Source organism: Pseudomonas arvensis (assembly GCF_056688935.1).
On record NZ_CP162038.1, the window covers coordinates 4,579,822 to 4,635,624 of the forward strand.

A 55,803-nucleotide genomic window follows, 5' to 3' on the forward strand; every position below is an offset into this window, starting at 1 on the left:
TCGGCTGAGTCATCTCCGGGATGGGGCAGGTAAAAGGTGTGGTTGTCCTGAAACACCGCCGGCACGTTCTCCTGGGTGAGGATCACCGGTAACGCCGTCACCCTCGCTCGCCGCCGGCGTTCCAGAGCGGCGATTTGCGCCATCAGACGCTTATCGTCCAGCGGCGCCAGAATTCGCGTGGCCTGAGTCTTGGCGTCCTTATCCCAGGCAGGGTGGAGCTTTTTCAGTTCGTCACGATCGACATCCACCATCCATAACGAAACCTCGACAGACCGCTTGGGTGTATCCAGTTCTGCCACCAGTCGCTCGATAACACTCAGCTGCGCAGGTTTGCCCTTGATCAGCAGGCTGTTGGTATCCGGGTAGGCGATTACGGCCAGACTCTTGTCTGCCAGCGGCCCCTTCTGTTCGGCAGCCAGCACGGTTTTGATCGTCGACGCGATTCCCGGCACGGTGACCGTTTCGTTGCCCATGCCGTACTCGCGGTCTGCCACATGCGTATTGAGCACCTGCACCACTGCGAACGCCTGGGTACCTGCGCGTAAATCGGCACGCTCGCGGTCCATCAATTGGGCCAGGTGCAATACGTGGTCGACATAATTGGGCGGGCCTGACACGTAAAACGTCCGCGCTCCACTCACCCGTAACGGATAGCGTGTTTCATCAATCCCCGCGCGACGCATGAGGCTGCGAAACCTGTCAACGGAGAGATGCCGCAACGCCACTGCCGAGCTTTTTTCCTCACTTGAGTCATAGAGATAAAGCACCTGGCCATCGCTGTACCAGATCAAGCTGTATTGCAATGCAAGCGTCTCCAGCGCGTGTTGAGGCGTATCGAGATCAATGAGTTCACTGATGCGTGTCCGCGCTACGTCACGGCTCACAACGATGGGCAGGCCTAAAGGCACGGACAAGACGGTAAAGACGGTATGCAGGCTTTCGTCCTGTGCCTGATAGGTATCCCCCCAGGCGCCGTTGCCGCCCAGCATCAATGCGGCAAGCAGGAGCCAGAAGCGGGGCATCATTACGGTGAAGTCAGCGTACACCTTGGGTTTCCTGGCCGGTCCGGCAGTGAGAAGCGGCCATACTGAGAGGGCGCCCACTTTCAATCTTGATGGAAAGTTGACGGCCGACCGTCCTTGTCGGCCCGTGGCATGTGCCTTGCTTTGCACTCTGTATCAGAGCCCACTCCACCGGCGGAACGGGCTTACGGACAAAGGCGTCGTTACCCGCAATGGCCTCGCATCGCCATCTGAGGGAACGACGCTTTTTTTTGAAAGAAAAGGTAGGTGTTGATGAACGATTCGGTAGGCAGCAGCCCGACGAACGACCCGCGGGCCTGGGTCAACGGCAGTGATGCTCCGGAAAAGAGCAGCCTCGACCTGGGCTTCATGGCTTTGAGCGATTGCGCCTCACTGGTGGTGGCCGCCACCCAGGGCTTCGCACAACCCTACGGCCTGACACTCAACCTCAAGCGCCAAACTTCGTGGGCCAACCTGCGGGACAAACTGGTCAGTGGTGAATTGGACGCCGCCCACAGTCTGTACGGGCTGATCTATGCCGTTCACCTGGGCATTGGCGGCGTTGCGCCCACCGACATGGCCGTGTTGATGGGATTGAACCAGAACGGTCAAAGCATCAACCTGTCCCACGGCCTGCAACAGCAAGGAGTGGTCACTCCTGAGGCGCTGGACCGTCACGTGCACCAAAGCCGAACAAAACTGACCTTCGCCCAGACCTTTCCCACAGGTACCCACGCCATGTGGCTGTACTACTGGCTGGCGAGTCAGGGCATTCATCCGTTACAGGATGTGGACAGCGTGGTGGTACCGCCCCCGCAAATGGTCGCGCACCTGCAAGCCGGGCGGATTGATGGCTTTTGCGTCGGAGAGCCGTGGAGTGCCAGCGCAGTCGCGCAAAATCAGGGGTTTACCCTGGCAACCACCCAAACGATCTGGCCGAACCATCCGGAAAAAGTGCTCGGCTGTACCCAGGCCTTCGTCGACCAATACCCCAACACTGCCCGTGTGTTGGTCATGGCCATTCTCGAAGCCAGCCGTTTTATTGAAGAAAGTACCGAGAACCGGCGTTCCACCGCGCAATTGCTCAGCGGCCGCGAGTACCTTGACGCACCTCTCGACTGCATCGAACCCCGTCTGCTGGGTACTTACGATGACGGCCTGGGCAACCACTGGCAGGACCCCCATGCCCTGCGTTTTTTTGCCGGGGGCGAAGTGAACCTGCCGTACCTCTGCGATGGCATGTGGTTCATGACCCAGTTTCGACGCTGGGGCCTGCTGCGCGATGACCCTGACTATCTAGGCGTCGCCCGCCAGGTCCAGCAATTGGCGCTCTATCGCCAGGCGGCCGACGCCTTGGGCATCACCCCGCAAAGCCAGGACATGCGCAGCAGCCAGTTGATCGACGGCAAGGTCTGGGACGGCTCGGATCCCGTCGGCTACGCCCACAGCTTCCGGCTGCATGCCCTCGCCGACCACGCCAACCGCCAAGCCTTGCGCTGACAGGAGCACATCTATGCTGCGAATCCTGTTGATCAATGACACCCCGCGCAAGGTCGGGCGCCTGCGTACAGCACTGATCGAAGCCGGCTTCGAGGTGATCGATGAGTCCGGACTGACCATCGACCTGCCAGCACGCGTCGAAACAGTGCGCCCAGATGTGATTCTGATCGATACCGAGTCACCGGGCCGCGATGTGATGGAGCAAGTGGTGCTGGTCAGCCGCGACCAGCCCCGGCCGATCGTGATGTTTACCGATGAGCACGACCCGAATGTGATGCGCCAGGCCATCAAGTCCGGGGTCAGTGCCTACATCGTCGAGGGCATACAGGCCCAGCGCCTGCAACCGATCCTCGACGTGGCCATGGCCCGCTTTGAAAGCGACCAGGCCTTGCGCGCCCAGCTTCACGAGCGTGATCAGCAACTGGCCGAGCGCAAGCGTATCGAGTTGGCCAAAGGTCTGTTGATGAAAATGAAAGCCTGCAATGAGGAAGAGGCCTACACCCTGATGCGCCGCCAAGCCATGAGCCGCCAGCAGAAACTGATCCAGGTGGCCGAGCAGATTATCGCCATGAGTGAGTTGCTCGGCTGAACACACATAAAAGGTTGGCGCAGGACTTGCTAAGTAATCATCACAGGTAACCAACGGCGGTTGCCCCTCCACGACAAAGACGTCGCACATCCGGTTTGCCCTCGCGAACCCGGTGGCGGCGTTTTTTCGTTTTGGCCCCCGCAGCACGGGGCCGGTGGGGCGGCCTTAGCTGGCTGTTCCATCACCAGGCCTTCTTACAAGACTCCCAACCGTTGAGGTGCGTGATGAAATCAAGCTTCTGGAAATCCGGGCACACCCCGACCCTGTTTGCCGCGTTCCTGTATTTCAACCTGAGCTTCATGGTCTGGTATTTGTTGGGCCCGCTGGCAGTGCAGATTGCCGCCGACCTGCACCTGACCACGCAACAACGCGGCCTGATGGTAGCGACGCCGATCCTGGCGGGCGCTGTGTTGCGCTTCTTGATGGGCATGCTGGCCGACAAACTGTCGCCCAAGACAGCCGGGCTGATTGGCCAGGTGATCGTGATCGTGGCGTTGTTCGGCGCTTGGAAACTAGGCGTTCACAGCTACGAACAAGCCTTGTTGCTGGGACTGTTCCTCGGCATGGCCGGCGCATCCTTTGCCGTGGCATTGCCGCTGGCGTCCCAGTGGTACCCGGCCGAGCACCAGGGCAAGGCCATGGGCATTGCCGGTGCCGGTAATTCGGGCACGGTGTTCGCGGCGTTGCTGGCCCCGGTACTGGCGGCGGCATTCGGCTGGAGCAACGTGTTCGGCTTTGCTCTGATCCCGCTGATCCTGACCCTGATCGTCTTCGCCTGGCTCGCAAAAAATGCCCCTGAGCGGCCAAAAGCCAAGTCCATGGCTGATTACTTCAAGGCCCTGGGCGACCGCGACAGCTGGTGGTTCATGTTTTTCTACAGCGTGACTTTCGGCGGCTTTATCGGCCTGGCCAGCGCCCTGCCCGGCTATTTCAACGACCAATACGGCCTGAGCCCCATGACCGCCGGCTACTACACCGCCGCCTGCGTGTTCGGTGGCAGCCTGATGCGCCCTCTGGGCGGCGCACTGGCCGACCGTTTCGGCGGGATTCGCACGCTGCTCGGCATGTACAGCGTCGCTGCCATCTGCATTGCGGCAGTCGGCTTCAACCTGCCCAGCTCCTACGCGGCACTGGCTCTTTTCGTCTGCACCATGCTCGGTCTGGGCGCGGGAAATGGCGCCGTGTTCCAGTTGGTGCCACAGCGTTTTCGTCGTGAGATCGGCGTGATGACCGGCCTGATCGGCATGGCCGGCGGCATCGGCGGTTTCGCCCTGGCGGCGGGCATGGGTGCTATCAAGCAGAGCACCGGAAGCTATCAATTGGCCCTGTGGTTGTTCGCGAGCCTGGGCGTGCTGGCCTGGTTCGGCCTGCATGGCGTCAAGCGCCGCTGGAGGACCACCTGGGGTTCGGCGGCCGTGACCGCCGCGCGCGTCTGATGAGCCTGCAACTGAGCGTCGCCCACGCCAGCGCCATCGGCCCACGGGCGGAAAACCAGGACGCGCTGCGGGTGGTGACCCCCGCCGCGGAACTGGCGGCGAGCAAAGGCTACCTGTGCGCCATGGCCGACGGCGTGAGCCAGTGTGCTGACGGTGGCCTGGCCGCCCGCTCGACCCTGCAGGCCCTGGCCCTGGATTACTACGCCACGCCGCAAACCTGGGGCGTGGCCCAGGCACTGGAGCGCTTGCTGCTCGCACAGAACCGCTGGCTGCAGGCCAATGGCGGTGGTCAGCCGTTGCTGACCACCCTCAGTGCCCTGGTCTTTCGCGGGCAGCGCTTCACCTTGGCCCATGTCGGCGATTGCCGGGTGTATCGCTGGCTGGACGGCGAGTTGCAGCGCATCAGCGAAGACCATGTGTGGGAGCAGCCGGGCATGCAGCATGTGCTCAAGCGCGCGCTCGGCCTGGATCAGCACTTGGTGCTGGATTTTCTCGATGGTCAATTGCGCGAGGGTGAGTGTTTCCTGCTGCTCAGCGATGGCGTGTGGGCAACCCTGGGCGATCACAGCATCAGCGCAATCCTGCGTGAACAAAGTGACCTGGATCTGGCGGTAAACACTCTAGTCAACGCCGCGCATCTGGCAGGTAGCCAGGACAATGCCAGCGCGCTGTTGGTGCGTGTCGACACCCTCGGCGAAGCCACCCTCGGCGATGCTTTGGTGCAGTTGCAGCAATGGCCCTTGCCACCGCCGCTGAAAGCCGGGCAACACTTTGAAGGCTGGCAAGTGGACGCCGTGCTGGCGCAAAGCAGGCAGTCGTTGCTGTACCGGGTACGCGACGCCCAGCAGCAACCCTGGCTGCTGAAAACCCTGCCCTTGAGCCGCGACGATGACAGCGACGCCGGCCAGGCATTGCTGTCGGAAGAGTGGTTTTTGCGGCGGGTCGCCGGTCGGGCGTTTCCTGAAGTCCATGCGGCCAGCGGGCGTCAGCATTTGTACTACGTGATGCGTGAATATCCAGGGCAGACCCTCGCCGAGCTGTTTGAGCGGCAAGGCCCGCTGCCTCTGGCGCAATGGCAGGCGGTGGCCGAGCGCTTGCTGCGCGCAGTGGGCATGCTGCATCGACGGCAGATTCTGCACCGCGATATCAAACCGGAAAACCTGCTGCTGGGGGATGACGGTGAATTGCGCGTGCTGGATTTCGGTCTGGCCTACTGCCCCGGCCTTTCAGAGGACCGCGCCCATGTGCTGCCTGGCACCCCTAGTTTTATCGCGCCCGAAGCGTTTAATGGCGACAGTCCTACGCCCCAGCAGGATTTATACAGCGTAGGCGTCACCTTGTATTACCTGCTGACCGGGCATTACCCCTACGGTGAAATCGAAGCCTTCCAACGGCCCCGGTTTACCCAGGCGGTCAGCGCCAGCCGTTATCGCCCCGACCTGCCGGACTGGCTACCGCTGAGCCTGGAACGGGCCGTGGCCGCTCAACCCGCGCAACGCTACGAAACCGCCGAAGAGTGGTTGCGGGTATTGGAGGAGGCGGATCGCCAGGAATTGAACATTCGCCCCCGGCCGTTGCTGGAGCGAGAGCCGTTGAAGGTCTGGCGAACCCTGGCGCTGCTGTCGATGTTGCTCAATCTGGTGCTCCTCTACTCACTCTTTCACAGCTGACGCAGTCTCAACGCGAGGGAAAACACATGAACGCAAAAGTCTGGCTGGTGGGCGCAGGCCCCGGCGACCCGGAGTTGCTGACCCTCAAGGCCGTACGAGCCATGAACGAAGCCGATGTGGTGTTGATCGATGATCTGGTCAACCCGGCCGTGCTGGAGCACTGTGCCGGGGCTCGCATGATTACCGTGGGCAAACGCGGCGGCTGCCGTTCTACACCACAGGACTTTATCCACCGCCTGATGCTGCGTTATGCCCGCCAAGGAAAATGCGTAGTTCGGCTCAAAGGCGGCGACCCGTGCATTTTCGGACGGGGTGGCGAAGAGGCCATATGGTTGCGCGAGCGCGGCGTCGAGGTGGAATTGGTCAATGGGATCACCGCAGGGTTGGCGGGAGCGACGAACTGCGCGATTCCTCTGACGTTACGCGGTGTCAGCCGAGGTGTGACCCTGGTCACGGCGCACACTCAGGACGACAGCCGGCTCAATTGGCGCGCGCTGGCTGAAGGTGGCACGACATTGGTGGTGTATATGGGGGTGGCCAAGCTGGAGGAGATTCGCCAGCAATTGCTCGAAGGTGGGATGGCAGCGGATATGCCGGTGGCGATGATCGAAAATGCATCACTGCCCCAGCAGCGCGAATGCCGTAGCGAGCTGTCGCGGATGCACGAGGATGCCCACGCCTTCGCGTTGAAGAGCCCGGCAATCCTGGTGATCGGCAGCGTTGCCGCCACGGAGCAGGCTGCTCACTTTGCAGCACAGGCCAGTGCCTGAGGCAAATTCCAGGCGAAAAAAAGCCCGGCCTGAGCCGGGCTTTTTTCTACTCAGTAATTACTGAGCTTGAGCTTCAACCGACGCTTCTACGCGACGGTTAACAGCACGACCTGCTTCAGTTGCGTTGTCAGCAACTGGGCGGGATTCGCCGTAACCAACAGCAGTTACACGGCTAGGAGCAACGCCGTCTTTAACCAGGACTTGCTTAACAGCGTCAGCACGACGCTGGGACAGCTTCTGGTTGTAAGCGTCTGGACCTACGGAGTCAGTGTGACCAGCAACTTCTACGTTGGTAGCTGGGTACTGAGCCATGAAGTCGGCCAGGTTTTTCACGTCGCCGTAGCTGTTAGGCTTAACAACGGCCTTGTCGAAGTCGAACTTAACGTCCAGCTCAACACGAACAACCTGAGCAACTGGAGCTTCTGGCTCTGGAGTTGGCTCTGGAGCTGGTGCTGGGGTAGGAGCTGGAGCAGCTGCGCCAGCGTTACCGCCGAAGTTTACGCCCAGGCCGACCAGTGCGGAGTAGTCCCACTTGCCGTTGTCCAGACCGTAGTCAGCTTCAACACCGGCACGAGCGTACAGGTTGTTGGTGAAGTAGTACTTCACGCCAGTACCAACGGTAGCGAAGGTAGTCTGGTCGCGACCGCTGTGGCCGTCAGCTTGAACGTTGGTACGGCTCTGGTGGCCGAAACCGCCTTCTACGTATGGACGCAGGCTGTCAACGCCAGCTTGACCGAAGTGATACTGGGCAACCAGGCTGCCGGTATCGCCTTTGATCTTCTGGTTACCAGTACCGTCGTTCGAACGGGTGTGGTTGGTTTTGTCGTAGGACAGGTTCAAGGACAGGTCGTCGGTCAGGAAGTAACCGATGCGAGCGCCAGGATTGAAGCCGTCTTCGATGTGCTTGACGCTATCGTTGTACTGCTTCTTGTAGAACAGCTCGCCTTCAACTGCGCCTTGGCCTTGTGCCAGAACGCCGAAAGAAGTTGCGGCAATAAGAGAACCAATGGCCAAGCCCAAGGTGTTTTTCAGTTTCATCCGTTAAATCCCCATCTGGTGATTGTAAAGCAGTCCCACAAACCGGGGGACAACTCGGCGACAAGTCTAACAGAACTTGCCTACACGTAAGAGATATTTGCCACGCACTAAGTTTCAGTCTCGCCCGCAAATTTCTCACGTAATTTATCTAGAGCACGTTTGTAACGCATTTTTGTAGCACTCAAACCCATGTGCATGATGTCAGCGATTTCCTGAAATTCGAGCTCTGCGACGAAACGTAGCACCAGAATTTCCCGGTCAATCGGGTTCACATACACCAGCCAGCGATCGAGTCCGCCCTTCTCCTCGGGTGCCGGCGCCTTCTCTTCGGTCGCCTCCTCAAGGGGGTCCAGACTCAAAGCGTCCATCAAGCGACGCTTTCGCCGTTCCTTCCGATACTGCGTGATGCACTCGTTGTAGGTGATGCTGTACAGCCATGTCTTGAACTTCGATTTGCCCTCGAAGTTCTTCAGGCCGTACAGCACCTTCAGCATCACTTCCTGACAGACATCGTCCGCATCTCTATCGTTCCCTAAATACCTTGAACAAACGTTGAACAGAGTGCGTTGATACCTGCGCATCAATTCTTCGTACGCGCGAGTTACGTGAAACAGCTCCGTGTGCGAGCGCGCGACCAACTCCTCATCAGAGAGCTCACGGGGGTCGTAGCGCGTGGACAGCGTTTGGGCTTTATTCAAAACAAGTCGTGCCGACAGTCAGGTCAATGTCCGCTACAGCCCGGTCAGCCGGGTTTGCGGCGGCGTACATTAGCAGGGTTTACCGGGTTAGCGGCTACTGACCTGCTGCTCAAGGAGAATCCGATTGGACAACGACACCAGGTCACCGTCATCGGTCAGCACTGTCGTCTTGACTGTGCCGATCTCTTCGATTTGCCCTTCGACCTCGCCTACACGCACCTGTTGCCCTACCTGATACAGCTCACGCACATAGATTCCCGCAAGAATCTGGCCGGCAATTTCCCGGCTTCCCAAGCCCATGGCCAGCGCAACGGCCAGACCAACGGTAATCAAAACGATCACGATCACATGGTTGAGCAGGTCAGTCTTGACCTCCAACTGGCTGATCGCGACCGAAATACTGATGATGATCACCAGCCCCTGAGCGATCCGCCCCAGGCCAGCAGCATAGTCCAGCCCCACGCCTTCGGCAGCGCCGCGCACCAGCCCATTGGCCAGTTGCGCCAGCAGAACACCTACCAGCAGCACCAGCGCACCGCCGAAAACCTTCGGCAAATACAGCGCCAGCATGTCGAGCGTAGCTGAAACTCGCTCAAGTCCAAGGGATTGAGCCGCAGAAACCAGAAAAATCAGCAAAACGAACCAATAAACGATCTTGCCGATCAACGTGGAAATCGGCACCTGCAGCCCGGCGCGTCCCAGCAGCTTGGTCAGGCCTGTACCTGCCATCAGGCGGTCGAGGCCGAGTTTTGCAAGCAATTTGGACAACAGGGTGTCGAGCAATTTGGCGACGACAAAACCCAGCAATACCAGGACCAGCGCACCAAACAGGTTGGGAATGAAATTCGCCACCTTGGTCCACAATGCGGTCATCGCGGTGACCAGGCTCTGGGTCCAGAGATCAAGTTCCATATTCAATCAGCCTTATCAGCAGTGCGAGCAAGAGGTTTACGACGAGAAACCGGCGATACGTGGGCCGAACCGTTGTTCAGGGCCATCATCAAGGCCGGCACCCAGCGGCCGAGCAGACCGAACAGGTCACCCGCGCCCACCTGGCGGTTAGCGGTTTTCAACACGCGGCCCAGGCAGGCATCGTCGTCACGGTTGGACGGCGAGGCATTGAGCATGTCACGTAAAGACTGTTCGAACGGATCGTGCATAGAGACCTCTCGCAAGTGATTTAAAAGACGAGGGTAAAATTCCTGGGGTCACATAGGACCCTTCCTACGTTCAGCTGATATTCAGCTCAAACCCAGCGTAATCGTCGAAATAGCCACCATTGTCCGAGCGCTACAGACACCATTAACAGGCACGCCACCATGAATCCGTAAGGGCTCTCAGAGAACGGTATACCGCCCACATTTATACCCAGCAACCCGGTCAAAAAGCTCATCGGCAGGAAGATCCCGGTGATGATCCCGAAGCGGTACATGGTGCGGTTCATGCGCACGCTCAAGCGCCTGTCTTCGGCCTCCAGCACCAGCCCCACGCGCTCGCGGGTCAATTCGAGCTCTTCCAGATAGCGGGTCAGGCTGTTATTCAATTCGTTCCAGTAGTCGGCATCGTCGTCGCAGAACCACGGCAATTTGATCCGCGTCAGTTGGGCAAAGATGTCCCGCTGCGGTGCCAGGAATCGCTTGAGCCCGGCCGCTCGCCGGCGGATCTGCAACACGCTGCCGTGCTCCGGAGTGTACCGTTCGTCGGTATCGAGTTTTTCTTCCTCGGTATCCACGATTTCAGACAGGTCCGTGACCAGATCCTGCACCTTATTGGTCAGGTACTGCGCCATATAAAGGATGAGTTCGGACGCGGTTTTCGGCCCTTTGCCCTCTGCCAGTTGCACCAGCAGTTCATCGGTCGCCCGCAACGGGCGAAGACGCAGTGAAATCACACGGCTGGCGGCGGCGAAGATACGCACCGAAACCATGTCTTCCGGCTCCGCACCGGGGTTGAGGTTAATCCCACGCAGGAACAGCAGCAGCTCGGCTTCCGGCAACGGCAACAGGCGCGGGCGGGTGTTCTCCTCCAGCAGCAGGTCACAGGCGAACTCGCTCAGGCCACTGGATTTACGCAGCCAGGTCTGCGTTTGCGGGTGGCTGCGATCCCAATGCAGCCACAGGCTTTCCTGGGGCTGCAGTTGCAAGTCATCGAGCTCAGTCCGGGCAATCGAACGCGCACCGCCTTTACCGTCCAGCACCAGAGCATGCACCAGGCCCCACTGCGCGTTTTCTTCCTCGAACATCCTCACCCCGTCGTTTATTGCGGTTTATTCAGGCATTTTCAACGGACTTGGCGACACGATCACGCCATTATTGTCCGCATAGATGTACTCACCCGGACGGAAGGTCACGCCGGCAAACGTGACCACCACGTTCAGGTCACCGATACCGCGCTTGTCGGTCTTCATTGGATGGCTGGCCAGGGCCTGCACGCCAAGATCGGTCTGCGCTATGACATCGACATCACGGATGCAACCGTAGATCACCAGCCCTTCCCAGCCGTTTTTCGCGGCTTTTTCGGCAATCATGTCGCCCAACAACGCACGCCGCAGGGAACCGCCCCCGTCGACCACCAGCACCTTGCCGGCGCCCGGCTGGTCGGCTTGCTCCTTGACCAACGAGTTGTCTTCGAAGCACTTGATGGTGACGATCTCGCCACCGAAGGAATCTCTGCCGCCGAAATTACTGAACATCGGCTCGACCACCTGCACCAGTTCCGGGTAGGCGTCGCACAGGTCGGGGGTCACGTAATGGTTCATCGAAAAATTCCTTTCTGCCAAAGAAGTGTCTTTCAAAGAAGTATCGGTCGGAGCGGACGGGGAACATCCCATTCGCTTCGCCGCAACGCAAGAGCCACTGCGCGACTGAATATGACCAGAAGCGTTCAGCGCGTCATATCTTAGCCGCAACCTAGCACGAGCGAAACGCCCTTGGCAGAGCGCTGCGTCAAACCGTCGCCAGCACCTCGGCCGGGGCGCCAAACAACGGTGTGAGCGGGTCTTTCAACCATTGCGCCACCAGTGGCCATACTTCGGTTTGGGCGGCCTTGCTCACAAGCATTTCCACATGCCCGAAATCACCGGTAAACCCTTGCTGGCGACCCAGGCAAAGGTATTGGCGATGCTCAGAACCGATTTGCTCGAACAGCTTGCGACAGGCCCAGTCAGGGTCCTGATGATCACCGGCCGCACTGACGGCCAACACTGGGACATCGACGTCTGCCAGGCCTTTCCACCAATCCTGCTTACCCTCGCCAAAGCGTCCAAACAGGCCATTCCAACGCATGGCTTCGATCAGCACGCCCGCCGGTTCGTCCTCCGGGCCGCGCTTGAGGCGTGAGCCGGACAGCTCTCCAAAGCGCTTCAGAAGCAATCGACCGGTCCATTCCACCGGCGGCAGTTTCAGGGGCCAGTGGGTGCGACTGACCTGGCAACCAAACAAGGCCACCGACGCGACTGCCGGCGCGCCCAGGTGCTGACCACCCAGCGCCGCCGCCAAGGCTGTACCGCCCAGGGAGTGGCCGATCCAATGGGGGATCTGGGCACTTTGCTCGCGCACAAACGCGCCGATGGCCGGCAAATCATAGCGCGCGTAGTCGGCAACCCGATTTTTCGCATAGTCATGGTTGCGCTTGGACAGGCCATGGCCGCGCATTTCCGGGATCCACACATCAAACCCCTGGCGCGCCAGATAAGCGCCCAGGCCGATGCCTTTGGGCGAATACCAGAAGCGCCGGTTGGAAAAACTGCCGTGCAACAAAATAACCGAAATGCCCCGGTTTTCCGGGACATCGGCCAAGCCTAAACGGGTAACCGCCAGCTCGACAGTGCCGTCGGGGCTGTTACCGGGTTTGAGGCGGTACACGTCTTCACTCAGGTCGCCACGACGTTCAGCGCTGATCAGGGCGACGGGAAACAGGTTGCTGCTGCTTTGCATAATGCTCTTGCACAAAAAAGGGCGACGTCCGCAAGGATTCCGCCCTGTACAGATAAGAATGCCGGTCACCCACAACGAGTGACCGGCACTTTTGACGTAACGACCTTAAGCGGGCGCTTGGCCTTCCGCCAGGAAGAACCAGGTTTCCAGCACTGAGTCGGGGTTCAGCGAGACGCTTTCGATACCCTGTTCCATCAGCCATTTGGCCAGGTCCGGATGGTCGGAAGGGCCTTGGCCGCAGATGCCGATGTACTTGCCGGCCTTGTTACAGGCCTGGATAGCGTTGGCCAGCAGCTTTTTGACGGCCGGGTTACGCTCGTCGAACAAGTGGGCGATGATCCCCGAATCGCGGTCCAGACCCAGGGTCAACTGGGTCAGGTCGTTGGAGCCAATGGAGAAGCCGTCGAAGAACTCCAGGAACTCTTCGGCCAGGATGGCGTTGGACGGCAGTTCGCACATCATGATCACGCGCAGGCCGTTTTCGCCACGGGACAGGCCGTTTTCAGCCAGCAGGTCGACCACCTGGCTCGCTTCGCCCAGGGTGCGGACGAACGGCACCATGATCTCGACGTTGGTCAGGCCCATCTCGTTGCGTACACGTTTGAGCGCGCGGCATTCCAGCTCGAAGCAATCACGGAACGCTTCGCTGATGTAACGCGAGGCGCCGCGGAAACCGAGCATCGGGTTTTCTTCTTCCGGCTCGTAGAGCTTGCCGCCGATCAGGTTGGCGTATTCATTGGACTTGAAGTCCGACAGGCGCACGATGACCTTTTTCGGGTAGAACGCCGCCGCCAGGGTGCTGATGCCTTCAACCAGCTTCTCGACGTAGAAGCCCACCGGGTCGTTGTAACCGGCGATGCGCTTGTCGACGCTTTCCTTGATGTCCAGCGGCAGGCCGTCGTAGTTCAGCAGGGCCTTGGGGTGCACGCCGATCATGCGGTTGATGATGAATTCCAGGCGGGCCAGGCCCACACCGGCGTTCGGCAACTGCGCGAAGTCGAAGGCGCGGTCCGGGTTGCCGACGTTCATCATGATCTTGAACGGCAGGTCGGGCATGGCGTCGATGGAGTTTTGCTTGATATCGAAGCCCAACTCACCTTCAAAGATGAAACCGGTGTCGCCTTCGGCGCAGGACACGGTCACGCCTTGGCCATCTTTCAGCAGCTGGGTGGCGTTGCCGCAACCCACGACGGCCGGAATCCCCAGCTCACGGGCGATGATCGCCGCGTGGCAGGTACGCCCGCCGCGGTTGGTGACAATGGCGCTCGCACGCTTCATCACCGGTTCCCAGTCCGGGTCGGTCATGTCGGAGACCAGTACGTCACCTGGCTGGACCTTGTCCATCTCGGACACGTCCTTGATGATCCGCACCTTGCCGGCGCCGATGCGCTGGCCGATGGCACGGCCTTCCACCAGTACGGTGCCGGTTTCTTTCAGCAGGTAGCGTTCCATGACATTGGCCGAAGTGCGGCTCTTCACGGTTTCCGGGCGGGCCTGCACGATGTACAGCTTGCCGTCGTCACCGTCTTTGGCCCATTCGATGTCCATCGGGCACTTGTAGTGCTTTTCGATGATCATCGCTTGCTTGGCCAATTCGCTGACCTCAGCGTCGGACAGACAGAAACGTGCGCGCTCGGCCTTGTCCACATCAACGGTCTTGACCGAACGACCGGCCTTGGCCTCGTCGCCGTAGATCATCTTGATTGCCTTGCTGCCCAGGTTGCGGCGCAGGATGGCCGGGCGGCCGGCTTCAAGGGTGTGCTTGTGTACGTAGAATTCGTCCGGGTTGACCGCGCCTTGTACGACGGTTTCGCCCAGGCCGTAGGCGCCGGTGATAAACACCACGTCACGGAAGCCTGACTCGGTGTCCAGGGTGAACATCACGCCGGCGGTGCCGGTTTCCGAACGCACCATGCGCTGCACACCGGCAGACAAAGCCACCAGCTTGTGGTCGAAACCTTGGTGTACGCGGTAGGAAATGGCGCGGTCGTTAAACAGAGAGGCAAACACTTCCTTGGCGGCGCGGATCACGTTTTCTACGCCACGGATGTTAAGGAAGGTCTCTTGCTGACCCGCGAAGGAGGCGTCCGGCAAGTCTTCGGCAGTGGCGGAGGAGCGCACGGCAACGGCCATATCCGGGTTGCCGGCCGACAGAGCGGCGAAGGCGGTGCGGATTTCTTCGTTGAGTTTCTCGGGAAACTCGGCGTCCATGATCCATTGGCGGATCTGGCTGCCGGTCTTGGCCAGGGCGTTGACGTCATCGACGTCCAGGGCGTCCAGCGCGGCGTGGATCTGGGCGTTGAGGCCGCTCAGTTCGAGAAAATCGCGGTAAGCCTGGGCCGTGGTGGCGAAACCACCGGGCACCGAGACACCAGCGCCTGCAAGATTACTGATCATCTCGCCGAGGGATGCGTTCTTGCCCCCTACGTGCTCTACATCATGGACGCCGAGCTTATCGAGGGAAACTACGTACTCTACCAAGGTGATCTCTCCACTTTCTGTGTTGGAAAAGCTCAGGACGCCGGCTGCTCAGTAGGAGCGTTCGCCAGCGCTTGTGGCCTGGACCTGGAAAATAAGTGAGAATGCGGCCCACTGCGGGACGGCAAAATCGCGCCTATCATATCCAAGATTCGCCATCAGCTTAAGGCCCAGGGCTCAAATGAAACGATCTGCTTTCTTTATCTCCGACGGCACCGGCATCACAGCCGAAACATTGGGTCAAAGCCTGCTCGCGCAGTTCGAAAACATTACCTTCGCCAAATTCACGCGGCCCTATATCGACAGCGTGGATAAAGCGCGGGCCATGGTACAACAAATCAATCTGGCGGCTGAAAAAGACGGTTTTCGGCCGATCATTTTCGACACCATCGTCAATCAAGACATCCGTGAGATTCTCGCAACGTCGAATGGTTTCATGATCGACATTTTCTCGACCTTCCTGGCGCCACTGGAGCAGGAGTTGAGCGAGCACTCCTCCTACTCCGTCGGAAAGTCCCATTCCATTGGGCATAACTCCAACTACATGGAGCGTATCGAGGCGGTGAACTTCGCCCTCGACAACGACGATGGCGCCCGCACGCACTACTACGACAAGGCCGACCTGATCCTGGTGGGCGTATCGCGCTGCGGCAAAACGCCTACCTGTCTGTACATGGCCATGCAATTCGGCATCCGCGCAGCCAACTACCCGCTGACCGAAGACGACATGGAACACCTGACGCTGCCGGCCGCCCTGCGCGCCCACTCCCACAAGCTGTTCGGCCTGACCATCGACCCGGACCGCCTGACGGCCATCCGCAACGAGCGCAAGCCCAACAGCCGCTACTCAAGCTATGCCCAGTGCGAGTTCGAAGTGCGTGAAGTGGAAAATCTGTTCCGTCGCGAGAATATTGCGCACATCAATTCCACGCATTTTTCGGTTGAAGAGATTTCAGCGAAGATTCTGGTGGAGAAGGGTGTGGAGCGGCGCTTCAAGTAGTATTTTCTGCCTGGCACTTTTGTGGTGAGCGAGCTTGCCTCGCGCGGGCAAGCCCGCTCACCACAAAGACCAAGGCCTACAGGTGAAACCGGCCACCGCCCTGCCCCAACGCCGTCGCCAACGCGTCAAACCCCTCGCGCAACAACTGATCGTCGCCTGACGTATTGCAGATACTCGCCCGAATAAACTGCGGCACTGCCGTCTGCCCCACGGCAAATGCCTCGGCGGTGGCGATCAGGTAGTTGTTCTGCTTGAGTTCAGCCTCGATTTCCGACGCACGCCACGGCTCGGGCACCTCAATCCAGAAGTGCGGGCTGTTGAGGTGAGTGCGATATTGCAGGCCTTCGAGCAGGTCACGCACCAGGGCTTTACGCCGACTGATCTCGTTGATCTGCTGGCGCAGCAAGTACTCCGCCGTGCCGTTTTCGATCCACTGGGTGGCCAGTTCCAGGGTCACTGGCGTGGCCATCCAGCAGGTTGAGCGCAAGGCTGCCGAGATCCGGCTGACCAGCGCCGGCGGTGCATGTACATACCCCACGCGCAGTCCGGCGGACACCGCCTTGCTCAGGCTACTGATCAAAATCGTACGCTCGGGGGCGAAATGGCTGAGAGGCGGCGGCCGATCTTCTACCAAAACACCGTGGGCTTCGTCTTCCAGGATCAGCAGATTGTGCTCGCGGCATACCTTGACCAGCGCAGCGCGGCGCGCCACCGATAACACGGCGGTGGTGGGGTTCTGGATCGTCGGCGTGCAGTACAGCGCCGAAATCCGGTGGTTTCGACAGACTTCATCCAGCGCATTCGGCAGCACGCCTTCGTCATCCATCTCCAGGCCGATCAAGCGTATGCCGAGCATGCGCGCTGCGGTGATCAGGCCTGGGTACGTCAGTTGTTCGGTCACCACCGTATCGCCTGCCCGCAGCAGCGCCATCATCGCGCAGAGCAGGCCGTGCTGGCCGCCATTCACGCAAATGACCTGTTCAGGGATGGGATGAAAGTCACGCTGCACCAACCATTGCGCACCGGCTTCGCGGTAGCGCGGCAGGCCAGCGTCCGGGGTGTAGGCGCTGATGTCCTGGAGGAACTTGGCGTTGGTCGACAGGGTTTGGAAGCTCTGGGCCAGGAAGGCCGTCTCCTGCCCGGGGATATGCATGTTGCGGCTCATATCGAAGTACTGGCGCGGCTCCTCGCTGACGTTGCGAAAGCCTTCATCGCGCTGGCGCTCCATCCCACGCTTGCGCACGAATGTTCCGTCACCAACGCGGGCGACCACCAGACCCAGGCGTTCCAACTCACCGTAGGCCCGGCTGATGGTACCGATGGTCACCCCGAGATTGTCGGAAAGCACCCGATGGGGCGGCAGTTTTCGTCCCGGTTCAATCAAGCCTTCGAGGATGCCCCGTTCCATGACATCGGACAGGCGCTTGTACTTCACGCCCTGACCGTTGGACAAGCCCTCACGCATAATTGACACCATGTCAATATTTGTTTTGACAGCCATCTTTCGCCCTAATAGTGTGCTTTTACGGGTTCAATCGCCGAATTTAATCACTCATTACAAGTTCAATATAGAGTTCAATTCCGGCTCAGGGAAGCAATAAACGATGCCAATGTCCGCCGTTATCGAAAACACCGCCAAAATCAAAACCCAAAAGCAGTGGCTGGCCGGGCTGATCACCAGTGTGATGTTCCTGATCGTGTGCCTGAGTTGGGGCACGACCTGGCTGGGCATCAAGATTGCCGTGGAAAGCGTGCCACCGCTGACCTCCGCCGGCCTGCGCTTCCTCATCGCCTTCCCGCTGTTCCTGTGTTTCGCCATGGTGCGCCGCGAGCCGATCCTGTTCCCTCGCGAAAGCCGCTGGTTTTTCGTGTTCGTGACCCTGTCCTACTTCAGCGTGCCCTACTACCTGCTCAACTACGGCGAGATGCATGTCTCGTCCGGCCTCACCGCCCTGCTCTTCAGTTGCATGCCGGTATTCATCCTGATTTTCTCCGCGCTGTTCCTGCGCGAGCGCATCTACTTTTCCCAGGTGGTCGGCATCGGCATCGGCTTCGGCAGCCTGTACATGATCATCCGCAGCCAGGGCCTGCACCTGGACCACGCCGAGTTTTTCGGGGTGCTGGCGATTCTAACGGCCGCGATCATGCATGCCTTGTGCTATGTGATTACCAAGCAGAAAGGCAGCGCCATCAGCGTGATCACCTACAACACCCTGCCCATCGGCATTGCCGGGTTGATGCTGTTCGTCGCGGGGCTGTGGTTTGAAACACCCACCTTTGAAGACATCACCCTGCGCTCCTGGAGCGCCCTGTTCTACCTCGGACTGGTGGCCTCGGTGGGCGGGTTCATCGTGTACTTCATGCTGCTCAAGCGCTTGAGCCCGATCATCCTGTCGTTCGTATTCATTATCTTCCCGGTGTTCGCGGTGATCATCGGCGCCTGGTACGAAGGCGTGGCGATTTCCCGCGACCTGATGCTGTACTCGGCCATCCTGCTGGCCGGTTTTGCGATCACCAAGTTGCCCATCGAAAAACTCATGGCCAAGAAAAATTGACCACCCACCAACGCGAGAGAAACATGGACGTCCTCCGCCCCACCGCCCTGGAACAGATCTACGCCCACGCCAGCCGCAGCTATCCCGAGGAATGCTGCGGCTACGTCTTCGCCGACGGCAGCGTGTACCTGGGCAGCAATATCCAGAATGAACTGCACCGCAAGAACCCCGAGATGTACCCACGCAGCGCAGCCAACGGCTACACCTTCTCGGTGGCCGACACCCTACTGTTGAACAAGGCGTTTCGCAGCGACAACCCCGTGGTGGTGATCTACCACTCTCACCCTGACGTCGGCGCCTATTTCAGCGATGAGGACCAGGACAAGGCGCTGTTCCTGGGTGAACCGATCTACCCCGTGAGCTACCTGGTAGTCGATGTTCGCCAGGGCCAGGCTCTCGGTTCCAAGCTGTTTGCCTGGGATGGCACACAGTTCGCCCTTCAACCCTTCAACGACCTGCACACGGAGTTGTCCATGAACGCTGTCTCTTTCCCCGATATCCTGGTTCGCGTGGCCAAGCTGCCGGAATCGACCCTTGAGAGCACCGGATCGACATTGCGCGAAGTCATTGAAAACCTCTGCAACAGCCACCCGCAGTTGCGCACGCATCTGTTTCACGAGAAGAACAATCAGCTCAAGGAACACTTCCTGTTTACCGCCGAGGAAGCGCTGATCGAGGCCGACGAACCGTTGCCGGAAAAAGCCAGGATCGAAGTGCTGCTCGCCACGTCCGGCGGCATCGACGTCGAATCCCTGAGCAACGAAGAAGTCCAGCGCTACGTGCGCCATATCACCCTGCCGGGCGTGGGCCGCGAGGGTCAGTTGAACCTGAAGAAAGCCAAGGTACTGATCATCGGCACCGGCGGCCTGGGCTCGCCCATCAGCCTGTACCTGGCGGCGGCCGGCGTCGGCACTTTGGGCCTGGTGGATTTCGACGTGGTGGAAAGCAGCAACCTGCAACGCCAGATCGTCCACGGCAACAGCACGCTGGGCCTGCCAAAGGTCGAATCCGCCAAACAGCGCCTGCAAGACCTCAATGCTCACATCCAGATCAATGCCCACAACACCGCGCTGAATGCCGATAACGCCCTGGAACTGGTGGGCGCCTATGACCTGGTGATCGACGGCACCGACAATTTCGACACCCGCTACCTGGTCAATGACGCATGCGTCCAGCTTGGAAAACCCTTGGTGTATGGCGCCATCTACCGTTTCGACGGGCAGATCAGCGTGCTCAACTACAAGGGCGGGCCGTGCTACCGCTGCCTGTTCCCCAGCGCACCGCCCGCAGAGTTGGCACCCAATTGCAGCGCCGGTGGCGTGATCGGCGTGCTGCCCGGCGTGGTCGGGATGATCCAGGCGACCGAGGCCATCAAGCTGCTGATCGGCATTGGCGAGCCGCTGTCCGGGCGTTTGATGCGTTTCGATGCGCTGGCGATGAAGTTCAGCGAAATCCGCTTCAAGCGCCGCGCCGACTGCCCGTGCTGTTCCGAACTGCGCCACAGTGAAACGATCGCGTCGACCGTGTGCGCCGACGCCCTGCCCAGCGCCCCGTCACTGGCCGAAGAACGCTACATCAAGCCCCGCGTCCTCAAGCAACTGCTCGAACACCCACGCAGCGCCGACGTACTGCTGGACGTGCGCGACGCCAGCGAACTGGAGGTGTGCAAGTTGCCGGGGGTGCTGCATATCCCCCTCGCCGAGCTGGACGATCAACTCGACCGCCTCAACCGCGACAACACCCATTACCTGATCTGCTACGCCGGCACCCGCGCCGAGCAAGCGGCCAGTACGCTGCTGGCGGCGGGCTTTGCCAACACCAAAGTCCTGCAAGGCGGCATGAAACATTGGGTTCGCGACGTCGAACCTGACATGCCCTTGTACTGAGCCGAGGACCGACTGATGTTGCATAACTCGATCCTCGACGCCATCGGCCACACGCCCATCGTGCGGCTGGCGCAGTTTTCCGAAGACCTCGGCATCGAGGTCTACGCCAAGCTCGAATCCCTCAACCCCGGTGGCAGCCACAAGGCGCGCATCGCCCTGGGCATGATCCTCGACGCCGAGCGCCGGGGCGTGCTGATACGCGATTCCGGGCAAACCATCATTGAGCCCAGCGGCGGCAATACCGGCATCGGCCTGGTGATGGCCGGCAATGTGCTGGGCTACAAAGTGGTGCTGGTGATCCCCGACAACTACAGCCCCGAAAAACAGAAGCTGCTGCGCCTGTACGGCGCCAAGGTGGTGCTGTCGGACAGCCGCCGGGGCAACAATTCCCATGGCGAAAAGTGCATGGAGCTGCAGCTGGAAAACCCCAGCTACGTGATGCTCAACCAGCAACGCAACGGCGCCAACCCGCAGACCCACCGCGACACCACCGCGCCGGAAATCCTTCGCGCCTTTGGCGAGCGCCGTGTGGACTACTTTGTCAGCGGCATCGGCACCGGTGGCCATATCACCGGTATCGGCGAAACCCTCAAAGCCGCCTGGCCGGCGATCCGCGTCATGGGCGTGGAACCGGAGGAATGCGACCTGCTGAAAGACCAGCACGCGCCGCACCATATCCAGGGCCTGTCGATTGGCCTGATCCCGAGCATCCTCAACCTCAATGTGATCGACGGCATGCTCAAGGTTTCGCGCCAGGACTGCATCGACATGATGAAACGCATCATGCGCACCGACGCCATCAGCCTGGGCCTGTCCTCCGCTGCCAACATGGTCGCCATCGCCCGGCTCGCCCCCGAACTGCCACCCGAAACGGTGGTGTTGACCATGGTCTACGACAATGCCGACAGCTACCTTCCCAGTTTTGAATAACCGGTTTTCCAACCAGCCAGAATGCGGGGGTGCCTCCATGGGTGGCTTTATCGACATGCAACAGCTGCATGATGAGTTGCTCACCCAGCTCATCAAGACCCTCACGCCTGCGCAGATGAAGCAGTTGGAACCGCACCTGGCGCCGCTGATCCAGAACGCCGCCCAGGCGGTGGCCGAAGACCTGATCGCCTACGCCTACCGCGATCCGGCATCACGCGGGCGCGGCGAGCTGATCCTGGAATCCTATGCCTCGTTCAAGGCGGTGCTGTATTACCGCCTGGCACACCTTGTGTGGAATTTCCCCGACCAGACCAACGGCGTGTTTTCACGCATCGCCCTCAAACTCAGTAATCAGGGCAAGGTGCTGTCCGGTGCGGAGATTCATCCGGCGGCGCGCATCGGCCGCCGCTTTGTGCTGGACCACGGCTACGGCACCGTGATCGGTGAAACCTGCGAGATCGGCCACGACTGCTACATCCTCTGCGGCGTGACCCTCGGCGCCCGGGGCATCGCCAACAACCCCGACGGCAAGCGGCATCCACGCTTGGGCAACAACGTCGAAGTCGGCTCCGGCGCCCGTGTGCTGGGGTATGTGTTGATTGGCGACAACGTGTTTATCAGCCCGTCCTGCGTGATCACCCAGGACGTACCCGCCGGGACCAAGGTCAAGGTGGTGAACCAGATCCAACTGCAAAAAAATGATGAATCGGACCACAGCAACTACCTCGGCGCCTTCGCCCTGGATGAGCGCTTGCATGTGGTCGGCGAGGTCAATGCCAGCCACAAGGTCACGGTACTGGACGCCGACTTCCACCCTCTGCAGGGGCTGATGCTGGAACCGACGGTGAAGGAGCGTCACCACCTGCAGTTTCGCCTGCACCGCGTTGAAGCCGGCAATCAACTGCCACGCCTGCCGCTGAACCTGAAAATCTGCGGCCCGGAGTTTGAAATCACCCTGCTTTCCCCCCCTGGCTTGAGTGCAATGGTGCGCCACCTGTTGCAAGCCAGCCCACTGATCGTCGGAGGTTGAACATGTCTGTGCACACCATGGAAACCCTGGCGCTGTTTGACAGCGCGCCCTACCAGAACGCCTTCAGCGCCCGGGTGATTGCCGTCAGCGAACACGGCATTGCCCTGGAACACACGTTGTTCTACCCAACCGGCGGCGGACAGCCGGGCGACACCGGCCACTTGACCCTGCCCGACGGGACGCAGGTGGCCGTGACCGGCACCGTACGCGACCCGGTGCTGCGTTCGATCATCTGGCACCAGGTGGAACACTGCCCCGAGCAGTTGACTGCGGGGGTCCAGGTCGATGCCGGCCTCGATTGGGAACGGCGCTATCAGCACATGAAAATGCACACCTGCCTGCACTTGCTGTGCTCGATCATCGATGCGCCGGTGACGGGTTGCAGCATCAGTGCCGACAAGGGCCGCCTGGATTTCGACCTGCCGGAAATGACCCTCGACAAAGACAGCATCACCCGCGACCTCAACGCGCTGATCGAACAGGCTCACCCGGTGAAAACCCTGTCGATGGCCGCCACGGAATATTCCACGCTGCTGCAGATAACCCGCACCCAGGCGGTCGCGCCGCCGGTGATCCAAGGCTCGGTACGGGTGATTGAAATTGCCGGGATCGACATCCAGCCGTGTGGCGGCACCCACGTGATCAACACCGAGGAAATCGGCCGGGTGTTCTGCGAGAAGATCGAGAAGAAGAGCAAGCACAACCGCAGGGTGATCCTCAGGTTTGAGCAGGTTTGAGCCTGACTCAATCGCTACCAAAATGAAGGTCAAATGTGGGAGGGGCGAGCCCCCTCCCATATTGGATGTGTGCAGGGTTTTAGAAGGCGTCGCCGGGTACGCGTACGAAGCCTTCCATCAACACCCGTGCACTACGACTCATAATGGCTTTCTTCACCACCCATTCGCCGTTCACTTGGGTAGCTTCGGCACCCACGCGCAACGTGCCCGACGGATGCCCGAAGCGCACCGCATTACGCTCAATGCCGCCTGCGGCGAGGTTGACCAAGGTTCCGGAAATCGCCGCCGCGGTGCCAATCGCCACCGCCGCCGTGCCCATCATCGCGTGATGCAGCTTGCCCATGGACAGTGCGCGCACCAGCAGGTCCACATCGCCAGCCTTGATCGCTTTGCCGCTGGACGCCACGTAATCCGCAGGTTTGGCCACAAACGCGACCTTTGGCGTGTGCTGGCGCTGGGCGGCTTCGTCCAGGTGTTTGATCAGGCCCATGCGCAGTGCGCCATAAGCCCGCACGGTCTCGAACATGGCCAGGGCCTTGGGGTCGCCGTTGATCGCGCCTTGCAGCTCGGTGCCGGTGTAACCGAGGTCTTCGGCGTTGATGAAGATCGTCGGGATACCGGCATTGATCAGCGTGGCCTTGAAGGTGCCGACACCGGGCACTTCAAGGTCGTCTATCAGGTTGCCGGTGGGGAACATCGAGCCACCGCCGCCCTCTTCTTCTGCCGCCGGGTCCAGGAATTCCAACTGCACTTCCGCGGCCGGGAAGGTCACGCCGTCCAGTTCGAAGTCGCCGGTTTCCTGCACTGCACCGTCGGTAATCGGTACATGGGCAATGATGGTCTTGCCGATATTGGCCTGCCACACCCGCACCACGGCCACGCCGTTGTGCGGGACGCGGGCCGGATCGACCAGCCCGGCGCTGACGGCGAACGAGCCCACCGCCGCCGACAGGTTGCCGCAGTTACCGCTCCAGTCGACAAAGGGCTTGTCGATGGAGACCTGGCCAAACAGGTAGTCCACGTCGTGGTCGGCGCGGGTGCTTTTGGCCAGGATCACGCTTTTACTGGTGCTCGACGTGGCGCCGCCCATGCCGTCGATCTGTTTGTCGTAGGGGTCGGGGCTGCCGATCACCCGCAGCAGCAAGGCATCGCGTGCCGCGCCCGGTACCTGCGCCGAGGCGGGCAGGTCCTGGAGGCTGAAAAATACGCCCTTGCTGGTGCCGCCACGCATGTAGGTGGCGGGGATCTTGATTTGCGGTGCGTGTGCCATGGTCGTCCTCTTAAGCCGTCGCCGCCGATTCCAGGAAGTCCTGGGCAAAACGTTGCAACACGCCGCCCGCCTCGTAGATCGACACTTCTTCGGCGGTGTCCAGGCGGCAGGTCACCGGCACTTCGACACGTTCGCCATTCTTGCGGTTGATCACCAGGGTCAGTTGCGCACGCGGGGTGCGCTCGCCGACCACGTCATAGGTTTCGCTGCCGTCGATGTGCAAGGTGTGACGGTCGGTGCCCGGCAAAAACTCCAGGGGCAACACGCCCATGCCCACCAGGTTGGTACGGTGGATGCGCTCGAAGCCTTCGGCGGCAATCGCTTCCACACCAGCCAGGCGCACGCCCTTGGCCGCCCAGTCGCGGGACGAGCCCTGGCCGTAGTCGGCGCCGGCGATGATGATCAGCGGTTGCTTGCGTTCCATGTAGGTTTCGATGGCTTCCCACATGCGCGTAACCTTGCCTTCGGGCTCGATGCGCGCCAGGGAACCCTGCTTGACCTTGCCGTTTTCCACGACCATTTCGTTGAACAGTTTCGGGTTGGCGAACGTTGCGCGTTGCGCGGTCAAGTGGTCGCCCCTGTGAGTCGCGTAGGAGTTGAAGTCGACTTCCGGCAGGCCCATCTTCGCGAGGTATTCGCCGGCGGCGCTGTCGAGCATGATCGCGTTGGACGGCGATAGGTGGTCGGTGGTGATGTTGTCCGGCAGCACCGCCAGCGGGCGCATGCCCTTGAGCGGACGCGCCCCGGCCAGCGCGCCTTCCCAGTACGGCGGGCGACGGATGTAAGTGCTTTGCGGGCGCCAGTCGTACAGCGGCGCGACTTTGGGGCCGGTGTCTTCGTGGATGGCGAACATGGGGATATACACGGCGCGGAACTGCTCCGGTTTGACCGAAGCCTTGACCACGGCGTCGATCTCTTCGTCGCTCGGCCAGATGTCCTGCAGGCGGATTTCCTTGCCGTCGGCGTCGAGGCCGAGCACGTCCTTCTCGATGTCGAAACGGATGGTGCCGGCAATCGCGTAGGCCACCACCAACGGCGGCGAGGCAAGGAACGCTTGCTTGGCGTAGGGATGAATACGCCCGTCGAAGTTACGGTTGCCCGAGAGCACGGCGGTGGCGTACAGGTCGCGGTCGATGATCTCTTGCTGGATCACCGGGTCGAGCGCGCCGGACATGCCGTTGCAGGTGGTGCAAGCAAACGCCACCACGCCGAAACCGAGCTGATCCAGTTCATGCCCGAGGCCGGCCTCTTCCAGGTACATCGCCACGGTTTTCGAACCGGGCGCCAACGAGGACTTGACCCACGGCTTGCGCTTGAGCCCCAGTTTGTTGGCATTGCGCGCCAACAGGCCGGCCGCGATCACGTTGCGCGGGTTGCTGGTGTTAGTGCAACTGGTGATGGCGGCGATGATCACCGCGCCATCGGGCATTTGCCCTGGCACGTCATCCCATTGCCCACTGATGCCTTGGGCCGCCAGGTCACGGGTGGCAACACGGGCGTGAGGGTTGCTCGGGCCGGCCATGTTGCGCACGACGCTGGACAGGTCGAAAGTCAGGCCGCGCTCGTATTGCGCGCCTTTCAGGTCGTCAGCCCACAAACCCGTGTGGCGGGCGTATTGCTCGACGAGCGCAACCTGTTCGTCTTCACGGCCGGTAAGTTTCAGGTAGGTGATGGTTTGCTGGTCGATATAAAACATCGCCGCCGTGGCGCCGTATTCCGGGGCCATGTTGGAGATGGTCGCACGGTCGCCCAAGGTCAGGGCTGAGGCACCTTCGCCGAAGAACTCCAGCCAGGCGCCGACGACTTTCTGTTTGCGCAGGAATTCGGTCAGCGCCAGCACCATATCGGTGGCGGTGATGCCCGGCAGCAGCTTGCCCGTCAGCTCCACACCGACACTTTCCGGCAGGCGCATCCACGAGGCGCGGCCGAGCATCACGCTCTCCGCTTCCAGGCCGCCAACGCCAATGGCGATCACACCCAACGCATCCACGTGGGGCGTATGGCTGTCGGTGCCGACGCAGGTATCAGGGAACGCCACGCCGTCGCGCACCTGGATCACCGGAGACATTTTCTCCAGGTTGATCTGGTGCATGATGCCGTTGCCCGGCGGGATCACGTCGACGTTCTTGAAGGCCTTTTTGGTCCACTCGATAAAGTGGAAACGGTCTTCGTTGCGACGGTCTTCGATGGCGCGGTTTTTCTCGAACGCATCGGGGTCAAAACCACCGGCTTCGACGGCCAGGGAGTGGTCGACGATCAGTTGGGTCGGCACCACCGGGTTGACCTGTGCCGGGTCGCCGCCTTGCAGGGCGATGGCATCGCGCAGGCCGGCGAGGTCCACGAGGGCGGTCTGGCCGAGGATGTCATGGCACACCACGCGGGCCGGGAACCAGGGAAAGTCGAGGTCGCGCTTGCGTTCGATCAACTGGCTCAGGGACGCGTCGAGGGTGGCCGGGTCGCAACGGCGCACCAAATTCTCGGCGAGTACACGGGAGGTGTAGGGCAAGGTGGCGTAGGCGCCGGGGGTGATGGCTTCGACGGCCGCTCGGGCATCGAAGAAATCCAGGCGGCTGCCGGGGAGCGGTTTGCGGAATTCAGTGTTCATCGTCAGGACTCGGTCACGGTAATTGCAAAAAGGAAGACCTGCGCCGATCCGAGGCTGGAATGGAATCAAAATGTGGGAGGGGGCTTGCCCCCGATGGCGGTGTATCAGTTGATACATGTGTTGAATGACACACTGCTATCGGGGGCAAGCCCCCTCCCACTTTTGAGCTCATTCCAACCCTGGAATCGCCGGTCTTCAGCGACGCTCGATTGGCACGAACTTGCGCTGTTCTACGCCGGTGTACTCGGCGCTTGGACGGATGATGCGGTTGTTGGCACGCTGCTCGAACACATGCGCGGCCCAGCCGGTGAGGCGTGAGCAGACGAAGATCGGCGTGAACAGCTTGGTCGGGATGCCCATGAAGTGGTACGCCGAGGCATGGTAGAAGTCGGCGTTGGGGAACAGTTTCTTCTGCTCCCACATGGTCTTGTCGATGGCTTCGGAGACCGGGAACAGCACCGTGTCGCCCACTTCATCGGCGAGCTTTTTCGCCCAGCCCTTGATCACTTCATTGCGCGGGTCGTTGTCTTTGTAGATCGCATGGCCAAAGCCCATGATCTTGTCTTTGCGCGCCAGCATGCCGAGGGTGCCTTCCACCGCCTCTTCGGCCGAGGAGAAGCGCTCGATCATTTCCATCGCCGCTTCGTTGGCGCCGCCGTGCAGCGGGCCACGCAGGGAGCCGATGGCGGCGGTGATGCAGGAGTAGAGGTCGGACAGGGTCGAGGCACACACGCGGGCGGTGAAGGTCGAGGCGTTGAATTCGTGCTCGGCGTAAAGGATCAGCGACACGTTCATGACCTTTTCATGCAGCTCGCTCGGCTTCTTGCCGTGCAGCAGGTGCAGGAAGTGGCCACCGATGCTCGGCTCGTCGGTCACGCAGTCGATGCGCTTGCCGTCGTGGCTGAAGCGGTACCAGTAGCACATGATCGCCGGGAAGGCGGCGAGCAGGCGGTCGGTGACATCGCGCTGCACACTGAAGTCTTTCTCGGGTTCGATATTGCCCAGGAACGAGCAACCGGTGCGCATCACGTCCATCGGGTGGGCGTCGGCGGGGATGCGTTCCAGCACTTCTTTCAGGGCCTGGGGCAGGTCGCGCAGCGTGCTCAGCTTTTTGCTGTAGGCGGCCAGTTCGGCCTGGGTCGGCAGTTCGCCGTACAGCAGCAGGTAGGCAACTTCTTCAAACTGCGCATCGGCGGCCAGTTCACGCACGTCGTAGCCGCGATAGGTCAGGCCGGCACCGGCCTGCCCCACGGTGGACAATGCAGTCTGCCCGGCTACCTGACCACGCAGGCCGGCACCACTCAATACTTTTGCTTCAGCCATGTTCGTTCTCCAATCTTGTAGTTATTCAGGGAGGCCGTTCGTTACTTTTTCGCGGCGAACAGCGCGTCGAGCTTCTGCTCGAAGGTGTGGTAGTCGATGCGGTCGTAAAGCTCCATGCGGGTTTGCATGGTGTCGATCACGTTCTGTTGGGTGCCGTCGCGACGGATCGCGGTGTAGACGTTCTCGGCGGCTTTGTTCATGGCGCGGAAGGCCGAGAGCGGGTACAGCACCAGGGAAACATCGGCAGATTTCAACTGTTCGGTGGTGTACAGCGGGGTCGAACCGAATTCAGTGATGTTGGCCAGGATCGGCGCTTTCACCCGGGCGGCAAACAGCTTGTACATCTCAAGTTCGGTGATGGCCTCCGGGAACACCATGTCGGCGCCGGCCTCGATACAGGCGGCGGCGCGCTCCAGCGCGGACTCCAGGCCCTCGACGGCCAGGGCGTCGGTGCGCGCCATGATCACGAAGCTGTCATCCGTGCGCGCATCCACGGCGGCCTTGATGCGGTCGACCATTTCCTGCTGGGACACGATTTCTTTGTTCGGGCGATGACCGCAGCGCTTGGCACCGACCTGGTCTTCGATATGAATAGCAGCGGCGCCGAACTTGATCATCGACTTGACGGTGCGCGCCACGTTGAACGCCGACGAGCCGAAACCGGTGTCCACGTCCACCAGCAGCGGCAGGTCACACACGTCGGTGATGCGGCGTACGTCGGTGAGCACGTCGTCCAGGCCGGTGATGCCCAGGTCAGGCACGCCCAGGGAGCCGGCCGCAACGCCGCCGCCCGACAGATAAATCGCCTTGAAGCCCGCACGCTTGGCCAGCAGCGCATGGTTGGCGTTGATTGCGCCGACGACCTGCAACGGCTGTTCGCTGGCGACCGCGTCACGGAAACGCTGGCCGGGTGTGCTTTTATTATTCGAACTCATGACTCACCTCTATCAGGGGCGCCGTCCGGGAAGTGACGGGCAATGTTGCGTTTGGACGCGCCGATATGACGGCGCATCAGCAGTTCGGCCAGTTCACCGTCGCGATCGGCAATCGCATCAAGAATGCGGTGGTGCTCGGCAAAGGCCTGGCGTGGACGATTGGGAGTGGCGGAGAACTGGATGCGGTACATGCGCACCAACTGGTACAGCTCGCCGCAGAGCATTTGGGTCAGGGTGCGGTTACCGGCGCCTTGAATGATCCGGTAATGAAAATCGAAGTCGCCTTCCTGCTGGTAATAGCCGACACCGGCCTGGAACGCGGCATCCCGTTCGTGGGTGTGCAGCACCTGGCGCAGTTCTTCGATTTCAGCGTCAGTCATGCGCTCGGCGGCCAGGCGGCAGGCCATGCCTTCCAGGGACTCGCGGATCTCATACAGCTCGACCAGCTCGGCGTGGCTCAAGGACACCACTCTAGCGCCGACGTGAGGCACGCGGACCAGCAGGCGCTGGCCTTCCAGGCGATGGATCGCCTCGCGCAACGGGCCACGGCTGATGCCGTAGGTGCGCGCCAGCTCAGGCTCGGAAATCTTGCTGCCGGGGGCAATCTCACCCTTGACGATGGCGGCCTGGATGCGCCGGAAGACGTTCTCGGACATGGTCTGGGAATCGTCCTGCGCCACCACCGGCGTTTGCAGCTGATCCAGCATATTGTCGACACCTTTAAAAGCAATGTGGCAAAAACTAGCTAATCAGACCTGCATAGTCAAAGAATAAATCCACATTGTCGACAATCGTCTAATAACCACAGCTAACCTCTCTCAAGGCATGGCCGCCTGCCAGCGCTGGCGCCAAAAAAGCATCATGTTAGAATGCCCGCCGAATTTGCCTGACATCATTGGATGAAACGGCGCACGAGGGAGCTTGCGCAGTAATGCCAGTCGCCTTGAATTGAACATCGCACTGCATCGCCTCAGGATCTATGAGACTCAAGCCCTTTTCCCTGTTTTGCCTACTGTTCGTACCGGGCCTTGGCGTTGCCGCCGAGAAGACCGTGTATGGCCTCAACGAATACGCCCAATTGGCTGGCATCAACCTGGAAGTCGCCGCCAAGCTGGACACCGGCGCCAAGACCGCCTCCCTCAGCGCCCGCGATATCAAGCGTTTCAAGCGCAACGGCGAATCCTGGGTGCGCTTCTACCTGGCGATCGACACCGCCCATTCCCACCCCATCGAACGCCCCCTGGCCCGCGTCAGCAAGATCAAGCGCCGTGCCGGCGATTACGACCCCGATGAGGACAAGAACTACACCGCCCGACCAGTGATTGCCCTGGATATCTGCATGGGCACCGCTTTACGCAGCATCGAAGTGAACTTGACTGACCGCAGCGCATTCCAATACCCGCTGCTGATCGGCTCCGAAGCGTTGAAACGCTTTGATGCGCTGGTCGACCCCAGTCTTAAATACGCAGCAGGCAAACCCGCCTGCGCCGCCGACGCTCATACCGCCGAGTAAACCGAATGCGCTCTCTTACCCTGCACCTGAAAATCCTGATCGCCATCCTGGTGGTGCTGGGTATTTCGGTCACCGCCTACCAGATCTTCGTGCTGGGCATTCCTGTCACCGAGGACGCCACCGACGACCTGTGGAACATCGACGCCAAGGTCGAGTTCGTCGCCAACCCGAAGGACCCGGTAAAGATCCAGATGTTCGTGCCACCGTTGAGCCGCGACTTTGTCAGCCTCAATGAGAGTTTTATCTCGAATAACTACGGGGTGAGCGTCAACCGTACCGACGGCAACCGCAAGGTCACCTGGTCTGCCCGCCGGGCCAAGGGCAACCAGACCCTGTATTACCGCCTGGTGCTGACCAAGCGTTACAGCGGCGAAAAAACCAAGATCAAGGGCCCGACCTTCCGCGACAGCATTGCCGTGGAAGGCCCTGAAAAAATCGCCGCCGAAGCCCTGCTGGCGCCGATCCGCCAGCACTCGGCCGACGTCGAAACCTTTATTACCGAAGCCATCAAGCGCACCAACAACCTCAACGACGACAATGTGAAGCTGCTGCTGGCGGGCGACCCTTCCGTACCGCACAAGGCCAAGATCGTCGAGTTGCTGCTGTCGATAGCCCATGTGCCGGTGGAAAAGGTCCACACCATCCGCCTGGTCGCCGACCAGCCGCAATCCCCGGAACTGTGGCTGCGCAGCTTCAATGGCAATGACTGGCTGTACTTCAATCCGGAAACCGGCGAACAGGGCCTGCCCACCGACCGCCTGCTGTGGTGGACCGGCGATGAAAACCTGATCACGGTCGACGGCGGCAAGAAGGCCATGGTGACGTTCAGTCTGAACAACAGCGAAATGAACGCAATTCGCCTGGCCAAGCTGACCGACGAGAACACCGACGCCAACTTCCTCGAATACTCGCTGTACGGCCTGCCGCTGCAAACCCAGCAGACCTTCATGATCATGGTGATGATCCCGATTGGCGTGCTGGTGATTCTGATCCTGCGCAACTTGATCGGCCTGCAGACCCTGGGCACGTTCACGCCGGTGCTGATTGCCCTGGCGTTCCGCGAAACGCAGCTGGGCTTCGGGATTGTGCTGTTTACGATCATCACGGCGCTGGGGCTGTCGCTGCGGTCCTACCTGGAACACTTGAAGTTGCAGATGCTGCCGAGACTGTCGGTGGTGTTGACGTTCGTGGTGGTGCTTATCGCGGCCATCAGCCTGTTCAGCCATAAACTCGGCCTGGAACGCGGGCTGTCGGTGGCGCTGTTCCCGATGGTGATCCTGACCATGACCATCGAACGCCTGTCGATCACCTGGGAAGAGCGCGGGGCCAACCATGCGCTCAAGGTGGCGATTGGTACGTTGTTCGCTGCTTCCCTGGCGCACCTGATCATGAGCGTGCCCGAGCTGGTGTACTTCGTGTTCACCTTCCCCGCGATCCTTTTGATCCTGGTGGGCTTCATGCTGGCCATGGGTCGTTATCGCGGCTACCGCCTGACCGAGTTGGTGCGTTTCAAGGCGTTCTTGAAGGCTGACTCATAATGTTCGGCTTCTGGAAGACCTGGAAAGCCCTGGAAGCGCGGGGAATCATGGGCATCAACCGGCGTAATGCCGACTACGTGCTCAAGTACAACAAACGCAGCCTGTACCCGATCGTGGATGACAAGATCATCACCAAGGAACGGGCGATCGCTGCCGGCATCCATGTGCCGGAAATGTACGGGGTGATCTCGACCGAAAAAGAAATCGACAAGCTCGATGAAATTATCGGCGGGCGCAGCGACTTCGTGATCAAGCCGGCCCAGGGCGCGGGCGGCGACGGTATTTTAGTGGTAGCCGACCGTTTCGAAGGGCGCTATCGCACGGTGTCCGGCAAGATCATCAGCCATGAGGAAATCGAACATCAGATTTCCAGCATCCTCACCGGCCTGTATTCCCTGGGCGGCCACCGCGACCGTGCGCTGATCGAGTACCGCGTGGTGCCCGACCAGATCTTCAAGAGCATCAGTTACGAAGGCGTGCCGGATATCCGCATCATTGTGCTGATGGGCTACCCGGTGATGGCCATGTTGCGCTTGCCGACCCGCCAATCCGGCGGCAAGGCCAACCTGCACCAGGGCGCGATTGGCGTCGGTGTGGACCTGGCCACCGGCCTGACCCTGCGCGGCACCTGGCTGAACAACATCATCACCAAACACCCCGATACCACCAATGCGGTGGATGGCGTGCAACTGCCCAACTGGGACGGTTTCATGAAACTGGCCGCTGGCTGTTACGAGCTGTGCGGGCTGGGCTATATCGGTGTCGACATGGTGCTGGATCAGGAAAAAGGCCCGCTGATCCTCGAACTGAATGCGCGGCCAGGGCTGAACATCCAGATCGCCAACGACTGCGGCCTGACCTTGCGCACCCACGCGGTAGAAGCACGACTGGAAGCGCTGAAAGCCGCCGGCGTGACGGAAACCCCGGAAGAGCGAGTCAAGTTCGTGCAGGAAATGTTTGGGCATATTCCCCCTGTAGAGGGCTGATCCAGCCTTCAATCTGTCTATCCCCGACATCCCCCCTAGGAGCAAGCCCTACGGGGGACTACAATCCCCTCCCCCGCGCCTTGGCTGATCCACCCTCGCATGTCGACCTGTTCCGTACACCCGCTGCCCTATCGGGCCAACCCCGCCGAGTACTTTGCGGCGATTCGCCATGCCCCCGGCGCGGTGCTGCTCGACAGCGGTCGACCGGCGGCCGAACGCGGTCGTTATGACCTGCTCAGCGCCTGGCCTGAGGCGACGCTGGCGGTGGATCCTGACGAAAGCGGCAGCCACTTCCTACAGCGGTTACGGAAAAACCTTTCACAGCTGGGTGAGGCGAGATTGCCCGACGGCTACGAGTTGCCGTTTGCCGGCGGCTTGATCGGCTACCTGAGCTACGACTTTGGCCGACACTTGGAACAGCTGCCCGATCTGGCCGTGGATGATTTGCACCTGCCGGATGCGCGTTTCGGGCTGTATGCCTGGGCACTGATCAGTGATCACTCGGCGCAGACCAGCCAACTGGTATTTCACCCGGCGCTGGCCGATAGCGAACGGCAGCGGCTGATCACCTTGTTCAGCGGTGACGTTGCCGCCGCCCCTGCACGCTTCACATTGCAGGGCCCCATGGCAGCGGATCTCAGCGTCGCGGCTTATCGCCTGGCCATTGAACGCATCCAGGACTACATCCAGGCCGGCGACTGCTATCAGGTCAACTTCGCCCAGCGTTTTCGCGCACCGTGCAGCGGTGATCCCTGGGTCGCCTATTGCGCCTTGCGCGAAGCCTGCCCGACGCCCTTCTCCGGGTTCCAGAGCCTGCCGAATAACGGCGCGGTAGTGAGCCTGTCACCCGAGCGTTTCGTGCGTATCAGCGAACGCCAGGTCGAAACCCGCCCGATCAAAGGCACCCGCCCCCGCGGAGCCACGCCTGAAGAAGACGCCGCCCACGCCACCGAACTGCTGGCCAGCCCCAAGGATCGCGCCGAAAACCTGATGATCGTCGACCTGCTGCGCAATGACCTCGGCCGCACCTGCCGCACCGGCTCGGTGAGCGTGCCGGAGTTGTTCAGCCTGGAAAGCTACCCCAACGTGCACCACCTGGTGAGCAGCGTGATCGGCGAATTGGCCGACGACAAAGACGCCCTCGACCTGATCGCCGGCAGCTTCCCCGGCGGCTCCATCACCGGCGCGCCGAAGATTCGCGCCATGCAGATCATCGACGAACTGGAACCGACCCGACGCGGTTTGTACTGCGGTTCGCTGGTGTACCTGGACGTGCGCGGCGAGATGGACAGCTCCATTGCCATCCGCAGTTTGCTGGTCAAGGACGGCCAGGTGTGCTGCTGGGGCGGCGGTGGGATCGTGGCGGATTCCGAGTGGGAGGCGGAGTATCAGGAGTCGCTGACGAAGGTGCGGGTTTTGTTACACACTTTGGAAAGCCTGTAGCGTCCAGCTCCGACCATCCACCCGCCACCGGTGAAGGATCACATGAAGCGAATGCCTACTCGTCAGGAATTATTTCCAAGATTGCATCTCCACGCGACCGCACCTATCATCTCCCAAATTGGGAGGACGCAACGATGCGGAGACCGTGTAATGAACATCAAACCCATACATTCCCAGGAAGACCTTACGGCTGCGCTCGCACGAGTGGAGCAGCTCTGGGGGGCGCAGATCGGCTCGCCAGAGGGTGACGAGCTGGAGATTCTTGCCGTACTCATTGAAAAGTACGAAGCGGAACATTTTCCAATGCCACCTTCTGATCCGGTGGAAGCCATTCGGTTTCGCATGGAGCAGCTCGGCATGACGGCTCGCGACCTGGAGCCATTCATCGGCACCAGCGGACGGGTGTCAGAGGTGTTGAACCATAAGCGCAAGCTCAGCCTGTCGATGATCAAGCGGCTGCATGAAGGCTTGAGCATTCCTTACGAGCGGTTGCTGGCAGAGGGATAAGCGATGGCGGGGCCGGGCCTATCGGGGGCAAGCCCCCTCCCACATTTGAAATGTATTCACAGATCAAAGTGTGGGAAGGGGCTTGCCCCCGATAGGGCCATCAGCATCACAAAATGACTTACAGGCTCAACTGCCGATTCGACGCCTTGATGAACTCCTTCTTCAGATCCTCAAACGTGTGCACCGCCGGAAACTGCGGGAACTCACGGATCACATTTTCCGGCGCATGGAACAGGATCCCACGGTCCGCTTCACCCAGCATGGTGGTGTCGTTGTAGGAATCGCCGGCGGCGATCACGCGGTAGTAGAGCGTCTTGAACGCCAGCACCGACTGGCGCTTGGGGTCTTTCTGGCGCAGTTGGTAGCTCACCACGCGGTCGGTTTCGTCGGTGATCAGCCGGTGGCACAGCAGAGTCGGGAAACCCAGTTGGCGCATCAGCGGCTGGGAGAATTCGTAGAAAGTGTCAGACAAAATCACCACCTGGAAACGCTCGCGCAGCCAGTTGACGAATTCGATGGCGCCGTCCAGTGGCTTGAGCGTGGCGATCACCGCCTGGATGTCGGCGAGCTTGAGGCCATGTTCGTCGAGGATACGCAGACGTTGCTGCATCAGCACGTCGTAGTCGGGAATGTCCCGGGTGGTGGCCCGCAGCGATTCAATACCGGTTTTTTCGGCGAAGGCGATCCAGATTTCCGGAACCAGCACCCCTTCCAGGTCAAGACAGGCAATTTCCACAAGACACTCCTATTGGATGTTATTGGTTGAGCGAGCAAAAGGACTGCCGAACTCTAGCGATTCAAGCTCCCCGCCGCAACGCAGAGCGGATTTTGATACCATCGCTCCCCTATAGAGCGCTCAGCGCCACTGACCTGTAGGAACCGTCCTGATGAACCAAGCCTTCGATGTCGCTGAACTCGCCGCGACTTACGCCAACAAATCCGCCCAGGATATTCTCAAACTGGCGTTCAGCCAGTTCGGCGATGACCTGTGGATCTCCTTCAGCGGTGCCGAGGACGTGGTGCTGGTGGACATGGCCTGGAAGCTGAACAAGAACGTCAAGGTGTTCAGCCTCGACACCGGCCGCCTGCACCCGGAGACCTACCGGTTTATCGAGCAGGTGCGTGACTTCTACAAGATCGATATCGAACTGATCTCGCCGGACCAGAGCAAGCTGGAACCCTTCGTCAAGGAAAAGGGCCTGTTCAGCTTCTATAAGGACGGCCATGGCGAATGCTGTGGCGTGCGCAAGATCGAGCCGCTCCGCCGCAAGCTGTCCGGCGTGAAGGCCTGGGCCACCGGCCAACGCCGTGACCAGAGCCCAGGCACGCGCAGCCAGGTGGCGGCGCTGGAGATCGATACCGCCTTTTCCACCCCGGAACGCACCCTGTACAAGTTCAACCCGCTGGCGCAGATGAGCAGCGAGGAGATCTGGGGATACATCCGCATGCTGGAGTTGCCTTACAACAGCCTGCATGAGCGTGGGTTTATCAGCATCGGCTGCGAGCCGTGCACCCGGCCTGTGCTGCCGAACCAGCATGAGCGAGAGGGTCGTTGGTGGTGGGAAGAGGCCACGCAGAAGGAATGCGGGCTGCATGCGGGGAATATCATCAGCAAGGCCTAAGGGCTGACGCAGTTGGAAAATGTGGGAGGGGGCTTGCCCCCGATGGCTGAGTGTCATGCACTGCATCAGTGACTGACACACCGCTATCGGAGGCAAGCCCCCTCCCACATTTTGTTTCGGGTGGAGTGTTAGAGATGTACACACGCATGTAACCATCGGTGCCATTTATGTGTGCAATCTGCCTTGACCCGCACCATAACGTAACACCCTCTCCGGCTTATCGATTGCTCCGGTGAATCCACAGCTCGCAACCAAAAAATAAATAGCTGTTCAACCGGTCAATTTATATCTCTTTGAATTCAGCTATTTATTTAACCATCCTATAAAAACGAAATTACCCACGATTTTCATAGATCGGAAACTGGCACGTATGTGGCTTAAGGTGAAATGCGCTTTGTATACAATAAATACAAAACCTACATACACTTTGCCATCTGCGGACTTCCAGCAGATGTGCTGGAGCCTGCCGGAATGCGTACAAGCCTCTCGAACAATATCGCACTGGATCTGCCCTCCTCTGCCCTGAACCCAGACGCCGCAAGCCCCCGCCCCTTGGTGCTCAGCCCACGCCTGCACAACAAAGACCTCGCGCCAACCAAGGTCGAAGGCCGACGCTGGGGGCGCTACAGCATCTTTGCGCTGTGGACCAACGACGTGCACAACATCGCCAACTATTCGTTCGCGATAGGCCTATATGCGTTGGGCCTGGGCGGTTGGCAGATCCTGTTATCCCTGGGGATCGGTGCGGCGCTGGTGTACTTTTTCATGAACCTTTCGGGGTATATGGGGCAGAAGACCGGCGTTCCGTTCCCGGTAATCAGCCGCATCAGTTTCGGCATTCACGGCGCGCAGATTCCCGCGTTGATCCGGGCAGTGATTGCGATTGCCTGGTTTGGTATTCAGACCTACCTGGCCTCGGTGGTTTTCCGCGTGCTGCTGACGGCGATTCATCCAGGGTTTGCTGACTATGACCACAACTCGATCCTCGGCCTGTCATCCCTTGGCTGGGCGTGTTTTGTGGCCATCTGGTTCGTGCAACTGGTGATCCTGGCCTACGGCATGGAGATGGTGCGGCGTTATGAAGGCTTCGCCGGACCGGTGATTTTGCTGACGGTGGCCGCGCTGGCCGGCTGGATGTACTTCCAGGCGGGCGGCAACATTGCCTGGTCGATCCGCGAGCCGCTGAGCGGTGGCGAAATGTGGCGCAATATCTTTGCCGGTGGCGCACTGTGGCTGTCGATCTACGGCACGCTGATCCTCAACTTCTGCGACTTCGCCCGTTCCTCGCCCTGCCGCAAGACGATCCAGATCGGCAACTTTTGGGGCCTGCCGGTGAACATCCTGGTGTTCGCCGCGATCACCGTGCTGTTGTGCGGCGGGCAGTTCCAACTCAACGGCCGGGTGATCGAAAGCCCGACCGAAATCATCGCGGCCATCCCCAATACCTTCTTCCTCGTGCTGGGCTGCCTGGCGTTCCTGATCGTCACCGTGGCGGTAAACATCATGGCCAACTTCGTTGCGCCCGCCTTTGTGCTGAGCAACCTGGCGCCCAAGTACCTGAACTTCCGTCGTGCCGGCCTGATCAGCGCCACTGTGGCGGTGTTGATCCTGCCGTGGAATCTCTACAACAGCCCGCTGGTGATCGTGTACTTCCTCTCCGGCCTGGGCGCGCTGCTGGGGCCGTTGTACGGGGTGATCATGGTCGACTACTGGCTGATCCGTAAAAGCCAGGTGGACGTACCGCAGTTGTACAGCGAAGACCCGAAAGGCGTTTATTACTACAGCCGAGGGGTCAATTTACGCGCGGTGGCAGCGTTTGTTCCTGCAGCCGTGATCGCCATTCTGCTGGCGCTGCTGCCAGGGTTTGCCAGCGTCTCGCCGTTTTCCTGGTTGTTTGGCGCCGGTATTGCAGGGCTGCTGTACCTGCTGATCGCCAAACGCCAGCCGTTCTACGCCGATGTCAGCGGCGAAAGTATTGCAGTCGATAACGTCAGTCATTAAAACAAGGACATTCCATGCGCATCCTCGTGGTCAACGTCAACACCACCGAATCCATTACCGACACCATCGCCCAGCAAGCGCGGGGCGTGGCCTCACCGGGCACCGAGATTGTCGGGCTCACGCCTTTCTTCGGTGCCGAATCGGTGGAAGGCAACTTTGAAAGCTACCTGGCCGCCATTGCGGTGATGGACCGGGTCATGGCCTACGACCAGCCGTTCGATGCCGTGATCCAGGCCGGCTACGGCGAACACGGCCGCGAAGGCCTGCAGGAATTGTTGAACGTACCAGTGGTGGACATCACCGAAGCCGCCGCCAGCACGGCGATGTTCCTGGGCCATGCCTATTCGGTGGTGACCACCCTGGACCGCACCGTGCCGCTGATCGAAGACCGCCTGAAACTCGCCGGTCTGTACCAACGCTGCGCCTCGGTGCGGGCCAGTGGCATGGCGGTCCTGGAGCTGGAAGAAGACCCATTGGCCGCCATGGAAGCCATCGTGCGCCAGGCGGAACTGGCCATTCGCGAGGACAAAGCGGAGGTGATCTGCCTGGGCTGCGGCGGCATGGCGGGATTGGATGAGCAGATCAGACAACGCACCGGAGTGCCGGTGGTGGATGGGGTGACGGCGGCGGTGACCATTGCCGAGTCGCTGGTGCGGTTGGGGTTGTCGACGTCGAAGGTCAGGACTTACGCGACGCCACGGCCGAAGAGGGTCATTGGTTGGCCCGGCATGTTCGGCCGCTGAAGGTCCAAAATGTGGAATCGTCCCACATTAGATCGCGCTGAATTGTTGTGCCAAACCCTGCTCGGCAAACCGCTCAATGATGAACTCCACAAACGCCCGGGTTTTACCGGGCAGTAACTTGTGCTCGGCGTAGTAAATGGAAATATTGCCGTCGTCGACATACCAGTCCGGCAACACCCGCACCACCGCGCCGCTGTCGAGGAACGGCACGGCCATGGGCATGCTCACCAGCGCAACGCCCAGACCCTGGGCGCTGGCACAGCAGGCGGCTTCGGAGTCGCTCATGGTCATGCCGGGCTTGAGCACCAGCGGGCGGTGTTCACGCTCGCGGCTGGTCAATTGCCAGGAGCGTACGCGGCCGGTCTGCGGCGAGCGGATGAGGATGCCATCGCAGTGCGCCAGGTCCTCGGGCGCCACTACCGGCGGGCGCTGCGCCAGGTAAGCAGCAGACGCCACCAGTACCCGATGCGCCGGGGTCAACCTGCGCGCCACCACGCCCTGGGGCAGCTCAAAACCACCGCCAATTGCAGCATCGAAGCCTTGGCCGATCAGATCGACCTGGCGGTTATCAAAATGCCAGTCCGGACTGATATCCGGAAAGCGGCGCATAAACTCCCCCAGCAGCGGCACCACATAACGATTGCCGAACACCGTGCCCATGCTGACTTTGAGCGTGCCCACCGGCCGCCCTTCGGCACTGGCCAGGTTGGCCACGGCGTTCTGGATGGTGGTGAGGCTGCCGCTGACCTCTTCGAGGAACAGCTTGCCCGCTTCGGTGAGCGTAAGGCGCCGGGTACTACGCTGGAACAGCCGCACACCGAGGCGCGCTTCCAGCTTGGCGACACTTTTACCGACCGCTGCCGGAGTCAGGCTAAGGTGCCGCGCCGCTTCGGCAAAGCTGCCGCCTTCGGCGCTGCGCACGAAGCATTCGATACTGCCAAAGCTCTCCATCTGCACCCACTCTAAACTTTTGATTTACACAGACTATAGCAATCACGGTCTACCGGTAGGGTTGGGTGAGGTCGATACTCGACTCCAACAACAAGGCATACCGCCTTGAACAGCCAGGAGATCGACATGACCACACTCAACCTCAGCGGTAAAGTCGCCTTGATTCAAGGCGGTTCCCGCGGCATCGGCGCCGCTATCGTCAAGCGCCTTGCCGCACAAGGTGCAACCGTCGCCTTTACCTACGTCAGCTCGGCGGCCAAGGCCGAAGAACTGCAAAACAGCGTGATCAGTGCCGGCGGCAAAGCCCTGGCGATCCATGCTGACAGCGCAGACGCGACAGCGATTCGCAATGCGGTCAACGCCACCGTCGAAGCCTTTGGACGCCTGGATATTCTGGTGAACAACGCGGGCGTACTAGCCATCGCACCGCTGGAAGACTTCAAGCTGGAAGACTTCGACCAGACCCTGGCAATCAACGTGCGCAGCGTGTTTATCGCTACCCAGGAAGCGGCAAAACATATGGGTGAAGGTGGCCGCGTGATCAACATCGGCAGCACCAATGCCGAGCGCATGCCATTTGGCGGTGGCGGGCCGTATGCGATGAGCAAGGCGGCGCTGGTGGGGTTGACCAAGGGTCTGGCGCGGGACCTGGGGCCGCGGGGCATCACCATCAATAATGTGCAACCTGGGCCGGTGGACACGGATATGAACCCGGCGAACAGCGATTTTGCCGAGAGCCTGATGGCGCTGATGGCGGTGGGGCGTTACGGGCATGTGGAAGAGATCGCCAGTTTCGTGGCGTACCTGGCCGGGCCGGAAGCGGGGTATATCACCGGTGCCAGCCTGACCATTGATGGCGGGTTCAGCGCCTGATAGTTCGGGAGCAATGAAATCAAATGTGGGAGGGGCTCCGTCCCACATTTTCTGCCCTGCGGTGAATCAGGACATCGGTGGCAAACCATAAGCCGCCAGATCAAAGTCCGCCAGCTTGCGGATGATCTGGTCGGCGTGGTGGTACTTGCTGTCAGCCATGGCTTCATCGGGCACGGCGATGGCGGTCATATGAGCGGCCTTCGCAGCGGTGACGCCGAACGGTGAATCTTCAAACACCAGGCAATCCTGCGGCGCCACACCCAGGCGGCGGGCGGCGGTGAGGAAAATATCCGGCGCAGGTTTCGCGGCGCCCACTTCGGGGTCGTCGGCGGTGACGATGGTGCCGAACAGGCTGAACCACTCGCGGTGCAACGTGGTTTTGTGGCCAAACGAATTGCGCGACGAACTGGTGCCGACGGCAATCGGAATATTGTGCGCCTTCAAATGCCGCACCAATGCCTCGGCACCGGGCATGCCCAGAGCCCTGGGAAAACGTTCACTCATCAACGGTTCGCGAATTTCCAGAAACTCGGCCGGCGTAATCGGCAAGTCCAGGGCCTTGACCACGTACTCCGCCAAGTCCTGCGCCCCGCGACCAATAATGTGCTGTTTGATCCCCCAGTCATAGGTACGGCCATAACGCTCGGCGATGATCTGCGTGACTTCGGTGTAGATGCCTTCAGTGTCCAGCAACAACCCGTCCATATCGAAAATCACAGCCTTGATCGGGGCAACGGTACGCGGTGGATTCATCACAACAGATCCTTGGGGCGAAGGACTAAAAGGATTCAGCACAATAACGGCCCCACTTACCTGCGGGCAACCCTTTAGACTATGCCCTCCCCCTTTGAAGCACACACAATGCTCTACCGCCTAGCTGCCGACAGCCTCGTGCTGTTCCACCTTTGCTTCATCCTGTTCGTCCTGTTCGGCGGGCTGCTGGCCCTAAAGTGGCGGCCGGTTATCTGGCTGCACCTGCCCGCCGCCGCGTGGGGCGTGGCCGTCGAGGTTTTCCACCTCCCCTGCCCATTGACGCGCTGGGAAAACCTGCTTCGCCATCTCGCCGGTCAAGACGGCTATGGCGGCGGGTTTATCGAACACTACATTGTTGCGCTCATCTACCCAGCGGGGCTGACCCCGCAGATTCAACTGGGGCTGGGTGCCCTGGTGTTGTTGATCAACATCGCGGTGTATACGCAGCTGATTCGGCGTTACGTACAGGCTTGAGACAGCCGCAGAGGTGAAGAATCAGACTCCCTCAGTCCGTTCATAGCCGCCACCATGTCCGAAGCCTTCGAAGTCCCCAGCCCCCACGAAAAACACATCGAACACACCACTGAACATGCCCACGCACGCGGGGACAATTTCGCCAGCCGCATCGCCGTCATGACCGCGCTGATGGCCACCCTCGGCGCCATGCTCAGCTACCAGGCCGGCTCCACCGAAAGCGAAGCGGCGATGGACAAAAACAACGCGGCCATCTTCAAGACCGAAGCCGCCAACCAGTGGAACTACTACCAGGCAAAATCCAGCCGTCAGAACCTGGCGGAACTGGCCACCCATATTCCGGGCGTGGACGCCGCGCATTACAAGGATGAAATCGAACGCTACAAAAGCCAGAAGGAAGACGTGCGCCAGCAGGCAGAAAAGCTTGAGGCCACCTCGCGTGAATGGGATGAAAAATCAGAACAGGCCTTGCACCAGCACCACCGCTGGGCCCAGGCGATGACGGCGATTCAGATCGCGATTTCGTTGGCGGCGATTACGTTGCTCACGCGCAAGGAGTGGTTGAAGCGCATGGCGTATACGGCGGCGGGCGTGGCAGTGGTGTTAGGCAGCCTGGCCGGGCTGCATCTTTGATATTTTCATTTGGGCCCGCTACCTCAATCGCTATATAGTAAATGTCATAGCGCTATCAAGGAGAGACCGGTGTCCGCATGCGCTACGCCCAGGCCATTCATCGCGGCGGCGACCTGGGAGATTTCGAGCACTACCCCAATGCCAGGTTGTGGATCCTGGAGATCCAGATCGCGCACCCGAGCAGACCCTACGGCGCTTTCTACGAAGACTTACTCGCTTAACTGCCGAAGATTTAACCAGGGCGAGCGACGTATCATGGGTCCACCTTTCGAGGAAGTGCCCGTGAACCTCAGCATTGTTTACGCGCTGGCGGCAGCCGCCCTGTTCGGCGCCAGTACCCCGCTTGCCAAAAATCTCGGCCTGGGTCTTTCACCGGTGCTGCTCGCCGGCCTGCTCTACCTCGGCAGCGGCATCGGACTCGCCGGCGTACGCCTTGTCCGTGACCGCGGCTGGAAATCCTCCGGCCTCACCCCCACCGAATGGCCATGGCTGCTCGGCGCCATCGCCTTCGGCGGCATCCTCGGCCCCGTGGCCCTGATGTTCGGCCTCACCCGCACCACCGGCGCGACCGCGTCCCTGATGCTCAACCTCGAATCGGTGTTGACCGCCGTGATCGCCTGGCTGGTATTCAGAGAAAACGCCGACCGCCGAATCGTGCTTGGGATGATCGCAATTGTGTTGGGCGGCGTTGCGCTGTCATGGCCCGAAGGCGGTGGCGGCAGCCATGACTGGACAGGCCCCCTGGCAGTCGCGCTCGCCTGCTTGTGCTGGGGCATCGACAACAACCTGACGCGCAAAGTGTCGGCATCGGACGCCTTGTTTATCGCGAGTACCAAGGGGTTGATCGCAGGTGTAGTAAATGCGGCAGTGGCGCTCTATCTCGGCGCGCAGATCCCCGGAGCGGCACAACTCGCGCCGATCTTGTTGGTTGGATTTCTGGGGTATGGCATCAGCCTGGTCATGTTTGTACTGGCATTGCGTGGACTGGGCAGTGCACGCACCGGGGCATACTTCTCGACCGCACCGTTCCTGGGGGCCGCGATTGCAATGCTGGTGTTGGGGGAATCGGTGACGACGGCGTTCTGGATCGCCTCAGCGCTGATGGCCGTGGGCGTGTGGCTGCATCTGACGGAGCGGCACGCCCATGAACATCAGCATGAGGCGACGGAACACGGGCATCGGCATGTGCATGATGAACATCATCAGCATGAGCATGGGTTTGAGTGGGATCCGGATGTGCCCCACAGCCATGTGCATGTGCACAGCCCGGTGAGGCATAGTCATGCGCATTTTCCGGATGTGCATCATCGGCATAGGCATTAGAAGCGGGGTCACCACAGGATGAATCAGGGCGGCTCAATGGGCCGCCCTTCGTTATGCAATACAGGCCCGGCTTATGCGTGGCGCCCCGTATAACCCTTGCGCTCATACTCCCATCCCCTGCACGCCAAACCCACGTGCTTAGGAATCAACGCAGCACCACTGCTATAAGCCGTGATAGTCCTGCGAGAGAAACCCAACTCCACAGCCGCTGCGGAAAGGGACAAATTGTTACTCAGCATCCACGCTCTGAAATCCTGCGTCAGCATGACCTCGCCAGATTGCTCCAACGCCAAACGGTGAAGCGTGACGGATGACAGTTCAAGGTCATCGCCCCATGTCACATCAAAGCCCCACTCCCCCACCTCGGCTTGGCCGAATCGAGCCAGATCCAGAAGCGGCTTGAGAACGGGAAAAGTATTTATATGATCAACGAGATCAACCGTGTGTCGCTTGCCGTTACTCCACTCGATCTCTAAGGCATGCTTGCCGGCAACTGGTCGCACAGCAGAGATGCGAAGCTTGCTGGTCATAAGTCAGTTCCTCCGGTTTTGTTCATCCCATACGCGCTTAAGATCAGCGACATGGGCTTTTGCCCAAAGCAGGGCGGCTTTCAATGCCTTGGCGTCAGCGCCCGAGCCGAGCACCACCAGCCCTTCTATCTGAACCAACGACTCACCATTTGGCGTCTGCACATGAAAATGCGGCGGCGCGTGGTCGTCGGGATAGATTTTTATTTTCCAGTTTCGTTCACTGTGAAGGGTAGCCATGAGGGCAGATGCTAGAGAAAAATTTTCCCTAGCACAACAGCGGTTTCACATGCTGGATACCAAACCCTTCAGGCTTCTATTCCAGCGAAACCAGAAGCGATGCTGCCGTACTCAGTGAAATTGCACCGCTCTGCACGGACAGGACGACAGGGCAATCCAGACGCCAAGCCTTTTCAATCCCCAGAAATCACAAAACCCCTGGATTCTTTCGAAACCAGGGGTTTTGTTTACATCGAATTTGGCGGTGAAGGAGAGATTCGAAAGTACCCGCACCCTCGATCGCTCAGCCGAGGCCCCGGAATACAAGGGCTACAGCGGTGCCGGTTGCGCGAAAGCGTTCCCACGCCATTCCCACGGACCTCAGATTGCACCGCGTTACGCGTGCGCATCACACGTGTAGTGGGCTGAGATTCGAAATCTAGAGGGGGGCAAAAAAAAGAGTAACATAAGTAATCTTGACCGTTTTTCACGCTCAAGCCATTGAAATTTAAGGGTTTTGTATTCAAGCCAAAAGGTAATTTTTAAGTAATATTGAAGTAATCTGATTACTCTTTATAAATGTAATTCTCATGTTTATAAAAACCCTTTAAAAACAACGTGTTGGCAAAAAATTACCTTTTCAATTACTTCTCTGTTACTCCTTTTTGTAATACCGAACCCCACGGAATACGCGACCTCCAGCCCATTACCCATACGCGGTTACTGAAATTACTCTTTTTGAAATACCCCCCCTCTACCTGCACAGCAACGCCTCCAGACCTTTCGAAGAAATACCCCCTCGGTGCAGGGTTCCGCAGGCTTTCAACGTCCCCACAACGCCAAGCAAGCGCCCAGCCTGAGCCGCCGGGAGTGGTCCGCAGGGGCGCAGAAAAAACGACCCATTTAGCCCGCAGGCGAGGTGGGGGGACGACGGCGCGCGCCGAGTGCTGAAGCACGTCACTGCCCCGGTGTGGCACGCCAGTGGCCCGAGTGTGGCACGCCAACTCCCCACCCCTGCACCGGCCAGTCAGGGTGCTGCCAAGGTGGGAGCTGCCTGGAAGGCTTCGCTGCGCTGAAAGCCCTGTGTTTATTGGGCCTCGCTGCCTTTTAGGGTTGTCGTGACACCTGCTAAATGCTATGTTGAGATGGGTTTTTTCATGCTGCTGAATGACAGACTTTCGTCTGTGCCGGCTGAACTTTTCCACCTAAAGTCCCCTCCTCCCCCCTGCATTTCGTCGCCTCACATCGCGTAAGGGTCAAACCTCATTTACTGTATGCGCATACAGCACTGGACGCGCCCCCATGAACACAGACGAAGACAACTTCACCTGGCTTGGATTACCTACTCCGCTGGAGATGTATCAACAGCATTGCCGTTTGCTGGAGAACGAGATCCAAGAGCTGAACGCACAATTGCGCAAAGCTCGGGCAGACATTTTCGGGATAAGTCAGATGCTGCTGGAAACCCAGGCGAAGAACAGCGAGTTCGCGGCGTATCTCCGAGCGCGCGGTGCCGAAGCCGCAGCAATGCGGAAGCAGATCTCAGACCTGACTACGTCGGATTTTGTAAGCCGACGAGAAGCGGAACAGTTACGGCGGATAGTCAATGAAATGAGGCCTCAACCGATCACCATTGTCTAAGATCAAATCGAGAGAGGGCTGGACTATGTGCGGAAGACTGTCGCAATACCGAGGTATTCACGACTTCGTAGCAGCTTTGAGCATGCCCAATGCATTGGCGAACTCCGTGGGCGAACAGCCTATTGAGCGCTACAACGTTGCGCCAACGACCAAAGTTGCGCTGTTACATATGCAGGGTGACTTGCTGCACGCCGATCCCGTGCGCTGGGGGTGGCGACCGCATTGGGCTAAAGACCGCGCCGCACCGATTAATGCGCGCGTCGAAAAAGTCGCCAACGGCCCATTCTTCAGGGCGATCTGGCCGCACCGGGCGATTACACCGATCGACAATTGGTTTGAATGGGTGGACGAAGGTGGGCCAAAGAAACAGCCCTATCTAATCCGCAGGCGGGATGGCTCGCCGATATTGTGTGCGGCCATCGGCCAACTGCCCGACGCTGATGAAGGCCCAGGCGAGCATGACGGCTTTGTGATCATCACCGCCGATAGTGCCGGCGGCATGGTCGACATCCACGACAGAAGGCCCGTGGTACTGACCCCAGACCTTGCCCGCGAATGGTTGCATCCAGCAACGCCGAAGGAGCGTGCCGAGCAGATGGTGTTGCACCAGGGCGAGCCTTCCGAGGCATTTGAATGGTTCAAGGTCAGCACCGCCGTGGGCAACGTTAGAAACAAGGAAGCCAGTTTGATTGATCCGGTTCCTTAGAACAGACCACCCAATGCATCGGGCTCCCAATTCATAATGACCAGCTCCCCGCTGACGTCGGCTTTCCCCTGCCGCTGATTTGCCGTGCTGTATCGGATATCCACCATTTCGAAGTGAAACCCGTCAAACACCTGCCGGATATCTGGGTGATCGTTGATGCTGACCATCACCTTGCCCTTGCAGCGGCGCATGAAATCGGCCATCCGCTCGTAGTTTTCAAAGGAAAAGTCCACGCCATAGCCTGCGGTCTGCCAGTAAGGTGGGTCCATGTAGTGAAATGTATGCGGCCGATCGTACCGCTCCGCACATTCCAGCCAGCCCAGGTTCTCAACGTAGGTGCCTGAGAGTCGTTGCCACGCGGCAGATAGGTTCTCCTCGATCCGCAGGAGGTTGATCGCCGGTCCCGTGGTAGCAGTACCAAATGTCTGCCCGCTGACCTTGCCCGCAAAGGCATGGTGCTGCAGGTAGAAAAACCGCGCAGCCCGCTGGATGTCGGTAAGAGTTTCAGGCCTGGTCATCTTTTGCCATTCGAACACCTGGCGGGAGCTTAGCGCCCACTTGAACTGGCGCACGAACTCTTCCAAGTGGTTCTGCACCACGCGGTACAACGTCACCAGGTCGCCATTGATGTCATTGAGAACCTCAACGGGTGCAGCCTGGGGCCGCATGAAGTAAAGCGCGGCACCGCCGGCAAAAACCTCGACGTAGCATTCATGGGGTGGAAACAGCGGAATAAGACGATCTGCCAGGCGACGCTTGCCGCCCATCCACGGGATTATAGGTGTGCTCATAAGTGATCCTTGTTTCGACAATTGGATTCGCTTAGGCTTCGCACCCCCTGCGCAGTGGGGCGAGGCCTTGGTTGGAGCACTCGGCGTGTTCGAGTGATTCAGCGTCGAGCGGGTGTTAGCGCACCAGCTCGTCGCCTCGTTTACTGCGCGGGGGTACTATTTCTCCCCCGCTCCAAGTTCAAATGGCTTGAAGCGCACGACTTCTTCGCCGACCCAATCATTGAGAAGGGCCAGGCGTGTCTGAATTGGCTCAAGCTCCAGGGTGGCCCAGACCTCCCCCGCTTCCTTCGGCGAGCCAAAGCCCCCCGCGTTTTTCGGCACGATGCCCATCAGCTGCGGATAAACCCGCAACGCCGCCAGAACATCGCCCTGGGTCTGATCCTTGATCGAGTTGAATTCGTCCTTGGCCGACACCTCGCTCACCGGGATCAACTGAATGCCTTCTTTCTTCCCGTTCGGCGCATACACAAACAAGTTGCGGAAGTTGCCAGGCCCCTTGGAGTTTTTCAAAGCCGTGCGTAGGTCGTCGATATCGGCCTCGTTTTGCGCCGCGTCCGTCATGTACAGGATGAAACCGGCATGACTACCGTTCTCGTAGTACTTCCGGCGAAACAACGTCGCCGACTGGTTCAACAGCGCCGATTGCAATGCACACAGCCACTCCGGCAACCCGTAAATTTCCTGATGCAGATCCAGTTCGCGCAAATGGAAGACGCTGCCCTGGTCAAACGCATGCTCATTCTTCCAGCCCTGCACCTGGAAAAAGTGCCCGTCCTTTCCTACCCGCATGTACTTCGCCAGCGCAGGCTTGAGCGCTACAGTGGTGCCCAGCAATGACCGCCGCGCCTCCACGTACCCATTGCCCAATGCAAGGTAGTCCTGAGCGTACTGGTCGAACGCCTCGCGGGTAAGCAGCTTGTGCGGGATGAACGTGCGGGTTAGTTGGTTGCGCTTGAAGCGCAGCCCAGAGTCAAGGTGAACGCTGGCCTTCACCGACCGAGCCAGTCCGTCCAGCGACAAGGGCGGCTCGTACCAACGCCCGTTAAACCAGCACTCCAGAGAGTCGAATATCTCTCTGGCAGATAACACCGACTCCGGCTCGCCGAACGTAAACGCCACCGACTTGTGCTCACTCACCGCCTGCTCCGTGGCAACCGCCACCTCATTACCTGTACTCATCAAAAAAGCTCCATCCGCCCGGTATTGGCAGCCGTCTGCCCTTCGAGCGGTTCGTGGTGTAGTGCATGGAAAAGCGCCCAGGCCAGGTCGGCGTGGCCGGTTGATTCGCTGCGTCCGGCGGTATAGGTGAACTGCCGGCCGCTGGCGGTGATGGTTTTGCGGATAGCCATCAGTGATTGCGCGAAGTCAGTCCACCCGGCGTCGAACTCCAGCCGGCCCTTGTGGATCACGTCATAGGCTTTCATCACCAAGCGCGACTTCACCTCTGGCGAATAACTGAACGTGGTCAGTCCAGGGAAGAACTGCCGCACCAGCTGCGCCACGCCGGAGCCCATGCCGGTTGTGTCGATACCGATATAGGTCACCCAGTAGCGCTGGGTCACCATGCGGATTGACTCGGCCTGCGCCGCGAAGTCCATGCCTCGGAACTGGTGGCGCTCAAGCACCCGGAACTTACCGCCGGGCACCATCGGCGGCGCAACGACCACCAGACCGGAGCTATCGCCCGTTTCGGCCGGGTCATAACCCAACCAAACCTGCCGGTCGGCCAGCGGGCGCGGCGCCATCGGTTTGTAGTCCTCGGCCCATTCGACCCAGCTATCCACCATGCACGACTGCAAAATCGACAGCGGGAAGATGCTCGCACCGTCGTCCACAAACTGGCACATCAGCAAGTTCTGGAAGGCCTCGGCGTCGTACTCTTGGCGCAACTCCTCAAGGTCAAACCGGTCACAGCCGCGCTGCTCGGCGTCCAGAATCGTGACGATCTGCCGCCACACCTTGTCCTCGCACAACCGCCCCTGTTGCAGGGCATCGTGGGACACATCCACAGAAATACGGTTGGCGGCAGGCTTGCCCTTATTGAAACGCTCCCCCGTCCAGAACGTATAGGCCTCATGGGCCATGCTCGACGGGGTGCTGAAATAAGTGCGACGGTACTGTTTCTGCATCGCCATGCCCGAGGCGACTTTGTTCAGCTCCTTAAACTTGAACGTCCAGAAGAATTCGTCGAAGTAGAAGTTACCGTGGTAACCCTGGGCGGTTCGGGCGTTGGTCCCCAGGAAGTGCAGCTCGGCGCCGTTCGCCAGCGTGATGGGATCGCCGGTCAACTCGACGCCGACCACTTCCCTGGCAAAGGACTGAATGTACGACTTGAAAATGTGCGCCTGATTCTTCGAAGCCGACAGGAAGATCTGGTTACGCCCCGTGGTCAGCGCATCAATCAACGCCTCACGAGCAAAGTAGAAAGTCGCCCCGATCTGCCGGCTTTTCAGAATGGCCCTGGTGCGCTGATTACCCGCCTTGTACCAATCCAGCTGATAGCCGAAACACCCATCGATAAACGCCTGAGTGAGCAGCTCGATATGCTCCTCGCTGAACTCGTTGCGGCTCGGTTTTTTCTTCGGCCCGCTATTGCGGTCATTCAGTTTCGGGTTTAGCTCAGACTCGGTACCGCCACCCTGGAACCGCTCGATACGGGCCTGGCGCTCCAACTGCCGGTGGAGCAGGTCAATTTCCTTGAAGTCGCCGCCGGACTTGCCTTCCTTCAGGATCAACTGCACCAACCGCGCTTCCAACGCCCCGCCAATTCGCTCGACATTACCCGCACGATCCCATTCGTCACGGGTTTTCCAGCTGTGGACGGTCTTCTCTTTTTCGTCCAGGTATTCGGCAATTTCAGTGATGCGCCAGCCCGTCCAGTACAAAAACTTGGCCTGGCGACGATTATCACGGATGGGAATTTCAGCGAGAGCATTCATGGCGCAGATGCTGCCTCCCGCGCGCGTGGTATACCCGCCCCGCTCCCTGTAGAGCCTTGCTCTACAAGTGCGGCTCGTTGCCCGCAAGGCCGCAGCTGCCGACCATGCCCACATCGCAACGGCAGTTCGCCGCCACCGCACTGAGGACTCCCCATGGCCAGCAGCACCAAACAGAAATTCCGCTCCAAGTGGACCCGCATTGCCGTAGAAGGCGCGACCACTGATGGCCGCATCATCGAGCGGAACTGGATTGCCGACATGGCCTCGCAGTACAGCCCCAACACTTATGGCGCTCGCATCAACTGCGAACACATCAAGGGTTACTGGCCTGGTGGTGAGTTCGGCGCATACGGCGACGTCGTTGCGCTCAAAGCTGAAGAAGTCGAAATCGCCGGCATCAAGAAACTGGCGTTGTTCGCCCAGCTTGAACCCAATGACGCGTTGCTGGCCTTGAACAAGGCAGGTCAGAAGATCTACACCTCGGTGGAGATCCAACCGAAGTTTGCAGACAGCGGCAAGGCTTACCTGGTCGGCCTCGCCATTACCGATACTCCAGCCAGCCTAGGTACCGAAGCTCTTAGCTTCAGCGCTACACACGGCACGTTAGCCGGACGCAAACAGGACAAAGACAACCTGTTCAGCGCCGCCGAAGAAGCCGAACTCGAATTCGAGGAAGTCACCGACCAGCCGAGTGCTTTTGCAGCAATCAAGGCCAAGCTCGGTGAGTTCATCAAAATGAGCAAGGACAAGGATGGCAAGGACGCCAACACTTTCTCCGACATCGGTGAAGCACTGGAAAGCCTGGTCACCCTTGCCACCCAGCAGGCTGAGCAAGCCGACGCTTCAAGCAAGGCCTTGGTAGATCTGAAAAAGCAGTTCACCAGCCTGGACACCGAGTTCAAAGAGCTCAAAACCAAGCTCGGGCAAACCGCTGACCACAGCCAGCCACATCGCCCGCACAGCACTGGCGGTGCAGGCACCGTACTGACTGCTTACTGAACCCACGGCCCAACACCGACAAGCCTATTCACCGGAGAACACCCCCATGCGTAAAGAAACACGCTTCGCCTTCGCCGCCCTGGCCGTGCAGATCGCCCTGCTCAATGGCGTAGCCAGTGCCCACGAAAAATTCAGCGTCGACCCTAGCATCCAGCAAAAACTGGAAGTCGCCGTGCAGGAGTCCGATGGATTCCTGAAGCAAATCAACATTATCGGCGTCGACGAACAGTCCGGCGAAGCTCTGTTGCTGGGCGTCAATGGCCCGGTCGCAAGCCGCACCGATACCTCCGGTGGCACTCGCCGCAGCCCGTTGGGCCGCAGCACACTGAGTAAAGACACCTACATCTGCAAGCAGACCAACTTCGACAGCGCGTTCCCCTACGCCCTGTTGGATGCGTGGGCCAAGTTTCCAGACTTCCAAGTCAAGCTGAGCAACGCGATCATCCTGCGCCAGGCACTGGACCGCATCATGGTCGGCTTCAACGGCACCAGCGCCGCAGCGAATACCAACCGCGCGGCCAACCCGTTGTTGCAGGACGTTAACATTGGCTGGCTGCAAAAAATCCGCACCAGTGCCGATGACCGCGTGCTCAGCGAAGCCACCATTGGCCCGCGCAAAATCATCAAAGTGCTGGGCGTTGACACCATCTTTGAGGGTGATTACGCCAACCTCGACGGCCTGGTGTTCGACGCTATCCAAATGCTCGACCCTTGGCACCGCAATAGCCCGGACCTGCGCGTGATGGTTTCGCGCAACCTGATGCACGGCAAGCTGCTGGCAGCTGTAGAAAAGGGCGCCGACTCCAACCAGGAAGAAAACTCCGCTCAAGAAATCGTCAGCCGCGCCCGTTTGGGTGGCCTTCCGGTGGTCGACGCTCCGTTCTTCCCGGACAACACGGTTCTGGTAACCACCCTCAAAAACCTTTCGATCTACTACCAGAACGGCGCCCGTCGTCGCCACCTGAAAGACGAACCCGAGCTGGATCGCGTCGCCGACTACCAGTCTTCGAACGAAGCCTATGTCATCGAAGATTTCGGCCTGGTCGCGCTGGTGGAAGGCATCACCGCCGTCGTCTACCCAGCACCGACTGAAGCACCAGTTGAAGCACCAGTTGAAGGCTAAGAGGCACGCCATGCACCAGACACCCGCCCAACGCAACCAGCTGCGCAAACGTGCTGCCATAGAGGCCGCCGCAAAAGCGCCGGCCACATCAATGGCAGGCGCTACTGCCTACGAGCACCAACTTGCCCAACTGGCCCAGCACCGTGCACGTCTCAAGCAGGTGCAGTCCAACCAGGGCAAAGCCGAGCTCAAAGCTCTGCTGATCCCTGAGTACGAGCCCTATGTGCAAGGTGTACTGGATGCCGGCAACGGTGCCCAAGACGAGGTGCTCACCACCATCATGCTCTGGTGCATTGACGCGGGCGGCTACGGCGGCGCGCTTACGATTGCTGATTACGTCATCAAGCACGGTCTGAAAATGCCGGATCGCTTCGAGCGCACAACCGGCACCTTGATCGCAGAAGAAATCGCCGAAGCCGCTCTAAAAGCGCAAAAAGCTGGCGATAGTTTTCCACTGGAGTTCCTTGAGGAGGCCCAGCGAATCACTGCCGAACAGGACATGCCCGACCAAGCTCGCGCCAAATTGCACCTGGCAATAGGCAAGGCTCTGGCGGCCATTCCCGACGATACCGCAGCCGGCAATCTGGTAGCTCTGGCTGAGGCCAAGCAGCACCTGGCCAAAGCCATCGACTTGCACAGCAATTGCGGCGGCAAAAAGGATCTGGAGCGCGTCGAGCGCCTCCTCAAGAAACATACTGCCCCAGGCAGTTAACCGAGCGTCCCCACGCACCCCGCCGGCTCGGGGCGGATCGGCCAGGCCGCTCCTCCTGAACGTGAAGCCCCGACCACCGGCGATCTATCGGAGCAGTCATGAACACCGCCTTTGCCAACCTCTACCAGAGTGATTTCACTCCAACGGAATCTGAACGGCGCTTGGCTGCTGCGGCTGAACAGTACGTGGCCGAGACAGAGGCTTACGACCGCACCGTCTGCACCGGCCCCATTCTGAAAGGCTCCATCATGCCGGCCAACTCTCACGAACGTGGGCTGGTGAACCGCAACGCCATGCAAGCGATGGACCGTCTCTATACGCAACACCCCGAATTTACCCGGCAGCAGATCCTGCGCGAAGTTTCCCGCGCAGACATCCGAGGCCCATCCAATTGAGCGCGTTCGTAGCCAGCGGCCCAGTCACCGGCGGGCATATCAATACCGACCCGTTCTGGCCCTCAATCGACCTTGAGCAACTGCGCGCCACCCTGCGCATCGACAACAGCGTCACCCCGGCCCGACTGGAAACAGCCGTGATCGCAGCCGCTATCAACCTCAACCGAGAACTGAAGTCGTGGAAAGCAAAGCAACTGGCTGCCGGCTACGCCAAGTTGGCCGACGTACCCGACGACAAGATCAATGACGTGTCGGTCCAAGCCCACCTGTACCGCCGTGCGATCGAGGCCGGTACCGGCGCCGAAGTCTGCGAGCGATACCGCGACTACAGCGCTACCAACACCGGTAGCGATAAGGCCCAGGAAACCACCCCGACCATCGACGACTACCGCCGCGATCTGCGCTGGGCAGTCCGTGACTTCCTCGGTGTAAGCCGCACGACCGTGGAGCTGATCTGATGCCCGTCACCGTCCGCACTAATCAAAACGAAACCGTAGACGCCCTTTGCTGGCGGTTCTACGGCCGCACTGCCGGCGTAACCGAAGCGGTGCTTGATGCCAACCCTGGCCTGGCTGACCACGGCCCGATCCTGCCGCAAGGCCTTCTCGTCAACATGCCCGAAGCCCAAGCCAGCGCGCCCCAGCGGCAGATGGTGCAGCTATGGAACTGACCCTCTGCAACCAAGGAAAACCACACCATGGCTGATCCAACTTCCAGCGTTGTGACTGGTCTGCTCATCGGTTTGGGCCTGTCCACCGTAACGCCCGTCATCGACGACGGAGCGTTATTCGGCGCCATCCTCGGCGCCTGGCTTGTTACCAGTACCAAGCGTGATCTCAAAGTCTGGCAGCGGCTGGGCTCACTTTTCCTGTCGGCCGGTGTGGGCTATCTGTTCGCGCCCATGGCACTACAGGCAATTCCGTTTATCACCAGCGGTGGCAGCGCTTTTGTCTGTGCCCTGGTGGTCATCCCGATCAGCATCAA

The 55,803-nt window shown here is 60.0% G+C and carries 55 protein-coding genes and 1 pseudogene (2 of these 56 cut by a window edge); 33 read left to right on the forward strand and 23 right to left on the reverse strand.

Going from position 1 to position 55,803, the window contains the following annotated elements:
- Window positions 1-1,022, reverse strand: partial view of a type III secretion system outer membrane ring subunit SctC gene (gene sctC, locus AB3G88_RS20545; protein WP_480454463.1) — the 5' portion only. 406 nt of this gene lie to the left of the window's left edge; only the first 1,022 of its 1,428 coding nucleotides appear in the window; it begins with the start codon at window positions 1,020-1,022; its stop codon lies beyond the left edge, outside the window.
- A 273-nt stretch (window positions 1,023-1,295) separates the two neighbouring features.
- Between sctC and AB3G88_RS20550 the strand changes: the two genes are divergently transcribed.
- The 5 genes from AB3G88_RS20550 to cobA all read left to right on the forward strand — a co-directional run bounded on the left by AB3G88_RS20550 (window position 1,296) and on the right by cobA (window position 6,987).
- On the forward strand, window positions 1,296-2,522 hold the full coding sequence (locus AB3G88_RS20550; RefSeq protein WP_099582697.1) for a CmpA/NrtA family ABC transporter substrate-binding protein: 1,227 nt from the start codon (window positions 1,296-1,298) through the stop codon (window positions 2,520-2,522).
- Between the two features lie 13 nt (window positions 2,523-2,535).
- Window positions 2,536-3,111 (forward strand): ANTAR domain-containing response regulator, encoded by a 576-nt coding sequence (locus AB3G88_RS20555; RefSeq protein ID WP_099582698.1) that lies wholly within the window; start codon window positions 2,536-2,538, stop codon window positions 3,109-3,111.
- Between the two features lie 224 nt (window positions 3,112-3,335).
- Window positions 3,336-4,547, forward strand: coding sequence for a nitrate/nitrite transporter (locus AB3G88_RS20560; protein ID WP_480451405.1), 1,212 nt, complete (start codon window positions 3,336-3,338; stop codon window positions 4,545-4,547).
- Window positions 4,547-6,217, forward strand: coding sequence for a bifunctional protein-serine/threonine kinase/phosphatase (locus AB3G88_RS20565; protein WP_250926263.1), 1,671 nt, complete (start codon window positions 4,547-4,549; stop codon window positions 6,215-6,217). Before AB3G88_RS20560 ends, AB3G88_RS20565 begins: the two co-directional genes overlap by 1 nt.
- A 26-nt stretch (window positions 6,218-6,243) precedes the next feature.
- Complete coding sequence (gene cobA, locus AB3G88_RS20570) at window positions 6,244-6,987, forward strand: uroporphyrinogen-III C-methyltransferase (RefSeq protein ID WP_480451408.1); 744 nt, start codon at window positions 6,244-6,246, stop codon at window positions 6,985-6,987.
- 57 nt (window positions 6,988-7,044) lie between these two features.
- On the opposite strand, the gene AB3G88_RS20575 is transcribed toward cobA, so the two are convergent.
- The 8 genes from AB3G88_RS20575 to ppsA form a co-directional block, all read right to left on the reverse strand.
- The gene (locus AB3G88_RS20575; protein WP_003175517.1) at window positions 7,045-8,025 is read right to left on the reverse strand and encodes an OmpA family protein; all 981 of its coding nucleotides are present in this window, start codon (window positions 8,023-8,025) and stop codon (window positions 7,045-7,047) included.
- A 107-nt stretch (window positions 8,026-8,132) separates the two neighbouring features.
- The gene (sigX, locus tag AB3G88_RS20580) at window positions 8,133-8,723 is read right to left on the reverse strand and encodes an RNA polymerase sigma factor SigX (protein ID WP_099582702.1); all 591 of its coding nucleotides are present in this window, start codon (window positions 8,721-8,723) and stop codon (window positions 8,133-8,135) included.
- 87 nt (window positions 8,724-8,810) lie between these two features.
- Window positions 8,811-9,635 (reverse strand): mechanosensitive ion channel family protein, encoded by an 825-nt coding sequence (locus AB3G88_RS20585; protein ID WP_003175519.1) that lies wholly within the window; start codon window positions 9,633-9,635, stop codon window positions 8,811-8,813.
- Window positions 9,636-9,637: 2 nt separating this feature from the next.
- Window positions 9,638-9,883, reverse strand: a complete 246-nt coding sequence (locus tag AB3G88_RS20590) for a hypothetical protein (RefSeq protein ID WP_025854229.1) — start codon at window positions 9,881-9,883, stop codon at window positions 9,638-9,640.
- An 86-nt stretch (window positions 9,884-9,969) separates the two neighbouring features.
- Window positions 9,970-10,965 carry a divalent cation transporter CmaX gene (locus AB3G88_RS20595; RefSeq protein ID WP_480451411.1) on the reverse strand — a complete coding sequence of 332 codons (996 nt, stop codon included), beginning with the start codon at window positions 10,963-10,965 and terminating at the stop codon, window positions 9,970-9,972.
- Window positions 10,966-10,989: 24 nt separating this feature from the next.
- Window positions 10,990-11,481 (reverse strand): ribonuclease E activity regulator RraA, encoded by a 492-nt coding sequence (gene rraA / locus AB3G88_RS20600; protein WP_017527456.1) that lies wholly within the window; start codon window positions 11,479-11,481, stop codon window positions 10,990-10,992.
- A 187-nt stretch (window positions 11,482-11,668) separates the two neighbouring features.
- Window positions 11,669-12,658 carry an alpha/beta fold hydrolase gene (locus AB3G88_RS20605; RefSeq protein WP_480451413.1) on the reverse strand — a complete coding sequence of 330 codons (990 nt, stop codon included), beginning with the start codon at window positions 12,656-12,658 and terminating at the stop codon, window positions 11,669-11,671.
- Window positions 12,659-12,763: 105 nt separating this feature from the next.
- Window positions 12,764-15,139, reverse strand: coding sequence for a phosphoenolpyruvate synthase (gene ppsA / locus AB3G88_RS20610; protein WP_099582705.1), 2,376 nt, complete (start codon window positions 15,137-15,139; stop codon window positions 12,764-12,766).
- Window positions 15,140-15,317: 178 nt separating this feature from the next.
- On the opposite strand from ppsA, the gene ppsR reads away from it, so the two are divergent.
- The gene (gene ppsR, locus AB3G88_RS20615; protein WP_003193298.1) at window positions 15,318-16,136 is read left to right on the forward strand and encodes a posphoenolpyruvate synthetase regulatory kinase/phosphorylase PpsR; all 819 of its coding nucleotides are present in this window, start codon (window positions 15,318-15,320) and stop codon (window positions 16,134-16,136) included.
- Window positions 16,137-16,212: 76 nt separating this feature from the next.
- Here ppsR and AB3G88_RS20620 read toward each other — a convergent pair whose 3' ends face one another.
- Complete coding sequence (locus AB3G88_RS20620) at window positions 16,213-17,637, reverse strand: aminotransferase-like domain-containing protein (RefSeq protein ID WP_099582706.1); 1,425 nt, start codon at window positions 17,635-17,637, stop codon at window positions 16,213-16,215.
- A gap of 160 nt (window positions 17,638-17,797) precedes the next feature.
- Here AB3G88_RS20620 and AB3G88_RS20625 point away from each other — a divergent pair, with 160 nt between their 5' ends.
- The 5 genes from AB3G88_RS20625 to AB3G88_RS20645 are packed head-to-tail and all read left to right on the forward strand — an operon-like array spanning window position 17,798 to window position 23,274.
- On the forward strand, window positions 17,798-18,691 hold the full coding sequence (locus AB3G88_RS20625) for a DMT family transporter (RefSeq protein WP_160385034.1): 894 nt from the start codon (window positions 17,798-17,800) through the stop codon (window positions 18,689-18,691).
- Between the two features lie 23 nt (window positions 18,692-18,714).
- Window positions 18,715-20,577: a molybdopterin-synthase adenylyltransferase MoeB gene (moeB, locus tag AB3G88_RS20630; protein WP_480451416.1), complete on the forward strand. Its 1,863-nt coding sequence runs from the start codon at window positions 18,715-18,717 to the stop codon at window positions 20,575-20,577.
- A 15-nt stretch (window positions 20,578-20,592) separates the two neighbouring features.
- Entirely contained in the window at window positions 20,593-21,507 is a 915-nt protein-coding gene (locus AB3G88_RS20635; RefSeq protein WP_112196457.1) for a PLP-dependent cysteine synthase family protein, read from the forward strand.
- A 37-nt stretch (window positions 21,508-21,544) separates the two neighbouring features.
- The gene (locus tag AB3G88_RS20640) at window positions 21,545-22,537 is read left to right on the forward strand and encodes a serine O-acetyltransferase (RefSeq protein ID WP_099582710.1); all 993 of its coding nucleotides are present in this window, start codon (window positions 21,545-21,547) and stop codon (window positions 22,535-22,537) included.
- Window positions 22,538-22,539: 2 nt separating this feature from the next.
- Window positions 22,540-23,274: an alanyl-tRNA editing protein gene (locus AB3G88_RS20645; protein WP_250926259.1), complete on the forward strand. Its 735-nt coding sequence runs from the start codon at window positions 22,540-22,542 to the stop codon at window positions 23,272-23,274.
- A 79-nt stretch (window positions 23,275-23,353) separates the two neighbouring features.
- Here the strand turns inward: AB3G88_RS20645 and prpF are convergent, their stop codons facing one another.
- The 5 genes from prpF to AB3G88_RS20670 all read right to left on the reverse strand — a co-directional run bounded on the left by prpF (window position 23,354) and on the right by AB3G88_RS20670 (window position 30,114).
- Complete coding sequence (gene prpF / locus AB3G88_RS20650; protein ID WP_099582713.1) at window positions 23,354-24,544, reverse strand: 2-methylaconitate cis-trans isomerase PrpF; 1,191 nt, start codon at window positions 24,542-24,544, stop codon at window positions 23,354-23,356.
- 10 nt (window positions 24,545-24,554) lie between these two features.
- Window positions 24,555-27,149 carry a Fe/S-dependent 2-methylisocitrate dehydratase AcnD gene (acnD, locus tag AB3G88_RS20655; RefSeq protein WP_480451420.1) on the reverse strand — a complete coding sequence of 865 codons (2,595 nt, stop codon included), beginning with the start codon at window positions 27,147-27,149 and terminating at the stop codon, window positions 24,555-24,557.
- Between the two features lie 195 nt (window positions 27,150-27,344).
- Window positions 27,345-28,472: a bifunctional 2-methylcitrate synthase/citrate synthase gene (prpC, locus tag AB3G88_RS20660; RefSeq protein WP_480451422.1), complete on the reverse strand. Its 1,128-nt coding sequence runs from the start codon at window positions 28,470-28,472 to the stop codon at window positions 27,345-27,347.
- 41 nt (window positions 28,473-28,513) lie between these two features.
- Window positions 28,514-29,407, reverse strand: coding sequence for a methylisocitrate lyase (gene prpB, locus AB3G88_RS20665; protein ID WP_099582716.1), 894 nt, complete (start codon window positions 29,405-29,407; stop codon window positions 28,514-28,516).
- The gene (locus AB3G88_RS20670) at window positions 29,404-30,114 is read right to left on the reverse strand and encodes a GntR family transcriptional regulator (protein ID WP_099582717.1); all 711 of its coding nucleotides are present in this window, start codon (window positions 30,112-30,114) and stop codon (window positions 29,404-29,406) included. The genes prpB and AB3G88_RS20670 overlap by 4 nt, the downstream gene beginning before the upstream one ends.
- Before the next feature lie 272 nt (window positions 30,115-30,386).
- Here AB3G88_RS20670 and rloA point away from each other — a divergent pair, with 272 nt between their 5' ends.
- The 5 genes from rloA to AB3G88_RS20695 all read left to right on the forward strand — a co-directional run bounded on the left by rloA (window position 30,387) and on the right by AB3G88_RS20695 (window position 35,394).
- Entirely contained in the window at window positions 30,387-30,920 is a 534-nt protein-coding gene (gene rloA / locus AB3G88_RS20675) for a retropepsin-like aspartic peptidase RloA (protein ID WP_099582718.1), read from the forward strand.
- Between the two features lie 5 nt (window positions 30,921-30,925).
- Complete coding sequence (gene rloB, locus AB3G88_RS20680) at window positions 30,926-32,458, forward strand: osmotic stress tolerance membrane protein RloB (RefSeq protein ID WP_099582719.1); 1,533 nt, start codon at window positions 30,926-30,928, stop codon at window positions 32,456-32,458.
- Window positions 32,458-33,444, forward strand: coding sequence for an alpha-L-glutamate ligase-like protein (locus tag AB3G88_RS20685; RefSeq protein WP_032887562.1), 987 nt, complete (start codon window positions 32,458-32,460; stop codon window positions 33,442-33,444). Before rloB ends, AB3G88_RS20685 begins: the two co-directional genes overlap by 1 nt.
- Window positions 33,445-33,543: 99 nt before the next feature.
- Window positions 33,544-34,887, forward strand: a complete 1,344-nt coding sequence (gene pabB, locus AB3G88_RS20690; protein ID WP_158877470.1) for an aminodeoxychorismate synthase component I — start codon at window positions 33,544-33,546, stop codon at window positions 34,885-34,887.
- A 150-nt stretch (window positions 34,888-35,037) separates the two neighbouring features.
- A complete protein-coding gene (locus tag AB3G88_RS20695) occupies window positions 35,038-35,394 on the forward strand; it encodes a helix-turn-helix domain-containing protein (RefSeq protein ID WP_099582721.1) in 357 nt (118 codons plus the stop codon).
- A gap of 118 nt (window positions 35,395-35,512) precedes the next feature.
- Here AB3G88_RS20695 and thrH read toward each other — a convergent pair whose 3' ends face one another.
- Window positions 35,513-36,130, reverse strand: coding sequence for a bifunctional phosphoserine phosphatase/homoserine phosphotransferase ThrH (gene thrH / locus AB3G88_RS20700; protein ID WP_099582722.1), 618 nt, complete (start codon window positions 36,128-36,130; stop codon window positions 35,513-35,515).
- Window positions 36,131-36,281: 151 nt separating this feature from the next.
- Here thrH and AB3G88_RS20705 point away from each other — a divergent pair, with 151 nt between their 5' ends.
- The 3 genes from AB3G88_RS20705 to AB3G88_RS20715 all read left to right on the forward strand — a co-directional run bounded on the left by AB3G88_RS20705 (window position 36,282) and on the right by AB3G88_RS20715 (window position 39,760).
- The gene (locus AB3G88_RS20705) at window positions 36,282-37,016 is read left to right on the forward strand and encodes a phosphoadenylyl-sulfate reductase (RefSeq protein ID WP_099582723.1); all 735 of its coding nucleotides are present in this window, start codon (window positions 36,282-36,284) and stop codon (window positions 37,014-37,016) included.
- Between the two features lie 471 nt (window positions 37,017-37,487).
- On the forward strand, window positions 37,488-39,017 hold the full coding sequence (locus tag AB3G88_RS20710; RefSeq protein WP_480451427.1) for an NCS1 family nucleobase:cation symporter-1: 1,530 nt from the start codon (window positions 37,488-37,490) through the stop codon (window positions 39,015-39,017).
- A gap of 14 nt (window positions 39,018-39,031) precedes the next feature.
- Window positions 39,032-39,760, forward strand: a complete 729-nt coding sequence (locus AB3G88_RS20715) for an aspartate/glutamate racemase family protein (RefSeq protein ID WP_112196463.1) — start codon at window positions 39,032-39,034, stop codon at window positions 39,758-39,760.
- 27 nt (window positions 39,761-39,787) lie between these two features.
- On the opposite strand, the gene AB3G88_RS20720 is transcribed toward AB3G88_RS20715, so the two are convergent.
- Window positions 39,788-40,711, reverse strand: a complete 924-nt coding sequence (locus AB3G88_RS20720) for a LysR family transcriptional regulator (protein ID WP_480451430.1) — start codon at window positions 40,709-40,711, stop codon at window positions 39,788-39,790.
- Window positions 40,712-40,837: 126 nt separating this feature from the next.
- Between AB3G88_RS20720 and AB3G88_RS20725 the strand changes: the two genes are divergently transcribed.
- Window positions 40,838-41,584, forward strand: coding sequence for a 3-oxoacyl-ACP reductase family protein (locus tag AB3G88_RS20725; RefSeq protein WP_099582727.1), 747 nt, complete (start codon window positions 40,838-40,840; stop codon window positions 41,582-41,584).
- Between the two features lie 66 nt (window positions 41,585-41,650).
- On the opposite strand, the gene AB3G88_RS20730 is transcribed toward AB3G88_RS20725, so the two are convergent.
- Complete coding sequence (locus AB3G88_RS20730; RefSeq protein WP_112196465.1) at window positions 41,651-42,337, reverse strand: HAD-IA family hydrolase; 687 nt, start codon at window positions 42,335-42,337, stop codon at window positions 41,651-41,653.
- A gap of 108 nt (window positions 42,338-42,445) precedes the next feature.
- Here AB3G88_RS20730 and AB3G88_RS20735 point away from each other — a divergent pair, with 108 nt between their 5' ends.
- The 4 genes and pseudogenes from AB3G88_RS20735 (at window position 42,446) to AB3G88_RS20750 (ending at window position 44,767) form a co-directional block, all read left to right on the forward strand.
- Window positions 42,446-42,811 carry a DUF2784 domain-containing protein gene (locus AB3G88_RS20735; RefSeq protein WP_099582729.1) on the forward strand — a complete coding sequence of 122 codons (366 nt, stop codon included), beginning with the start codon at window positions 42,446-42,448 and terminating at the stop codon, window positions 42,809-42,811.
- A 54-nt stretch (window positions 42,812-42,865) separates the two neighbouring features.
- Window positions 42,866-43,444, forward strand: a complete 579-nt coding sequence (locus tag AB3G88_RS20740; RefSeq protein WP_099582730.1) for a DUF4337 domain-containing protein — start codon at window positions 42,866-42,868, stop codon at window positions 43,442-43,444.
- A gap of 83 nt (window positions 43,445-43,527) precedes the next feature.
- Window positions 43,528-43,665, forward strand: a pseudogene (locus tag AB3G88_RS20745) (M24 family metallopeptidase); the annotation flags it as partial.
- A 61-nt stretch (window positions 43,666-43,726) separates the two neighbouring features.
- On the forward strand, window positions 43,727-44,767 hold the full coding sequence (locus tag AB3G88_RS20750) for a DMT family transporter (RefSeq protein ID WP_480451433.1): 1,041 nt from the start codon (window positions 43,727-43,729) through the stop codon (window positions 44,765-44,767).
- A 71-nt stretch (window positions 44,768-44,838) separates the two neighbouring features.
- On the opposite strand, the gene AB3G88_RS20755 is transcribed toward AB3G88_RS20750, so the two are convergent.
- Together AB3G88_RS20755 and AB3G88_RS20760 are read right to left on the reverse strand one after the other, a co-directional pair.
- Window positions 44,839-45,297, reverse strand: coding sequence for a DUF2442 domain-containing protein (locus AB3G88_RS20755; RefSeq protein ID WP_099582732.1), 459 nt, complete (start codon window positions 45,295-45,297; stop codon window positions 44,839-44,841).
- A gap of 3 nt (window positions 45,298-45,300) precedes the next feature.
- The gene (locus tag AB3G88_RS20760; protein WP_191959105.1) at window positions 45,301-45,534 is read right to left on the reverse strand and encodes a DUF4160 domain-containing protein; all 234 of its coding nucleotides are present in this window, start codon (window positions 45,532-45,534) and stop codon (window positions 45,301-45,303) included.
- A 1,281-nt stretch (window positions 45,535-46,815) separates the two neighbouring features.
- Here AB3G88_RS20760 and AB3G88_RS20765 point away from each other — a divergent pair.
- Together AB3G88_RS20765 and AB3G88_RS20770 are read left to right on the forward strand one after the other, a co-directional pair.
- Entirely contained in the window at window positions 46,816-47,154 is a 339-nt protein-coding gene (locus AB3G88_RS20765) for a hypothetical protein (protein WP_480451436.1), read from the forward strand.
- Window positions 47,155-47,179: 25 nt separating this feature from the next.
- The gene (locus AB3G88_RS20770; protein ID WP_480451438.1) at window positions 47,180-47,860 is read left to right on the forward strand and encodes an SOS response-associated peptidase family protein; all 681 of its coding nucleotides are present in this window, start codon (window positions 47,180-47,182) and stop codon (window positions 47,858-47,860) included.
- On the opposite strand, the gene AB3G88_RS20775 is transcribed toward AB3G88_RS20770, so the two are convergent.
- From AB3G88_RS20775 to AB3G88_RS20785, 3 genes are all read right to left on the reverse strand, one after another.
- Window positions 47,857-48,651: a DNA adenine methylase gene (locus AB3G88_RS20775; RefSeq protein WP_480451440.1), complete on the reverse strand. Its 795-nt coding sequence runs from the start codon at window positions 48,649-48,651 to the stop codon at window positions 47,857-47,859. The genes AB3G88_RS20770 and AB3G88_RS20775 overlap by 4 nt on opposite strands.
- 156 nt (window positions 48,652-48,807) lie before the next feature.
- Window positions 48,808-49,830 carry a phage portal protein gene (locus AB3G88_RS20780; protein WP_480451442.1) on the reverse strand — a complete coding sequence of 341 codons (1,023 nt, stop codon included), beginning with the start codon at window positions 49,828-49,830 and terminating at the stop codon, window positions 48,808-48,810.
- Window positions 49,830-51,590, reverse strand: a complete 1,761-nt coding sequence (locus AB3G88_RS20785) for a terminase ATPase subunit family protein (RefSeq protein ID WP_480451444.1) — start codon at window positions 51,588-51,590, stop codon at window positions 49,830-49,832. The genes AB3G88_RS20780 and AB3G88_RS20785 overlap by 1 nt, the downstream gene beginning before the upstream one ends.
- Before the next feature lie 153 nt (window positions 51,591-51,743).
- Between AB3G88_RS20785 and AB3G88_RS20790 the strand changes: the two genes are divergently transcribed.
- The 7 genes from AB3G88_RS20790 to AB3G88_RS20820 all read left to right on the forward strand — a co-directional run.
- The gene (locus AB3G88_RS20790; protein ID WP_480451446.1) at window positions 51,744-52,589 is read left to right on the forward strand and encodes a GPO family capsid scaffolding protein; all 846 of its coding nucleotides are present in this window, start codon (window positions 51,744-51,746) and stop codon (window positions 52,587-52,589) included.
- 46 nt (window positions 52,590-52,635) lie between these two features.
- Window positions 52,636-53,712 (forward strand): phage major capsid protein, P2 family, encoded by a 1,077-nt coding sequence (locus tag AB3G88_RS20795; protein ID WP_480451448.1) that lies wholly within the window; start codon window positions 52,636-52,638, stop codon window positions 53,710-53,712.
- A 10-nt stretch (window positions 53,713-53,722) separates the two neighbouring features.
- Complete coding sequence (gpM, locus tag AB3G88_RS20800; RefSeq protein WP_480451450.1) at window positions 53,723-54,424, forward strand: phage terminase small subunit; 702 nt, start codon at window positions 53,723-53,725, stop codon at window positions 54,422-54,424.
- Window positions 54,425-54,522: 98 nt separating this feature from the next.
- Complete coding sequence (locus AB3G88_RS20805; protein WP_480451452.1) at window positions 54,523-54,819, forward strand: hypothetical protein; 297 nt, start codon at window positions 54,523-54,525, stop codon at window positions 54,817-54,819.
- Complete coding sequence (locus AB3G88_RS20810) at window positions 54,816-55,277, forward strand: head completion/stabilization protein (protein ID WP_480451454.1); 462 nt, start codon at window positions 54,816-54,818, stop codon at window positions 55,275-55,277. Before AB3G88_RS20805 ends, AB3G88_RS20810 begins: the two co-directional genes overlap by 4 nt.
- Window positions 55,277-55,489, forward strand: a complete 213-nt coding sequence (locus AB3G88_RS20815; RefSeq protein WP_480451456.1) for a tail protein X — start codon at window positions 55,277-55,279, stop codon at window positions 55,487-55,489. The genes AB3G88_RS20810 and AB3G88_RS20815 overlap by 1 nt, the downstream gene beginning before the upstream one ends.
- Before the next feature lie 27 nt (window positions 55,490-55,516).
- A protein-coding gene (locus tag AB3G88_RS20820; protein WP_046035109.1) for a putative holin crosses the window boundary here: on the forward strand, window positions 55,517-55,803 show its 5' portion. 67 nt of this gene lie beyond the right edge of the window; the window shows 287 of its 354 coding nt (coding positions 1-287); its start codon is at window positions 55,517-55,519; its stop codon lies beyond the right edge, outside the window.

Excerpts from the sequence above, each read along its gene's own strand:
- AB3G88_RS20550 (WP_099582697.1), top strand. The coding sequence starts at position 1,296 with ATGAACGATTCGGTAGGCAGCAGCCCGACGAACGACCCGCGGGCCTGG.
- AB3G88_RS20555 (WP_099582698.1), top strand. The coding sequence starts at position 2,536 with ATGCTGCGAATCCTGTTGATCAATGACACCCCGCGCAAGGTCGGGCGC.
- AB3G88_RS20560 (WP_480451405.1), top strand. The coding sequence starts at position 3,336 with ATGAAATCAAGCTTCTGGAAATCCGGGCACACCCCGACCCTGTTTGCC.
- AB3G88_RS20565 (WP_250926263.1), top strand. The coding sequence starts at position 4,547 with ATGAGCCTGCAACTGAGCGTCGCCCACGCCAGCGCCATCGGCCCACGG.
- cobA (WP_480451408.1), top strand. The coding sequence starts at position 6,244 with ATGAACGCAAAAGTCTGGCTGGTGGGCGCAGGCCCCGGCGACCCGGAG.
- AB3G88_RS20575 (WP_003175517.1), bottom strand. The coding sequence starts at position 8,025 with ATGAAACTGAAAAACACCTTGGGCTTGGCCATTGGTTCTCTTATTGCC.
- AB3G88_RS20585 (WP_003175519.1), bottom strand. The coding sequence starts at position 9,635 with ATGGAACTTGATCTCTGGACCCAGAGCCTGGTCACCGCGATGACCGCA.
- AB3G88_RS20590 (WP_025854229.1), bottom strand. The coding sequence starts at position 9,883 with ATGCACGATCCGTTCGAACAGTCTTTACGTGACATGCTCAATGCCTCG.
- AB3G88_RS20595 (WP_480451411.1), bottom strand. The coding sequence starts at position 10,965 with ATGTTCGAGGAAGAAAACGCGCAGTGGGGCCTGGTGCATGCTCTGGTG.
- rraA (WP_017527456.1), bottom strand. The coding sequence starts at position 11,481 with ATGAACCATTACGTGACCCCCGACCTGTGCGACGCCTACCCGGAACTG.
- AB3G88_RS20605 (WP_480451413.1), bottom strand. The coding sequence starts at position 12,658 with ATGCAAAGCAGCAGCAACCTGTTTCCCGTCGCCCTGATCAGCGCTGAA.
- ppsR (WP_003193298.1), top strand. The coding sequence starts at position 15,318 with ATGAAACGATCTGCTTTCTTTATCTCCGACGGCACCGGCATCACAGCC.
- AB3G88_RS20620 (WP_099582706.1), bottom strand. The coding sequence starts at position 17,637 with ATGGCTGTCAAAACAAATATTGACATGGTGTCAATTATGCGTGAGGGC.
- moeB (WP_480451416.1), top strand. The coding sequence starts at position 18,715 with ATGGACGTCCTCCGCCCCACCGCCCTGGAACAGATCTACGCCCACGCC.
- AB3G88_RS20635 (WP_112196457.1), top strand. The coding sequence starts at position 20,593 with ATGTTGCATAACTCGATCCTCGACGCCATCGGCCACACGCCCATCGTG.
- AB3G88_RS20640 (WP_099582710.1), top strand. The coding sequence starts at position 21,545 with ATGGGTGGCTTTATCGACATGCAACAGCTGCATGATGAGTTGCTCACC.
- AB3G88_RS20645 (WP_250926259.1), top strand. The coding sequence starts at position 22,540 with ATGTCTGTGCACACCATGGAAACCCTGGCGCTGTTTGACAGCGCGCCC.
- prpF (WP_099582713.1), bottom strand. The coding sequence starts at position 24,544 with ATGGCACACGCACCGCAAATCAAGATCCCCGCCACCTACATGCGTGGC.
- acnD (WP_480451420.1), bottom strand. The coding sequence starts at position 27,149 with ATGAACACTGAATTCCGCAAACCGCTCCCCGGCAGCCGCCTGGATTTC.
- prpC (WP_480451422.1), bottom strand. The coding sequence starts at position 28,472 with ATGGCTGAAGCAAAAGTATTGAGTGGTGCCGGCCTGCGTGGTCAGGTA.
- prpB (WP_099582716.1), bottom strand. The coding sequence starts at position 29,407 with ATGAGTTCGAATAATAAAAGCACACCCGGCCAGCGTTTCCGTGACGCG.
- AB3G88_RS20670 (WP_099582717.1), bottom strand. The coding sequence starts at position 30,114 with ATGCTGGATCAGCTGCAAACGCCGGTGGTGGCGCAGGACGATTCCCAG.
- rloA (WP_099582718.1), top strand. The coding sequence starts at position 30,387 with ATGAGACTCAAGCCCTTTTCCCTGTTTTGCCTACTGTTCGTACCGGGC.
- rloB (WP_099582719.1), top strand. The coding sequence starts at position 30,926 with ATGCGCTCTCTTACCCTGCACCTGAAAATCCTGATCGCCATCCTGGTG.
- AB3G88_RS20685 (WP_032887562.1), top strand. The coding sequence starts at position 32,458 with ATGTTCGGCTTCTGGAAGACCTGGAAAGCCCTGGAAGCGCGGGGAATC.
- pabB (WP_158877470.1), top strand. The coding sequence starts at position 33,544 with ATGTCGACCTGTTCCGTACACCCGCTGCCCTATCGGGCCAACCCCGCC.
- AB3G88_RS20695 (WP_099582721.1), top strand. The coding sequence starts at position 35,038 with ATGAACATCAAACCCATACATTCCCAGGAAGACCTTACGGCTGCGCTC.
- AB3G88_RS20705 (WP_099582723.1), top strand. The coding sequence starts at position 36,282 with ATGAACCAAGCCTTCGATGTCGCTGAACTCGCCGCGACTTACGCCAAC.
- AB3G88_RS20710 (WP_480451427.1), top strand. The coding sequence starts at position 37,488 with ATGCGTACAAGCCTCTCGAACAATATCGCACTGGATCTGCCCTCCTCT.
- AB3G88_RS20715 (WP_112196463.1), top strand. The coding sequence starts at position 39,032 with ATGCGCATCCTCGTGGTCAACGTCAACACCACCGAATCCATTACCGAC.
- AB3G88_RS20720 (WP_480451430.1), bottom strand. The coding sequence starts at position 40,711 with ATGGAGAGCTTTGGCAGTATCGAATGCTTCGTGCGCAGCGCCGAAGGC.
- AB3G88_RS20725 (WP_099582727.1), top strand. The coding sequence starts at position 40,838 with ATGACCACACTCAACCTCAGCGGTAAAGTCGCCTTGATTCAAGGCGGT.
- AB3G88_RS20730 (WP_112196465.1), bottom strand. The coding sequence starts at position 42,337 with ATGAATCCACCGCGTACCGTTGCCCCGATCAAGGCTGTGATTTTCGAT.
- AB3G88_RS20735 (WP_099582729.1), top strand. The coding sequence starts at position 42,446 with ATGCTCTACCGCCTAGCTGCCGACAGCCTCGTGCTGTTCCACCTTTGC.
- AB3G88_RS20740 (WP_099582730.1), top strand. The coding sequence starts at position 42,866 with ATGTCCGAAGCCTTCGAAGTCCCCAGCCCCCACGAAAAACACATCGAA.
- AB3G88_RS20755 (WP_099582732.1), bottom strand. The coding sequence starts at position 45,297 with ATGACCAGCAAGCTTCGCATCTCTGCTGTGCGACCAGTTGCCGGCAAG.
- AB3G88_RS20760 (WP_191959105.1), bottom strand. The coding sequence starts at position 45,534 with ATGGCTACCCTTCACAGTGAACGAAACTGGAAAATAAAAATCTATCCC.
- AB3G88_RS20765 (WP_480451436.1), top strand. The coding sequence starts at position 46,816 with ATGAACACAGACGAAGACAACTTCACCTGGCTTGGATTACCTACTCCG.
- AB3G88_RS20770 (WP_480451438.1), top strand. The coding sequence starts at position 47,180 with ATGTGCGGAAGACTGTCGCAATACCGAGGTATTCACGACTTCGTAGCA.
- AB3G88_RS20775 (WP_480451440.1), bottom strand. The coding sequence starts at position 48,651 with ATGAGCACACCTATAATCCCGTGGATGGGCGGCAAGCGTCGCCTGGCA.
- AB3G88_RS20780 (WP_480451442.1), bottom strand. The coding sequence starts at position 49,830 with ATGAGTACAGGTAATGAGGTGGCGGTTGCCACGGAGCAGGCGGTGAGT.
- AB3G88_RS20785 (WP_480451444.1), bottom strand. The coding sequence starts at position 51,590 with ATGAATGCTCTCGCTGAAATTCCCATCCGTGATAATCGTCGCCAGGCC.
- AB3G88_RS20790 (WP_480451446.1), top strand. The coding sequence starts at position 51,744 with ATGGCCAGCAGCACCAAACAGAAATTCCGCTCCAAGTGGACCCGCATT.
- AB3G88_RS20795 (WP_480451448.1), top strand. The coding sequence starts at position 52,636 with ATGCGTAAAGAAACACGCTTCGCCTTCGCCGCCCTGGCCGTGCAGATC.
- gpM (WP_480451450.1), top strand. The coding sequence starts at position 53,723 with ATGCACCAGACACCCGCCCAACGCAACCAGCTGCGCAAACGTGCTGCC.
- AB3G88_RS20805 (WP_480451452.1), top strand. The coding sequence starts at position 54,523 with ATGAACACCGCCTTTGCCAACCTCTACCAGAGTGATTTCACTCCAACG.
- AB3G88_RS20815 (WP_480451456.1), top strand. The coding sequence starts at position 55,277 with ATGCCCGTCACCGTCCGCACTAATCAAAACGAAACCGTAGACGCCCTT.